This is a genomic window from Ferruginibacter paludis (assembly GCF_030409685.1).
GTDB lineage: Bacteria > Bacteroidota > Bacteroidia > Chitinophagales > Chitinophagaceae > Ferruginibacter > Ferruginibacter paludis.
The window spans coordinates 115,344-173,014 of record NZ_JAUFQJ010000024.1 but is presented as its reverse complement, the minus strand read 5'-3'; the positions used below and the strand labels follow the sequence as shown (position 1 = coordinate 173,014).

56 protein-coding genes and 1 tRNA gene (2 of these 57 cut by a window edge) are annotated in these 57,671 nt (G+C 38.7%); 35 read left to right on the top strand and 22 right to left on the bottom strand.

Annotation, left to right across the window (positions count from 1 at the left end; all coding sequences use genetic code 11):
• The 5 genes from QWZ08_RS25110 to gltX form a co-directional block, all read right to left on the bottom strand.
• Nucleotides 1–492 carry the start of a T9SS type A sorting domain-containing protein gene (locus tag QWZ08_RS25110; protein WP_290340429.1) on the bottom strand. The gene continues 1,869 nt to the left of window position 1, outside the view, so only the first 492 of its 2,361 coding nucleotides appear in the window; its start codon is at nt 490–492; its stop codon lies beyond the left edge, outside the window.
• A 304-nt stretch (nt 493–796) separates the two neighbouring features.
• On the bottom strand, nt 797–2,197 hold the full coding sequence (fumC, locus tag QWZ08_RS25105; RefSeq protein ID WP_290340428.1) for a class II fumarate hydratase: 1,401 nt from the start codon (nt 2,195–2,197) through the stop codon (nt 797–799).
• 200 nt (nt 2,198–2,397) lie between these two features.
• Entirely contained in the window at nt 2,398–3,177 is a 780-nt protein-coding gene (locus tag QWZ08_RS25100) for an enoyl-CoA hydratase/isomerase family protein (protein ID WP_290340425.1), read from the bottom strand.
• An 85-nt stretch (nt 3,178–3,262) separates the two neighbouring features.
• The gene (locus QWZ08_RS25095; protein WP_290340424.1) at nt 3,263–3,670 is read right to left on the bottom strand and encodes a cobalamin B12-binding domain-containing protein; all 408 of its coding nucleotides are present in this window, start codon (nt 3,668–3,670) and stop codon (nt 3,263–3,265) included.
• A gap of 23 nt (nt 3,671–3,693) precedes the next feature.
• Nucleotides 3,694–5,223, bottom strand: a complete 1,530-nt coding sequence (gltX, locus tag QWZ08_RS25090) for a glutamate--tRNA ligase (protein WP_290340423.1) — start codon at nt 5,221–5,223, stop codon at nt 3,694–3,696.
• Nucleotides 5,224–5,462: 239 nt separating this feature from the next.
• On the opposite strand from gltX, the gene QWZ08_RS25085 reads away from it, so the two are divergent.
• From QWZ08_RS25085 to QWZ08_RS25055, 7 genes are all read left to right on the top strand, one after another.
• The gene (locus QWZ08_RS25085; protein WP_290340421.1) at nt 5,463–6,389 is read left to right on the top strand and encodes a hypothetical protein; all 927 of its coding nucleotides are present in this window, start codon (nt 5,463–5,465) and stop codon (nt 6,387–6,389) included.
• Between the two features lie 251 nt (nt 6,390–6,640).
• The gene (locus tag QWZ08_RS25080; protein ID WP_290340420.1) at nt 6,641–7,273 is read left to right on the top strand and encodes a polysaccharide deacetylase family protein; all 633 of its coding nucleotides are present in this window, start codon (nt 6,641–6,643) and stop codon (nt 7,271–7,273) included.
• Nucleotides 7,274–7,500: 227 nt separating this feature from the next.
• A complete protein-coding gene (locus tag QWZ08_RS25075; protein WP_290340419.1) occupies nt 7,501–8,268 on the top strand; it encodes a TatD family hydrolase in 768 nt (255 codons plus the stop codon).
• A gap of 35 nt (nt 8,269–8,303) precedes the next feature.
• Nucleotides 8,304–8,390: transfer RNA gene (locus QWZ08_RS25070), tRNA-Ser, on the top strand.
• Between the two features lie 149 nt (nt 8,391–8,539).
• Complete coding sequence (locus QWZ08_RS25065) at nt 8,540–9,280, top strand: TIGR04255 family protein (RefSeq protein ID WP_290340415.1); 741 nt, start codon at nt 8,540–8,542, stop codon at nt 9,278–9,280.
• Nucleotides 9,261–9,758 (top strand): hypothetical protein, encoded by a 498-nt coding sequence (locus tag QWZ08_RS25060; RefSeq protein ID WP_290340413.1) that lies wholly within the window; start codon nt 9,261–9,263, stop codon nt 9,756–9,758. The genes QWZ08_RS25065 and QWZ08_RS25060 overlap by 20 nt, the downstream gene beginning before the upstream one ends.
• Nucleotides 9,751–10,125: a hypothetical protein gene (locus tag QWZ08_RS25055; protein ID WP_290340410.1), complete on the top strand. Its 375-nt coding sequence runs from the start codon at nt 9,751–9,753 to the stop codon at nt 10,123–10,125. Before QWZ08_RS25060 ends, QWZ08_RS25055 begins: the two co-directional genes overlap by 8 nt.
• A gap of 283 nt (nt 10,126–10,408) precedes the next feature.
• On the opposite strand, the gene QWZ08_RS25050 is transcribed toward QWZ08_RS25055, so the two are convergent.
• Together QWZ08_RS25050 and QWZ08_RS25045 are read right to left on the bottom strand one after the other, a co-directional pair.
• Nucleotides 10,409–11,455 (bottom strand): HEPN domain-containing protein, encoded by a 1,047-nt coding sequence (locus QWZ08_RS25050; protein ID WP_290340408.1) that lies wholly within the window; start codon nt 11,453–11,455, stop codon nt 10,409–10,411.
• 376 nt (nt 11,456–11,831) lie between these two features.
• Nucleotides 11,832–12,347, bottom strand: a complete 516-nt coding sequence (locus tag QWZ08_RS25045) for a hypothetical protein (RefSeq protein ID WP_290340405.1) — start codon at nt 12,345–12,347, stop codon at nt 11,832–11,834.
• Nucleotides 12,348–12,529: 182 nt separating this feature from the next.
• Here QWZ08_RS25045 and QWZ08_RS25040 point away from each other — a divergent pair, with 182 nt between their 5' ends.
• From QWZ08_RS25040 to QWZ08_RS25030, 3 genes are all read left to right on the top strand, one after another.
• Nucleotides 12,530–12,805 (top strand): hypothetical protein, encoded by a 276-nt coding sequence (locus QWZ08_RS25040; RefSeq protein ID WP_290340403.1) that lies wholly within the window; start codon nt 12,530–12,532, stop codon nt 12,803–12,805.
• A gap of 376 nt (nt 12,806–13,181) precedes the next feature.
• The gene (locus tag QWZ08_RS25035; RefSeq protein WP_290340400.1) at nt 13,182–13,814 is read left to right on the top strand and encodes a hypothetical protein; all 633 of its coding nucleotides are present in this window, start codon (nt 13,182–13,184) and stop codon (nt 13,812–13,814) included.
• A 35-nt stretch (nt 13,815–13,849) separates the two neighbouring features.
• On the top strand, nt 13,850–14,089 hold the full coding sequence (locus QWZ08_RS25030; RefSeq protein ID WP_290340398.1) for a hypothetical protein: 240 nt from the start codon (nt 13,850–13,852) through the stop codon (nt 14,087–14,089).
• Between the two features lie 50 nt (nt 14,090–14,139).
• Here QWZ08_RS25030 and QWZ08_RS25025 read toward each other — a convergent pair whose 3' ends face one another.
• Together QWZ08_RS25025 and QWZ08_RS25020 are read right to left on the bottom strand one after the other, a co-directional pair.
• Nucleotides 14,140–14,376 carry a hypothetical protein gene (locus QWZ08_RS25025; RefSeq protein ID WP_290340396.1) on the bottom strand — a complete coding sequence of 79 codons (237 nt, stop codon included), beginning with the start codon at nt 14,374–14,376 and terminating at the stop codon, nt 14,140–14,142.
• Nucleotides 14,377–14,392: 16 nt separating this feature from the next.
• Nucleotides 14,393–14,875, bottom strand: a complete 483-nt coding sequence (locus QWZ08_RS25020) for a hypothetical protein (protein ID WP_290340394.1) — start codon at nt 14,873–14,875, stop codon at nt 14,393–14,395.
• A 131-nt stretch (nt 14,876–15,006) separates the two neighbouring features.
• Here QWZ08_RS25020 and QWZ08_RS25015 point away from each other — a divergent pair, with 131 nt between their 5' ends.
• A complete protein-coding gene (locus QWZ08_RS25015; RefSeq protein WP_290340392.1) occupies nt 15,007–15,228 on the top strand; it encodes a hypothetical protein in 222 nt (73 codons plus the stop codon).
• Between the two features lie 22 nt (nt 15,229–15,250).
• On the opposite strand, the gene QWZ08_RS25010 is transcribed toward QWZ08_RS25015, so the two are convergent.
• The 12 genes from QWZ08_RS25010 to QWZ08_RS24955 form a co-directional block, all read right to left on the bottom strand.
• Nucleotides 15,251–15,490 (bottom strand): hypothetical protein, encoded by a 240-nt coding sequence (locus QWZ08_RS25010; RefSeq protein ID WP_290340391.1) that lies wholly within the window; start codon nt 15,488–15,490, stop codon nt 15,251–15,253.
• Nucleotides 15,487–16,020: a hypothetical protein gene (locus QWZ08_RS25005; protein WP_290340389.1), complete on the bottom strand. Its 534-nt coding sequence runs from the start codon at nt 16,018–16,020 to the stop codon at nt 15,487–15,489. The genes QWZ08_RS25010 and QWZ08_RS25005 overlap by 4 nt, the downstream gene beginning before the upstream one ends.
• A gap of 68 nt (nt 16,021–16,088) precedes the next feature.
• The gene (locus tag QWZ08_RS25000; protein ID WP_290340387.1) at nt 16,089–19,298 is read right to left on the bottom strand and encodes a hypothetical protein; all 3,210 of its coding nucleotides are present in this window, start codon (nt 19,296–19,298) and stop codon (nt 16,089–16,091) included.
• Entirely contained in the window at nt 19,288–20,007 is a 720-nt protein-coding gene (locus QWZ08_RS24995) for a hypothetical protein (RefSeq protein ID WP_290340385.1), read from the bottom strand. Before QWZ08_RS24995 ends, QWZ08_RS25000 begins: the two co-directional genes overlap by 11 nt.
• The gene (locus QWZ08_RS24990; RefSeq protein ID WP_290340382.1) at nt 20,000–20,272 is read right to left on the bottom strand and encodes a hypothetical protein; all 273 of its coding nucleotides are present in this window, start codon (nt 20,270–20,272) and stop codon (nt 20,000–20,002) included. The genes QWZ08_RS24995 and QWZ08_RS24990 overlap by 8 nt, the downstream gene beginning before the upstream one ends.
• Before the next feature lie 108 nt (nt 20,273–20,380).
• The gene (locus tag QWZ08_RS24985; RefSeq protein ID WP_290340380.1) at nt 20,381–20,776 is read right to left on the bottom strand and encodes a hypothetical protein; all 396 of its coding nucleotides are present in this window, start codon (nt 20,774–20,776) and stop codon (nt 20,381–20,383) included.
• A 2-nt stretch (nt 20,777–20,778) separates the two neighbouring features.
• Entirely contained in the window at nt 20,779–21,123 is a 345-nt protein-coding gene (locus QWZ08_RS24980) for a hypothetical protein (protein ID WP_290340379.1), read from the bottom strand.
• 39 nt (nt 21,124–21,162) lie between these two features.
• Complete coding sequence (locus tag QWZ08_RS24975) at nt 21,163–21,735, bottom strand: hypothetical protein (protein ID WP_290340378.1); 573 nt, start codon at nt 21,733–21,735, stop codon at nt 21,163–21,165.
• 55 nt (nt 21,736–21,790) lie between these two features.
• A complete protein-coding gene (locus QWZ08_RS24970) occupies nt 21,791–22,936 on the bottom strand; it encodes a hypothetical protein (protein ID WP_290340376.1) in 1,146 nt (381 codons plus the stop codon).
• The gene (locus tag QWZ08_RS24965; RefSeq protein ID WP_290340375.1) at nt 22,936–23,235 is read right to left on the bottom strand and encodes a helix-turn-helix domain-containing protein; all 300 of its coding nucleotides are present in this window, start codon (nt 23,233–23,235) and stop codon (nt 22,936–22,938) included. Before QWZ08_RS24965 ends, QWZ08_RS24970 begins: the two co-directional genes overlap by 1 nt.
• A gap of 99 nt (nt 23,236–23,334) precedes the next feature.
• Nucleotides 23,335–24,477 carry a hypothetical protein gene (locus QWZ08_RS24960; protein WP_290340374.1) on the bottom strand — a complete coding sequence of 381 codons (1,143 nt, stop codon included), beginning with the start codon at nt 24,475–24,477 and terminating at the stop codon, nt 23,335–23,337.
• A gap of 38 nt (nt 24,478–24,515) precedes the next feature.
• Nucleotides 24,516–25,823 carry a tyrosine-type recombinase/integrase gene (locus tag QWZ08_RS24955; RefSeq protein ID WP_290340373.1) on the bottom strand — a complete coding sequence of 436 codons (1,308 nt, stop codon included), beginning with the start codon at nt 25,821–25,823 and terminating at the stop codon, nt 24,516–24,518.
• A 619-nt stretch (nt 25,824–26,442) separates the two neighbouring features.
• On the opposite strand from QWZ08_RS24955, the gene QWZ08_RS24950 reads away from it, so the two are divergent.
• From QWZ08_RS24950 to QWZ08_RS24940, 3 genes are all read left to right on the top strand, one after another.
• Nucleotides 26,443–29,316 (top strand): DUF8693 domain-containing protein, encoded by a 2,874-nt coding sequence (locus QWZ08_RS24950; protein WP_290340371.1) that lies wholly within the window; start codon nt 26,443–26,445, stop codon nt 29,314–29,316.
• Between the two features lie 605 nt (nt 29,317–29,921).
• Entirely contained in the window at nt 29,922–34,007 is a 4,086-nt protein-coding gene (locus QWZ08_RS24945; RefSeq protein ID WP_290340370.1) for a beta strand repeat-containing protein, read from the top strand.
• Between the two features lie 28 nt (nt 34,008–34,035).
• Nucleotides 34,036–34,287, top strand: coding sequence for a hypothetical protein (locus QWZ08_RS24940; RefSeq protein ID WP_290340369.1), 252 nt, complete (start codon nt 34,036–34,038; stop codon nt 34,285–34,287).
• Nucleotides 34,288–35,007: 720 nt separating this feature from the next.
• Here the strand turns inward: QWZ08_RS24940 and QWZ08_RS24935 are convergent.
• On the bottom strand, nt 35,008–35,715 hold the full coding sequence (locus tag QWZ08_RS24935; RefSeq protein WP_290340367.1) for a hypothetical protein: 708 nt from the start codon (nt 35,713–35,715) through the stop codon (nt 35,008–35,010).
• 984 nt (nt 35,716–36,699) lie between these two features.
• Between QWZ08_RS24935 and QWZ08_RS24930 the strand changes: the two genes are divergently transcribed.
• From QWZ08_RS24930 to QWZ08_RS24830, 21 genes are all read left to right on the top strand, one after another.
• Nucleotides 36,700–37,494 carry a polysaccharide biosynthesis/export family protein gene (locus tag QWZ08_RS24930; RefSeq protein WP_290340366.1) on the top strand — a complete coding sequence of 265 codons (795 nt, stop codon included), beginning with the start codon at nt 36,700–36,702 and terminating at the stop codon, nt 37,492–37,494.
• Nucleotides 37,495–37,512: 18 nt separating this feature from the next.
• Nucleotides 37,513–39,894: a GumC family protein gene (locus QWZ08_RS24925; protein WP_290340364.1), complete on the top strand. Its 2,382-nt coding sequence runs from the start codon at nt 37,513–37,515 to the stop codon at nt 39,892–39,894.
• Between the two features lie 36 nt (nt 39,895–39,930).
• On the top strand, nt 39,931–40,320 hold the full coding sequence (locus tag QWZ08_RS24920) for a sugar 3,4-ketoisomerase (protein ID WP_290340362.1): 390 nt from the start codon (nt 39,931–39,933) through the stop codon (nt 40,318–40,320).
• A gap of 7 nt (nt 40,321–40,327) precedes the next feature.
• Entirely contained in the window at nt 40,328–40,756 is a 429-nt protein-coding gene (locus QWZ08_RS24915) for a sugar 3,4-ketoisomerase (protein ID WP_290340359.1), read from the top strand.
• Nucleotides 40,753–41,676 (top strand): GNAT family N-acetyltransferase, encoded by a 924-nt coding sequence (locus QWZ08_RS24910; RefSeq protein ID WP_290340358.1) that lies wholly within the window; start codon nt 40,753–40,755, stop codon nt 41,674–41,676. Before QWZ08_RS24915 ends, QWZ08_RS24910 begins: the two co-directional genes overlap by 4 nt.
• Before the next feature lie 73 nt (nt 41,677–41,749).
• Nucleotides 41,750–42,442, top strand: coding sequence for an acetyltransferase (locus QWZ08_RS24905; RefSeq protein WP_290340357.1), 693 nt, complete (start codon nt 41,750–41,752; stop codon nt 42,440–42,442).
• Between the two features lie 36 nt (nt 42,443–42,478).
• Entirely contained in the window at nt 42,479–43,975 is a 1,497-nt protein-coding gene (locus QWZ08_RS24900; protein ID WP_290340356.1) for an AMP-binding protein, read from the top strand.
• The gene (locus QWZ08_RS24895; protein WP_290340355.1) at nt 43,976–44,632 is read left to right on the top strand and encodes a GNAT family N-acetyltransferase; all 657 of its coding nucleotides are present in this window, start codon (nt 43,976–43,978) and stop codon (nt 44,630–44,632) included.
• A gap of 18 nt (nt 44,633–44,650) precedes the next feature.
• The gene (locus QWZ08_RS24890; RefSeq protein ID WP_290340354.1) at nt 44,651–44,908 is read left to right on the top strand and encodes an acyl carrier protein; all 258 of its coding nucleotides are present in this window, start codon (nt 44,651–44,653) and stop codon (nt 44,906–44,908) included.
• A gap of 22 nt (nt 44,909–44,930) precedes the next feature.
• Nucleotides 44,931–46,058, top strand: a complete 1,128-nt coding sequence (locus QWZ08_RS24885) for a DegT/DnrJ/EryC1/StrS family aminotransferase (RefSeq protein ID WP_290340352.1) — start codon at nt 44,931–44,933, stop codon at nt 46,056–46,058.
• Nucleotides 46,059–46,688: an acyltransferase gene (locus QWZ08_RS24880; protein WP_290340348.1), complete on the top strand. Its 630-nt coding sequence runs from the start codon at nt 46,059–46,061 to the stop codon at nt 46,686–46,688.
• Nucleotides 46,681–48,153 (top strand): O-antigen translocase, encoded by a 1,473-nt coding sequence (locus tag QWZ08_RS24875; protein ID WP_290340346.1) that lies wholly within the window; start codon nt 46,681–46,683, stop codon nt 48,151–48,153. The genes QWZ08_RS24880 and QWZ08_RS24875 overlap by 8 nt, the downstream gene beginning before the upstream one ends.
• A gap of 72 nt (nt 48,154–48,225) precedes the next feature.
• Entirely contained in the window at nt 48,226–49,191 is a 966-nt protein-coding gene (locus QWZ08_RS24870) for a glycosyltransferase family 2 protein (protein ID WP_290340343.1), read from the top strand.
• 59 nt (nt 49,192–49,250) lie between these two features.
• A complete protein-coding gene (wecB, locus tag QWZ08_RS24865; protein ID WP_290340341.1) occupies nt 49,251–50,342 on the top strand; it encodes a non-hydrolyzing UDP-N-acetylglucosamine 2-epimerase in 1,092 nt (363 codons plus the stop codon).
• Between the two features lie 60 nt (nt 50,343–50,402).
• Nucleotides 50,403–51,665: an EpsG family protein gene (locus QWZ08_RS24860; protein ID WP_290340340.1), complete on the top strand. Its 1,263-nt coding sequence runs from the start codon at nt 50,403–50,405 to the stop codon at nt 51,663–51,665.
• Nucleotides 51,666–51,899: 234 nt separating this feature from the next.
• The gene (locus QWZ08_RS24855) at nt 51,900–52,928 is read left to right on the top strand and encodes a glycosyltransferase family 2 protein (protein WP_290340339.1); all 1,029 of its coding nucleotides are present in this window, start codon (nt 51,900–51,902) and stop codon (nt 52,926–52,928) included.
• Nucleotides 52,928–53,455: a DapH/DapD/GlmU-related protein gene (locus QWZ08_RS24850; RefSeq protein ID WP_290340338.1), complete on the top strand. Its 528-nt coding sequence runs from the start codon at nt 52,928–52,930 to the stop codon at nt 53,453–53,455. Before QWZ08_RS24855 ends, QWZ08_RS24850 begins: the two co-directional genes overlap by 1 nt.
• 91 nt (nt 53,456–53,546) lie before the next feature.
• A complete protein-coding gene (locus QWZ08_RS24845) occupies nt 53,547–54,653 on the top strand; it encodes a glycosyltransferase (protein ID WP_290340336.1) in 1,107 nt (368 codons plus the stop codon).
• A gap of 174 nt (nt 54,654–54,827) precedes the next feature.
• Complete coding sequence (locus QWZ08_RS24840; protein ID WP_290340335.1) at nt 54,828–55,949, top strand: polysaccharide deacetylase family protein; 1,122 nt, start codon at nt 54,828–54,830, stop codon at nt 55,947–55,949.
• A gap of 39 nt (nt 55,950–55,988) precedes the next feature.
• The gene (locus QWZ08_RS24835; protein WP_290340334.1) at nt 55,989–57,074 is read left to right on the top strand and encodes a hypothetical protein; all 1,086 of its coding nucleotides are present in this window, start codon (nt 55,989–55,991) and stop codon (nt 57,072–57,074) included.
• 10 nt (nt 57,075–57,084) lie between these two features.
• On the top strand, nt 57,085–57,671 hold the 5' portion of the coding sequence (locus tag QWZ08_RS24830; RefSeq protein ID WP_290340332.1) for a CapA family protein. 538 nt of this gene lie beyond the right edge of the window; only the first 587 of its 1,125 coding nucleotides appear in the window; the start codon lies at nt 57,085–57,087; its stop codon lies beyond the right edge, outside the window.

The window sequence follows — 57,671 nt, the reverse complement described above, 5'->3', positions numbered from 1 at the left end:
CCCTGTATTGTCGGTTAATTTTCCAGGGTTAGAACCTGGATCACCCGCAGTTGTACCAACGTTAATTCTTACCTGGTATTCACCGGAGTTAGGATTTGGAGTATACGTTCCTGCATCATCTCCGGCATTGAGTGAATAATTTTGTACCGTAAGGCCTTCATTTGTTATAAGGCGTAAGGAGTCGGCAGCGCCGGTATTCATGCTCGTCTTTAACGGAACACTGTCATAGTATCTTACATTCCATATTTTATAGGCATTACCATTAGGGACTTTATTACTTGCATTATAAGTTGGGCCTAAAAAATAATTGGTCCTTATTTCTAGAATATCTCCTTTCTGCACGGCACCACCCGTCGTTCGTTTCGTTACGTTAACATACCCGTTTCCATATCCCAGTAATGGATTGTGTTGTCCGTAGGTTGTCTGCAAAATGCACAACAATAACCCGGTAAAGAACAACGCAATATGTAATGGTGAGTAAAAATGTTTCATAATAGGTATCAGGGCTGGATATTATAACAAGGGTATTTTAAAATAATATTGCTGATTTTTTAAAATGATGAACCCGATGCTAACAGAAACGGAAATTTGTTAAAATTATTTCGTTTGTATATTGACAGGGGGAAAATACTTCTCTTTCCCGGCCTGCATTGTAGCACTTTTACTGCTTTTTTTGTAGGGGCAACACGTCAATCTTAGTAGAAGAAGTTTTATGATCACAATTTTTTTAAAAACAGTGAAATAACAACAAAGGCACCTTCCTGGGTGCCTTTGTATAACTGTTATAAGTGAAGTTTTATTTTATCTTTCCAACCATATTGGCAGGTATAACCCACTCATCAAATTCCTGCGGTGTAACATAGCCCAATTTTACTGCCATCTCTTTTAATGTTGTTCCTTCTTTATGTGCTTTCTGTGCAATTTCAGCGGCCTTGTAATAACCAATCTTTGTATTTAATGAAGTAACCAGCATCAGTGAATTATCTACGTGTTTTTTAATATTGGCTTCAATCGGCGCCAATCCTATAGCACACTTATCATTGAATGAAACACAGCCATCACCAATCAGCCGGGCACTATGTAAAAAATTATAGATCATGACCGGTTTAAAAACATTCAGTTCAAAATGGCCCATGCTTCCACCGATACCTATTGCAACATCATTGCCCATTACCTGTGCGGCAATCATGGTAAGCGCTTCGCACTGCGTCGGGTTTACTTTACCCGGCATGATTGAAGAGCCAGGTTCATTATCCGGAATAAAAATTTCGCCAATACCCGAACGTGGACCGGATGATAACATACGGATATCATTCGCAATTTTCATTAAACTCACGGCAACTGTTTTCAAAGCACCATGGGCTTCAACAATGGCGTCATGCGCAGCCAGCGCTTCAAATTTATTTTCTGCAGTTATAAAAGGAAGGCCGGTTAATTGGGCAATGTGTTTGGCTACATTTTCGGAATAACCATCGGGAGTATTAATACCTGTTCCTACAGCTGTGCCACCCAATGCAAGTTCACTTAAATGAGCCAATGTATTTTTAATTGCCTTTAAGCCATGGCTTAATTGTGATACATAGCCGCTGAATTCCTGTCCCACAGTTAATGGGGTAGCATCCATAAAATGCGTACGCCCTATTTTAACTACCTGCATAAACTCCTTGCTTTTTGCAGCCAGTGTATCCCTTAATTTTTCAATGCCGGGAATGGTGATTTCTATTAAAATTTTATAAGCCGCAATGTGCATGGCAGTCGGAAATGTATCATTGCTGGATTGTGATTTATTAACATCATCATTGGGATGCAAAAACTTTTCTTTGTCTTCCAGTTGTCCGCCATTGATTACATGCCCGCGGTAAGCCACTACTTCATTTACATTCATGTTGCTCTGGGTACCGCTGCCGGTTTGCCAAACTACCAGCGGGAAATAAGCGTCTAATTTTCCATCCAAAATTTCATCACATACCTGGCCAATCAAATCGCATTTTTCTTTGGACAAAACACCGGCATCAAAGTTGGTCAGCGCAGCAGCTTTTTTTAAGTAAGCAAATGCTTTGATAATTTCTTTGGGCATTCTGTTAATGTCCTGTGCAATTTTAAAATTATCAATGCTGCGTTGTGTTTGTGCGCCGTAGTACGCTTCAACAGGCACTTTTACTTCACCCATTGTATCTTTTTCAATCCGGTATTCCATATAGTTATTTTTTAGAGTTTTTTATTCGCCGCAAAGTTAATTATTGCAGTACTAAATAATAAGCAATTATGATAATAATCATAGGCATTTGGAAAGCGGGGTAACTGCTGTAATCATAGCAACAGCTGACGGCATGCCTGCACAGGCTCATCTCTATGAAGATTGGTGTTGCAATTATATGCAGGATGGAACTACTGAGGTTATTTGCCGGTGAACAAAGCCTTTCGCTTTTCTAAAAATGCACTTGTTCCTTCCTTCATATCTTCCGTTGCAAAGCAGTTACCAAAGGCATTTATTTCGGTAGCATAGCCATTGGACGTTGAATCGTAAACAGCATTTGCGGCCTGTATACATGCTGCGATTGCAAGCGGTGCTTTTGTATTAACGAGCGTTAAAATCGCTTTGGCCTTAGGTAATAATTCGTCTGGGGAAACAACATAGTTTACCAAACCGTATTGCAGGGCTGTAGCCGCATCAATCATGCTGCCACTAATGAGTAATTCTATTGAACGGCCCTTTCCTATCAATTGGGTTAAACGTTGCGTACCGCCATAACCCGGTATTAAACCAAGGTTTACTTCCGGCTGACCAAATTTAGCGTTGTCGCTGGCAACCCGGAAATGACAAGCCATTGCCAGCTCACATCCTCCACCCAAAGCAAAGCCGTTCACAGCGGCTATTATAGGCTTGGCACTCCTCTCTATTTTAAAAAAAATATCCTGCCCTTTTGTTGCGAGCGCCATGGCCCCTGCTTTATCAAGGCCATTGAATTCTGTAATATCTGCCCCGGCAACAAAAGCTTTATTGCCTGCGCCGGTAATGATTGCAGATTTGATTGATGGATTGTTTTGTATTTCATCTATCACATTGTCAAGATCAGCAAACACATCTTTATTTAAAGCGTTTAATTTATCAGGCCTGTTGATAGTGATGGTAAAAATACCGTTTTCCAAAGACGTAAGTAAAGTTGAATGACTCATGTTATTTTATATTATCGTTTGCAGATCATAGCAATAGAAATTAACAAGGGAAAGAAGTGGAGGTAATTTTAAAATCTATCTGATACTAAAAATTTCTGTTCAATTTTACCCAATCCTTAATGTACGATGCTATCTCGCTGGTGGTGGCGCCCGGTGCAAATAATTTGCCTACACCAATTTTATTCAATGCTTCCATATCCTCATCCGGTATAATGCCACCGCCTGTAAGTAACACATCATCCATTTGTTTTTCCTTCATCAAGGCAATCACTTTTGGAAAAACAGTATTGTGTGCACCGCTGAGTATACTGATGCCAATTGCGTCCACATCTTCCTGTAATGCAGCATTCACCACCATCTCAGGGGTTTGCCGCAAGCCGGTATAGATAACTTCCATGCCGGCATCTCTCAATGCTGTGGCAATTATTTTGGCGCCCCTATCGTGGCCATCCAGTCCAACTTTAGCTACCAGCACCCTTATTGGTCTTGTCATGTGTGAGGCATTTGATGAATCAATTATTGAAGCAATGCTAATGTATATTCAATTCTTTTTATTGTGCTCTCTTTACCAATTGCTGAAGCTATCTCAAAAACACCCGGACCAAATTTTCCACCCACCAGCATAAGGCGTAAGGGCAACATCAGCTCGCCTGTTTTTAGCTGGTTCGCTGCGGCCAGTTCTTTAAAACTTATTTCCAGTTCACCTGAATTCCACAATGTGCTTAATTGCCATGATTTTATTAATTCTACAAAAAACATGTTTTTCTTTTCGTCCCATTTTGGCTGTATAGACGTTGTGTCAACGGTAGCCGGTGCCTGAAAAAAGAAATTGCCCTGGGTAAAAAAATCGGGTAATAAGGTACAACGCTCTTTTACCAGTTCCATGACCTTTTTTAAATAAGCATCATCCGCTATCGTTATGCCTTTTGATTCAAAAATATTTTTTACCCTTTCTGCATAGTGACTCACATCCAGTTTCTTTATCCACTCATGATTAAACCATTTGGCTTTTTCAAAATCGAATTTGGCGCCACCCTTATGTACTTTTTCGATATTAAATTTTGCTATCAACTCCTCCATAGAAAAAATCTCCTGCTCTGTTCCATCATTCCACCCCAGCACAGCCAGCAGGTTAATAAAAGCTTCCGGCAAAAAGCCAATTTCCTTAAAACCTTTGGTTATTTCTTTTGTCACAGGATCGGCCCAGTCCATTGCATACACTGGAAACCCAAGGCGGTCGCCATCTCTTTTACTAAGCTTGCCATTACCATCCGGTTTCAATATTAATGGAAGATGCGCCCATTGTGGCATATTCTCCAGGCCAAACAGATATTGCCATAACAGAATGTGCACAGGTGCACTTGGTAACCATTCTTCACCACGGAAAGCGTGTGTTATTTTCATTAAAAAATCATCCACCACTACTGCCAGATGATAAGTAGGCATGCCATCTGCTTTCAGCAATACCTTATCATCTACTGCGTTGGTGTCAAAGGAAATTTCTCCCCTTATCATATCGGTAAAGGGAACAAATTCATCCGGATTTATTTTAATGCGCACCACGTAAGGGGTTCCGGCATCGAGTAGTTGTTGTGTTTCTTCCGGTAAAAGTCGCAGAGAATTATTCATATTCATGCGCACATGATGATCATATTGCAAACTGCTGCTGCCTTTTGTTTTCAGCAGGTCACGCATGCGTTCCAACTCGGCCGGGGTATCAAAAGCGTAATAAGCACGGCCATCTTTTACCAGCTGTTCCGCATACTGCCGGTATATTTCTTTTCGTTCGCTTTGGCGGTACGGGGCATAAGGACCGCCCTGTAATACACTTTCGTCCGGGTTTAAACCACACCATTGCAGGCATTCAAAAATATAAGCTTCTGCGCCTTTAACAAATCTGTTTTGATCGGTGTCTTCAATTCTTACTATAAAATCACCATCGTGCTGCCTGGCAAATAAATAATTAAATAATACGGTACGCACGCCTCCCAAATGTAATCCTCCGGTCGGGCTGGGAGCAAATCTAACTCTTACTTTTTTTGACATATTGCAAAGATAGGAAGACGGCAAATAGTGTTTTGGTTCAATTTCTCAATATCGCCCAGGCAAGACAACAAGTTTTGTATAAAGAGGGGGGACCAAAAACCAGTCTGTAAGCAAGGGCTGCCGTATGCAATCTTTATGAACCGCCGATAATTTTTTCGCAGATTATTAACGAGCAGTTAAACTTCTGTACAAAATATTCATCTATAAAATATCGTTCATTAAAAAAGCCAAAAAAAATCATGCAAGTAAAAATCCGTTCAATCGCTGCTATTAGTTTAATAACGGCGATTTCATTTGTAAGCTGTAAAAAAACAGATACAACTACCACGACAACCGACCCCACTACAGAGTTAACTGCACAAACCGACGATCAGTCGAATGTTTCCTCTACTTCCGACGCAGTTGAAAATGATGTTAATGCCTACCTGGATAATAACGCAGCTTTTAACGGCAGAATGGAAGGCGTACAGGGAATGCCATGCAACGCAACTGCAGTAGCCGATTCTGCCAATGGGATCAGAAGAATTACAATTACCTATAATGGCACCAGCTGTTCGGGCAAGCGCACGCTAACTGGTGTAGTAGTGATGTCAATGCCAATAGGAACACATTGGAAAGATGCAGGGGCTGTATTAACGGTTAATACACAAAACTTAAAAGTTACAAGGGTAAGTGACGGTAAAAGTATTGTTATCAATGGTCTAAAAACTATCACCAATGTAAGTGGCGGAAAGCTTAGCCAACTGTCATCAGGATCAATTACCCATACCATTTCCGGTACAGATTCAGTTACTTTTGACAATGGCAAGCAAAGGATCTGGCAAGTAGCCAAACAAAGAGTTTTCACTTACAATAATGGTTCCGTAATCACTACAACCGGTACACACACAGAAGCGGGCGTAAACGGCATAGCAGAATGGGGTACCAATCGCTTTGGCAATGCCTTTGTAACTGCTATCAGTCAGCCGCTGGTGATCAGGCAGGATTGTGATTTCAGATTGGTAAGCGGTACCGTTGTACACAGCAAATTGGTAGCCGATGTAACAGTAACTTTCGGACTGGATGCAACAGGCACACCTGTTACATGCCCCAATGGAAGTTTTTATTTTAAGGCTGTATGGCAGGGTGTAAATGGAGTAACTAAAACAGTTATTTTACCTTACTGATTATAGATAAATATTGTATAAAGAGGTTGTCTCAAATGAAGAGGCAATCTCTTTGTCGTTTATAAAGCAGCACCAAAACCGCTGGAAGAAATAGGAAGTAATCTTTTGGTTGAAGCCAGTTTGCTTATCAGGATTTTTTTTAAATATTATTATTAAACACCCCTGTGATAATAATAGTAATAGCTTTGTGATGACGGCTTACGGCGTGATATTGTCCGCATTTTTAATAAGCCTTCGCATAAAAATAGCGTATGTTTTATTTTATCAAAACGCCCGGATGGCTGAAAAAAATTTACTCCGGTTGCACCTGGCAGATGAACATCGCCGAAAAAAAAATATATCTCAGTTTTGATGATGGTCCGCATCCGGTTGCAACGAAATTTGTACTGGAAGTACTGGAAAAATACAATGCCAGGGCAACCTTTTTTTGTATTGGCAAAAATGTGGCAGCATATCCGGAAGTGTATCAGCAAATATTGGCTGGAGGTCATGCTGTCGGGAATCATACATTCAATCATTTGAATGGCTGGAAAACACCGGTTGGAATGTACATTGAAAATATTGAGCAGGCACAGCAATTAATCAAGACCAACCTTTTTCGGCCACCTTATGGAAAAATCAGTTTCAAACAATTAAAGGCGTTGTCAGTAAAACAACCCACATTAAAAGTAATTATGTGGAGTGTTTTAAGCGCAGATTTTGACATAAAAATAACGCCGGAAAAATGCTGTAGAAATGTGCTCGAAAATACCGGGAATGGTTCTATTGTAGTGTTTCACGACAGTGAAAAAGCATTTGAAAATTTACAATTTGCGCTACCAAAAATGGTGCAGCATTTTTCACGTCTTGGTTATAACTTTGAGAAAATAGATTGCGTAAATTAATGGGCTAATTATTTGATTTTGTCGATTCTCTATACATCAAAAAAAGTGGGCCGGGGTAGAAACCCTGGCCCGTTTTTAATCCGTACCCTATGAAAACTGGCCGAAAGGTACTAAGTAGTTTCTGAATTAACAATATTATTTTAACAATATTTTGTCATTTATAACAGGGGTTTTATGCAGTTTGTATTTTTAGTACATTTTGATAACTAACACATTATTTTGCAGGTATGAAATTAATAGATACCCACTGCCATTTATACGCCAAAGAATTTGTTGGTGATATTGAGAGGATTATAGACGTTGCAATTTCAGCGGGAGTAGAAAAATTTTACCTGCCAGCAATCGACAGCAATTCTATAGATGCTATGTTTTCGCTGGAGGAAAAATATCCAGGCAGATGTATTGCCATGATCGGGTTGCATCCCTGTTATGTGAGGGAAAATTACAAGGCGGAACTGGAAATTGTTCAGCAATGGCTTGGCAAAAGAAAGTTTGCAGCAGTAGGCGAAATTGGCCTGGATTTTTATTGGGATAAAAGCTTCGTCACAGAGCAATATGAAGCCTTCAGGATACAAATGGATTGGGCCATCCACCATAACTTGCCCATAGTCATCCATACCAGGAATGCGATGCAGGAAACAATTAACCTGGTAAAAGAATATGTACCCAAAGGAATACGTGGCATTTTTCACTGCTTCAGCGGGAGTTACGAAAGCGCCCGGGAAATCATCAAGGCTGGTTTTTATTTGGGTATTGGGGGGGTAGTTACTTATAAAAACGCCGGTGTAGCAGAAGTTTTGGAAAAGATCGATTTGGCACACCTGGTATTGGAAACAGACGCACCTTATTTAACACCCGTACCATTCAGAGGGAAAAGAAATGAAAGCAGCTACTTAAAATACATTGTGTCGAAAATTGCAGCCATAAAAAACTGTACAGAAGAAGAAGTGGCCGTTGTTACAACCGCCAATGCTGAAAAAATATTCGGCTTATAAAAACCGATGCTGTATTTTTGCCGTCCTGAAAAAAAGGAGAGTTGTCCGAGTGGTTGAAGGAGCACGCCTGGAAAGTGTGTATATGGGAAACTGTATCAAGAGTTCGAATCTCTTACTCTCCGCTTATAGAATATATAAACCCGTTGTAGTAGCGGGTTTTGTTATTTATCTAATTATTAGGTAGCAAAAAGGGTAGCAAACTTTTTAATATTTTTATTGTTAATCTTTAAGCATCATCAAAAATTGCTACTTTTAAAACTAGATTTGTAATATGAGCCAGGCAAAGTTAAAAAATGCACCACTCAAAGAAGTTATTTTTGAACTACATTGGACCAGTAATTTGGAAAATGCTACTGTTCAGGTTGATGAGGGATTTGATTTAGCTCAAGGAAAATTCGCGGAAAAGGTAAAATCTAAATATCCGGTACATAAAAAGATGGTGCCGGATGGCATACCATTTAAAGTATTTGGCACCCCTTTACATCAATATTGGACAGGAGAATTCAGGTGGCCGGCTGTGCAGCATGGGTTGGGGCTGTTAGCAGTAAACGACGTAGAGGCGGGTTATCAGTGGGAAGCTACTTATAAGCCGATTGTATTAGATGCAATTGAAAAAATGATTTCTTCATACGATGAGCCTTTGAATTTTAACAGAATGAAATTGCTGTATGTGGATGCAGTAGATGTGAATGAAGAACACTCCATACCTTTTATTGAAGCAAACCTTCGAACGAACATTCAGTCAAATTATCCATTACCTGGTAAACCAAAAAATATTAACTTGTTTCAAAGTTTCGAATTGGAGGATGGATCTGAGCTACATTTAACTATTGCAACTGGAGTTAATAACCAAAATCAAAATCGTTCTGTTATTTGGACAACTACTGTAGAGAAAAAGGGAAGTTTTAAAGAACACGAAATATTAAAATGGCTTGAAAGTGCACATACCGCTGCATCAAATATGTTTAAAAACATGCTAAATCCCGATTTTTATGCCAGCCTTGATCGATAATTATTCTTCAACTGCACAATTTATTTCCGCATGGCCGTTATCATCTGTAAGAGGTCATACATCCGAAGATAATCCTACTTCAGCTGCTAGTTTGATTATTATGTATGGTGAACAATATATCTTAAACGGTACCATCATGAATTTACTAAATGAATTTGCAACACTGAATGACAACTGGGATGATGAGGGTGCGAAAGCCCCATCAATTATTGCAATTGAAAAAGCGAAAGCTATCACTTCATTATTAGATAAACACGGGCAAAAAATATTCCATACCGCTCCTGGTCCCAATGGCGAGGTAATGATCGATATAAGGAGTAGGAACAAGGCAAAGTCTATTGAAATAATTTTTTATTCAAATATTTCAATAGCTGTAAAATTTCCTGAAAAAGGCCATGCTGAACAGTCCGCATTTACTGCTGGTGACTTGCCTGACTTACTTACCTGGCTAAATCAAAAACCACTAATTAATGCCTGAAAGAAAACCGGTTGACCTTAGTGAATGGCTTTATAGACGAGGGTATTCAAATCCAGTACGTAGATACATGAATCCAGACGGTACAGCAACTTCTCGTGTATTTAAATTGCGGGAAAATGATAATGGTGAATTGTCAGTGGACGTAAAATCTCTTACTAATGCATCAGCGTCAATTGTAGATCCATCTAAATATTTTTTGTTCGAAATTAGCAACATTTCTGTCCTTGAAATCGAGCCATTAAACACACTTCATGATCCATTATCAGATGGCACAAATCCTGCACATGCTGCAGTGATTGGCCTGACGTTAGAAGACGAGATAAAGCCAGGGCTGCTTGCAAGAAAAAGCAAGCGAGTCTATCTTTGACATTTGATCAAATCTCTCTGTAGAGATAGTTTATATTATTATATTTTTGCAAAGTCACCTAGTGACATTTTAACTTATCAGGGCGGTGTTTTTACATCAGCCCTTTTTTGTGCCCAGAACTGGAACAATACAAACATTTATAATTCTTACTGGTAGGCGATTTTATAATTTCCGTGTAACAACAGTGTAACAAAAATTGTAAAAACTGATAGTTTGACATTATCAGGATAATTTACAGGGCTGTTGTTTTCCGTAAGCGTCGGTTGTAGGAAATATGCATCGTCTAGTCGTTACGCTTTTTCTTTTTCATTTGACTAGAATTCTTCTCTTTTGACTTTAAACTATACATGTCATTTGGTTTTGATGAAGCAAATATTTTTGAATTTAAAAATGCATTCAACCGGTCATCGTCTGCAAATACAGCAGAATTATTGAATAAAATGCTTATTAGAACTTTCCTAATAATATCATCTAATTTTACTGAAAGGTCTTTTTGCTTTTCCAGGGTTGCGACTTTGTTTTCCAGTATTTGTCCGTGGAAAAATTTTGATCTTAATCCATAAGCAAGTTTAATAATTTCATAAACCTCATACCTGTCGGGCCAATCGAAATAAAATGCAGTTCGTTCAGCAGTCTTATGTGAAACTTCGCTACTGTCTGTCGTAAATAAACATTCAAGCATTGCTGTATAGAATGAAATTTTTAATGGCAGAAAAGACTGTGATCTTGCCAAGACAAGAAATGATAATGCTCTCTGAATTCTGTTGGTTGTGTTATAAAGTGTATGATTAAATTTAGAAGGTTGTATTCCATGCTTAGTTGGCTGCGCAGAATGCAGGTCAGTTTGGACAGAGTCTTCCGTTAGCTTAGAGATTATTTTAAAAACTTCGCCTGCGTAGATAAAATCTAGCCTGTCAAAAACTGTATCTGCATAGTCACCCGTGGCGTTAGTAAAATGATTTGTGGTTGACAGCTGAAACAGATTTTCTTCATGCAGTTCAGGTGCGTAAGAAAAAGTGGACATTACATTTGCGCTTGTATCTTTAACGAACCAAAGAAAACCGATTAAGTTCACCAGGCCACTATGGACCTCAGCATTGACTTTTGAAATTGATGTATCAGCATCGACATTTGCAACGTCCCAAAAGTACGGCCGACCTACAAACCTGGGAATATGCATTAGACCGATCTGAACCTGCAGATATTTATCAAATATTCTTTGATCAAGAGCGTCGTGACAACAGGCAATTTTTACATTTGAAAAAATGGGTTCATCTGTCACTTCTGCAATTTGTATCCCGGATAACTCCGAAAGAATTCTTATTTCCATCAAATTTTTAGAAAGTAAAATAGGGTTATTTTATCTGATACCAGAAAATAAATAGTGCCGGCGGTAAATCTGAAAAATGCCTATATTTTTCTTTATTCCTTTTAATGGTAACAATCAGACATAATGCTTCTTCACCTCCCTTGATTTCCGGGCATTAAATCCTGGGTATCAATGTCAAGTTCATTCCCAATTTTATTTAGAGTTAAAAGCCTGACATTTATTTTGCCGGCTTCCATGTCAAGTAGGAGCTGAGTTTGCATGTCGCATTTCAATGCCAGCTGTTCAGCTGTGTTCCCTCTAATATTTCTTTGTGAAGCAACTTTATTGCCCAACCCGGTTAACAGGGTTTTCAATTCCGATCTTGACAAACCCTTACTCATTGTTTACCGCATTTCCATTTACTACCATCAGTAAAAGCAACTTCATATGGCCAGGCTAAAACAATTTTTTTTCCATCCCGGCTCATAATACTCCATTCACCTGAATTTGTTTTACCTGGTCTTATCTGTTCATCCTGAAAGCCACTGCCAAAGCCCGCTACTAAACTAGAGCTTCCCATGTCTGCGGGCTCACTAAATGCATTTATTCCGTACCATCTGAAACGGATAGCCTGAATTGTTTTATCAGAAACATTTTTATAGGTTAATGAAATGTCTTTATAATTTGAATACTCTTGCTTTATCAATCGGGAAGACAAGACTTTTATTGGTGCTTGTGACAATCCCAAAGTATCAAATAAGGCTTCTTTGGTGCTGGCTTGTATGAGACTGTCTGTCATCTTTTTTGCTTTCAGTTGAATGTCTAGTGGATAGTCTTCAAATTTTTTTTCTTTTTGGGGACCGGTGCAAGAGGAGCAGTAAACTGATATGATAATAGCGAGCAATTTTCGCATAAGCTGTTAGTATTAAATATTATAAAATGGATAGTCCAATATTACAAATTAATATTTTATGAAGCAATGGAAACAATGATATTTAAAATCAATTCGGGAGCTGCCCCAGTAATTAAGAGCAACTATGTATAACATTGGACAGGAAATAAAATGCCATAGATTTGCTAATTAAATTAGTATTTATGGAGTGGGTAATGGACGTTTCTTTTAGGGGTAAACAATACCTTTTGAAAGCAGAAGTAGAATATAAAGATGAACAGATTATAAAAATTCGGGTGCATGGGCTAAGGGGTAGCATACTGCTGGAAACAGAATATAAACTACCTGTTGATGGTAAACTAAGGTGGAGATATTTAGAAGGACGGATGACTAACTACGGGCACGATACAGTCCGATTTCAATTTGACATTCAAGCATGCCTGGAATATTATATCAGGGCAGAAATATACAGCGCTTAGCGCACATAGACTGCTCTTACAATTACAAAACCTAAAATGAATGTGAGTATAGAAAGAACGATAGCTAAGTCTGTTTTGCTTTTCAGCCATGCATTGTAGTATTCAGATTGTTCAAAGTCTGTTAGTTTATCTTCCATATCCCCAATGTAACAAACGGACTCCGCAGATTTGGGGAACCGTCATCCATCATTTTTTTATACTTCATTATTTCGTCGGCTGAGCTGGCTTTCCAATTTATTCACCAGGTCATATAATTGCTCAAAAAAAAGTTAGTGTTAATTTTCCAATGGACCGAGTACACGTCTATTGCATATTAAAAAAATACTTTTTATCTTACCAAACTTTTCAACCTCACCTAATTAACTAACATAAGTTTATGTTTGAGAAACTAGCGTTGCTGTCTGACAACTTCAATAAATACTTAACTTCCCTTAGCTTAATTGCTGTAATCTACGCGGCTTCATTTTCAGAGTTCTTCATTAGGCCTTACAATCAAGAGATTTTCGAAGAAAAAAAAGAACTAAGCCGAATAACTGCTCACCGTTGGAAACTGGATCAGGTCAGACAAGATTTGCTCACTCAACTTGGCGATACAAGTATAATTGAGCACCGCTACTATTTTACAACCAGCGTTGACACAGTCGTATCAAAAGATTCAGCTCTTCAAGCAAACAAGTATTTTTTTACCGCCAAATTGGACTCCGCGAAAAAACCAATAGTTGATTCCTTAAACAAAGTTTACTATGAAATACTTATCGACAAAAGTGACATTAGTAGTTATAACGAACATTTCGCTCATTTACATACCAACATTTTAATTCGGGAAAAATCAATGTGGGCAATCGGTTTTTTTGGTTTCGTATTGTTTATTTATGGAATGTTCGTGTGGTACAGGGCACAAAAAAATGCCGACAATAAGCTAAGCCAAGAGAAACTTTTGGTTGAAATCAAACTGCCTGATGGCACACAACTTAATACGCCTGTAATCGCTACAAATTCCGGGACGTAGTTATACTGATTCATTTCATTCAAAAGCTAATATTCATGGATCCAGCAACCCGCAAAAGCAGAATTAAAAAAGTAATTGCTGAAATGTACCCGGTAAAAACCTGGTTAAGTATTGATGAGGCTTGCAGCTTTATGAATATGGGTAGTAGCACTTTTTTGGCCATGGCACTTGATAACAATCTTACGGTTTCTATGCTAGGAAGCAAAAAGTATTACAAGGTCAAAGAACTTAACGCGGTACTTGAAGATCACATTATCATCCGGCACGTAAAATAAAAAAGCCCGCTTATTGCAGGCTTTAACTTCATGAAGTGAGTCTCATTTTTTTATTCCTTTGCAGGGATCGGGCTAATACCGGTAACCAGGTCATAAAGCATTGTAAACTGCATAGCCACTTTTTCCTTTAATTCGTCCGATATATTAACGCCTGGTTGTTTAAGGTATAAGCCCTGGAGATCAAATAAAAAACCGGTCATTTCTTTTTCTGTTTCGTTTCGATATGTACTAAAAAAGATTTCAATCGATTTATTGTTCTGCTTTATAATCTTCTTTCTACTTTTCATAAAAATACATTTTGGTTTAAGCTGCTTGTTTAGTTTGCATTTTATACAATTCAAGGTGCCAGTAATGATAGTCAATATACAATTCAACAAGGGCCATAAAACAGCCAATTTGCCCCATTATTTCCAATATTTCCAAGTGAGCATAAGTCCTGTCGTTGTAGACATTTAAAAAAGCTGCATTAATTTGTACCATGGCTTCTTTTAAAGAATTTACACCGCTAGCACTTAAAACTTCTGGAAGTTCTTTTAAGGTTACTTGTAAGCTTTCTTCTAACGACTTTGCTTCAATCAACGATGGTAAAAGGTAATTCGTAAATGAAAACAAAAAGCTAGTTGCATCACTTTGATCATTTACCTTTTTTGAGTTTTCATTGACCATATCACCGATACGGATAAGCCAGATTGCAAGGCTTTTTGTTGTAAAGTTGGCTGCAAATAAATCTGCCATTTGTGCGACCAGGTTTTTCATTTCTTCTTCTAATTCTGATTGTTTTTTCATTTCAATGGTTTTTAGATTATTAATAAATATAGTTACGAGAAGTGCAACAAAATGTAGCACAAAAGTAATTAAATATTTGATAAGTGCAACAAAATGTAGCATTTTTTATTTATTTTTTTTACCTTTAGTTTATGACACTAACAGAAGCATTTACGGAATTAATAAATTCGGATGAATTTAAAAATATTGCTAAAGAAAAAGACGCAGCCGGCAGCAAGTACCGGGTTTATCTCAGTAGATTTAAAAGTGGTCAATTAAAGATTGGAGCCATTGCTGAATTGCTTATTAAGCATGGCTATACAGTGGAAGCTTTTAAAAATAAGGCTGCTAAAGCTGCCAAAAAGAAAAAGTGATCATTTCAATTCATCCTTTTTATCAGGTTTTATCAGGTTCTGACCTATTTCGAACTACTGCTTTCATCTCTTTGAATCCGTTCGAAGTAATACTGAGTGAAGAATAAAAGTATGCTGGTTCAACAGGTTTATCATTAATAAAAAATTCGGTAGGCTTTGATCCATGGATATAAATCCTGTAATGTTTCGGGAAAATATCTTCCAGTTTTATTTGCCCGGCTGACAAAGCTTTCAGCAGTTTTATTTTTTCCAGGCGGTTCATGATCCGGATTTCTTTAAACGTTCGATAATGGTATCAAGCTGCTGCTCTGTCAATGCATCAAAATCCAGTTCAATTACTTGCTTATCTCTCCAAAGTTCCTTTTGTCGATTTTTTAACCAGTTCATGGCGGCCCCGGCGTCCGGTGGTAAATGTTTTGTAACAATTTTTTTCTTAAAAGTATCTTCAGCCTTTATTTGACCATCTGTGGTAATTTCAAGGTTTTGTTTGCTATCTACCTTCTCATAAGTAATCTCATCGTAATCATACCCCTTTGCCCTTTTAAAGAAACTTTCAGCGATGGTTGCATCAGCGATTTGCTTACCTGCCATGACTGACCCGAAAAACCCCGGTTTTTGTTTTTTCCAATTGGTTATGGTTTGTTCATCAACGCCAAAGTAAAAAGCCAGGTCTTTGTCTGTAAAGCCCAGGAGACAAAGTTTATATGCCTGACTTGCATACTCCTTTTTGTACTTTGTTGGAGCACCACCTTTATTTTCATCTGATTTCGATTCTTCTAAATTTTGGGGCATTGACTTTTCATTTAATTATTACCTGGTTTACTGCTAATTGATTTATGGTGATCAATTCAGTTTATTACTTAGTGAAGATTATCATTTAAATATTTCACTTCCGTATTTCCATTTTGAAACATTATATCATAGCCAGAACGGCCATTAATTTTTATTCTTGGTTGATTTTTTACTGCATTTACAACAGATGTAAAACCAAGATGCATTGTTTTATCAAGGCCATCCATTGTAATACCGTCTTTTTCATTAACCCGTGGTACCGTAGCTAAATGCTGAGCTGCGACCTTTGCCATCATAGTACGGTCCAGTTTATTGGCATCCGGAAATACCTTTGTCCCGGCGGGCAAATTCATCAGTGTTGGTTTATCGGGAGATACACCGCTGGTTCCATCCGGGGCCTGCCACAACTCTTTTTTAAAACCATCACCTAATATAGCGGGGCCGCCCGGGTGAAAGTTTGTACCATGTTTGTACTTGGGTATTGGCGTTGCAATTGCAATTGCCAACTGAGCCGCACCAGCTGCGCCCGCCAATATTGCCCTGGCAACCTTTGTAAAAGGATCGCCTTCGCTATATGCTTTTATTACAGCCAAAGTGGTTGTGAGGATAATATTAAAAATAGTTTGGGCTTTTTGGAATTTTAACCGTTCCAACTCAGCAGCTTTTTCTTTTAAAGCTATTTGCTGCTTTTGAGCTGCCAGCCGTGCATTAATTACCGTAATTTTAGCAGCCTTATCTTGTTCGCTTAATGTGCTTGCATTGACAATTTCAATATCCCTGGCGGCCTTTTTTTCAGCAGCATCAGATTGATCTTTTAATCTGTTTTTTTGTGCGATCTCCTGGGCATTTAACAAGCCATCAATTAGTGCAAAAACGTCTGTTGCAGTTTTTTGTACTTCATTTAATGTTTTTGTCATGGCAGCAAGTTTTTCTGCCTCTGTCTTTTTTGTATGCGCTAAAATATCATCCTGTAATTTCTTTTCAAGTGCGGCCAGTGATTCCAAAGCTTTTGCCTTATCTACCGGTAAAAGAGCATTTACAGCTAACTTCTTTTTTGCAGTATCAATTTCAATTTTCAATGATTCCACGCCATAAGCAAAATCTAAATCTGCCTTTTTCTTGTTGAAGTTTTTAAGTGATATTTCACCCGCATCATAACGGGCCTGCAAACCGGCTCCGGCTTCAGAATACTGCTTATCAAGTGCTGCTTTTTGATTATGGCCCGCATCTTCTATAAGTTGCAAAGCCCGTTCATATTTAGACTTTTGCCCTTTTAAATAATCTTCGTTGGCATGCTTGGCCAAATCATTAAACTGCTTTTCATTTTCATCAAAAACATTTAACCGTTCATTGGCAGCCTTTTTCTGAATAATAGTACGTTCAGCTTCTGTATTTTGCAAATCCCTTAAAATATTATTGCGTTCAGTTCCCTTTGACTTTTTTAAATTATCCTGCAGTGCTACTTCCTTTTCAGCATTTTTTTTAAGTTCCTGCTTTTCTTCAAGATCAATTAAAGCCAGCTTTGCAGTAGAAGCCTGGTTTAAGAAACTGATTCTTTTTTCATAACTATTTTTATCATTTTTTTCTTCCTCATCAAGCAATTTTATTTGTCGCTGCAAATCAATTTTATCAGATTCATATTTTGCATCCAGTAATTCTTTTAATGATTCCTTCGTAACAGCAACAGTCTTTTCTTTTTTAGTTTTATCAGTTTCAATATTTTCGCTTACAGCCGCTAGTTTTAATAAAGCATTTATTTTATCATTGTTAAGCTGTACCAGTTTTTCGTTTTGGGCTTTTTGATCGTTGTATTCCTCCAGGTAAGCTTTTTGTTTTGCCTGCTTGCTTACACCTCCAAAATTACCACCGAGGCCAGCACTGCCACCTGATGCTATTGCCTGATCATCCTTTGCATTGCGAATTTTTTTATTTACTTCATCTGCTTTTGCATCATTTTTTAGCATGATATCCAGATTAGCAGATACCAGTTCTTGTATTTTTGCTTCAGCTGCCTGTGCCTGGGCTTTCTTTAAAATGGATGCTGCAACCAAGTCATAAGCAGCAGCAGCTTTACCCTGCAGTAAAGCTTCATCTGTTGTATTTTTTAATAGTTCCGGGTACTCATCTTTTAAATTCTTAATTGCCTGCAGGCGTTTTTCCATTGATATGGTAGTATTCTCAATTTCGGCCCGTACTACTTTTAAAGAGCCCACTTCTTTTCCCGCTTCTTTTGCAGCATCCGCATTTACTTCAGCAAACAATTTTGTAATAGCATTTGCTTCTTCCATTTGCTTGCGGTACTCAATAATTTTGTATACCAGGTAACCTATACCTACCAGCAATAGGCCAATACCAGTACTGGCAACAGCAATTTTAAATATCCGCATAGCGCCACTGCTGGCAGCAGTAGCAACAGCCAATTCAGTTTGTGCAACGGCTGCCCCTTCAACTACAACAGCACCTGCAGCTGTTGTAGTTGCGTTGGTTGCTGTAGTTGCTGTATTTTGTGCAGTAGCAACATTGTTTGCCTCAGTGGCAATAGTATCGGCTGTTGCAGCAGCAGCAGCACCAGTGTCAGCGGCCGCTTTAGCTTCTTTACCACGAAAAAAAGCTGCTAAACCTTGTATGGCATGCTCAATAACCAATCTGAACTGATCAGCTTCCTGTGCGCCTATGCCCAATGCTTCCCCTAATAATTTTGTAGGACCACGCAAGCCACGGAGCGTATTGGCGTAACCAGTTAAGGCACTGGAATAATTACCCACATTACGTTGGTGGTTCCCCATGCTTTCATCCAGGGCTTTTAACTGCGTATTTTTTTCCAGAATATCTTTTTGTAAATCTTTACCCGCTGCGGAATCTCTTTCAGCAGCACTTAGCGCCCGGTATTGCGCTGACAATGTTTTTAACTGTGCATTTAACAGGTTGTAAGATCCTTCTGCTGCTTTGGTTGCAATCACTTCCTGTTTTAGTGATGCGGTTAATTCCTGTTTGGCAACGCGGCTTTCAATATCTGCCTTTGTAACTATGGCGGCAATCTTTTTTTGTGATTCAGCAACCTGTTGCGATGCGGCTGTTGCCCGTTGGGCAGCGGCCGCCATATTATCATACCCCTTTGCAATATCACCGGCTTTAGTAGCCCCTTCCAAACTTATTTTAATATTTGCGCCTTTATTGATATCGGCAATAAATTCAGCAATTACGTCCTTAACTTTTTTCTTTTCTTCGTTAAGATTATCAAAATCAAAATACTCTGATATTTTTCCTTTAACTGGCATAGTCTAGTGCTTTTTTATTGTTAACAAGTTCTTTTAAATATTCCTCCAACATCATACAGAATTGCCGGACCGTTATATCTGAAGATGCAATTATTTTGCCCCTATGTTTTGAAAGCCTGGTAAGCATGCGCATAAAATATTTTGCATCAACTTTATCATCTTTAGAACTTGCACAAAATTCTTGAAACTCTTTTTCCATCAGTTTGTGACTTTCTATTAAAATTGACAACTCACTAAGTATTGTTCGAATCTGTGCAATGCTTGTATCAGGGTTATCCACAGGATATGTCAATTCAAATCCATAATTTTCTAACACTACTATGTTCTGTTTACAAGGTTGCATTATGTGTAAATACAAAGCATGTTGAGTATTTATTATAATATCATTAGTAAATGCTAAATCTCTTTGCATCCTGATCAAGCACAACATTTCATTATTTGCGTTTAATTCGTTGTACTCTTTTAAAATTTCTAAACTTGCCTGCTCAATTTGCTGCTTTGTTGGCTTTCCAGAAATGATTAATACATTATAGCATCCATTAAAAAGCATAATGAATAAATCTAGTGGTAATTCGCTGCAACTTTTATAATACCTGGCTTCCAGCAAGTTTTTTTGTTTAGTCGTTATTATTCTAACTTCCTGGGTAATCCCTACCAAAAGGCGAAGCTTATTCCAATATGCTAGAATTGTTTTCTTACAATTATTCATAAGCCTTTTTAAGTTTTTTGAAGCGATCTTCCAGCGTCACACCATCAATGCGTATATCCGTGGTAAATTCTGAATCTGTTTCAGAGGCTTTTGTAATTTCTCGCATGTAGGTTTCGTGATCAACCTCCCGACCATTAATAAAGCGCACGCTATCCATATTAGGACTTGACATATGGATTGAAAAAACCTTTGGTTTAAAATCTTCTACAGTAATTATACCGGCCTGTAGTTCTTTTAGCATCCCTATTTTTTCCAGTCTGTTCATTTCAATTTCTTCCTTTAATTTTAGTCTAAAGCCAGGGGGCACGTTTAAGCCCCGCTGGACTTTCTAACTATGCATCTTATTTAATCCCGTTCACCACCGGTAACTAAATTAGCCGTGCCAATCGAAATTTTCAATCTTGTTTGTGTGATCTTGCAATGCATTGTCAAACTCAGGCGAAACCATATTTTTACCAGGATTATCTTTTATCCATTTATCCTCAAACTGACTTAATGTTTTTATGTGATTAGTGCCTTCACTTTCATTGCCGGTTGCAGAAAGCCATTTGCGTTGTTGGAAATAACTTTTAATAGCTTCTTCCGGCAACACTGGATTATAAGTTTTTTCGTTTCTTATTTCCTTTCCATTTTGGCTAACTATTATACCTGCATTAGTTTCCTCAAAACTTAAATCGTTTGAAATAAGCAGATATAAATCTTCATCAGAAAATAGGGCTTTATGCTGCTTTGGAATCCAGTTAATCAATTGTTGTTTTGAAATAGCCATTATCAACTTTTTAAAAGTAAATAATACGTTCCCTGGCCGGCAATGCTTTCCGCTTTCCCAATTTTGGCGTTATGGTTTAACGCTTCCTGTATCGCAACTGTTTCGTTTTTAATAAAACCACTTGCAACAATTACGACGCCATGTACCCTGCCTTTCCCAATTTCATTTTTCCACGCCGGCGCTGCAGAAAACAAAGCGAAATTGTGTTTTGACAAAGGGGCAGCTACAGATAATTGTGTGAGACTGTCCTTGTATCGCTTAAATTCAGCGCCGTCTAATCGGCTGTAATTAAAATCAATATTCAAACCTTTGTTGAGTTGTATTGATTCACCAGTTTCTTTTTTCATGATTTTGTTTATTTGTAATTGAATTTGTTATGATCTGGATTATTTTTTAAGTAAGTAGTAGGTTCCATGGCCAGCAATTCCATGTGCATTTACTATTTGCGAATTGAGTTCACGGGCGGTTCTGATAGTAATGCTGGTTGTTACAATAGGCGGCTCAAACCTGTCTCTTTCGCCCATTGTTTTTAACATGATTCCTATAAAATCCATTGGGCTACCTTCCATACCTTCAAACCTTACCTTTCTTATAGGTTTTGCCCGGTATAATTCAAACTGGAAGCAATGCCCGGTATGCGGTCCGTGCCCCCTTTCAGGATCCAGACTTTCAAGTAAATCAAGGTATCTCTTGAATTCGGGACCAACGAGGTTAGCATAGTCAATATCATTTTTAATAATGGCATTGGGATTAGCTGGATCAAATATTTTTGTGTCATCTGTCAGTTTGTTTTTGCCAGATTCAATAGCATCTGATATACCTGCAAATATTTCAGCCTGCTCTTCCGTAGTAAATTCTTCTTCATCCATCAATTTGGCAATTTCTTCATTGGTTTTGCCATCGCTTAACAGCTTGCTATATTTCGTAATAGCTTTCTTTTTTGTTGGTTGTTGTAACATTTTGATAATTTATGATTATTAAAAAATTTGCTTTCATCAGTACTTTCAGCATTGATCACTGCTGCACAGCACACTTACTTTGATCAGAAAAAATTGTCTCTGTTCCTTCCGCTTTCATTTGTGCAAAAAAGTGCAGTATACCAAACCGCTTTTTAAACTTTTGGACCGTTTCTTCTTTATCCGAATCTTTTACAGCGTGTTCTGCCAGGTACTTTTTTGCTTTGGCAGCAGCTATAGCAAAATCTTCATTGGTAAACTGTATGCGGCCGCAACGTTTCAGATAATCGTACTGTAGGGCATCCAGCCCCAGCACCGTTACTTTAGTTTCATCTTCGCACCAGCGTTCATACAGATAGTTGATTTCCCTTTCATCTTTGGCGCCGGTTCGAATGCTTACCGCAGCGGCAGGTTCTGCAGCTGGAGCACTGGCCGGGGTAAAGTTGCCGGACCGCTCCCGGGTGACCCAGTTATTTGCTGCACTATGCCAGTCTACTAGCTTTAAACCGTTGCTTTGTTTCCAGCCATTGGCATTGTAATGGTTGAAAAAAATACCGGCCTGCTCCTGGCACTTTTGCGACGGCCAGCATCCTGGCTTTTTGGGGCTGCCGATAATTTTTACAAAGAAATCAGCGGCTTCTTCCTGCGTGGGTGGAATAAATTTTTCGGCGCGGGCATTCTTTTTTTGTGCCGGCACCAGTTGAACAGATATTAATGGCTGTTCACTTAAAGGTGTAGTTAAAGGTGGATTTGGTGGGGGCAATTCATTTGCCCCTCTCTTTTCTCCTTCTTGGTCTTGGTCTTCTTCTTGGTCTTCTTCTTCTTGCGATATAGTATTAATAGTGTTCACATACTGTATACATACTTTATCTTTCACCAATTTTAACTCTTTAAATACGCATGCTTTTACCTTTGGGCTAGTACTGTCATTGTACTTTTTCCAATTTTTTATAGCTATTTCTTTCGAAGTAGACGAATAAAATACCTTGTCGCACTTAATGAAAAAATCCAATAGCTTTTGAACTGTGTCTTCATTGTAACCAGTATCAAAACTTATTTGCCTGACAGTGATTTCATATATTCCACACTGCGTTGTTTTACTATTAGTGAGCAGGTAAATGAAGAAAAATTTCTGCTCCGGAGTTAGGCTTTCAAAGAACGCATCACGCCAGATATCCACATGCACTTTTCTAAATATTGCCATTATTTTTCCAGAGATTTTTTTACGTCCTGTAAATTGAATCGTATGGCGCTGCCAATATAGAAGAATGGAATTTTGTTTTTACGGCGGTACCGTAAAATAGTAGGTTTGCTTAAGCGCAAATGCTCACACAGCTCTTTAGTTGTAATAGGCTTGTCTGAGTTTGTGGAAGGGTTACAGGAAACCGTACCAGCCGCTTGTAGTTCCTCTCTAATGATAGACCGTAATTGATCAACATCTAAGTTGATTTGAAACGTAATTAGGCCATTTCGTTGTGAAGTTGTTGTATTGCTGCCTGCCATAATAACCTTTTTATTGATTGCTCAATAAAGGTGGCTATTGCAAAATTGATAAAATGTCAAACTGCCTATATTGTAGGTAAAATAGGTAAACTAGGCACTTTATTTTAATAAATAAAATAGGCTATCTCTTATTTCTTTTTTTACTATGCCAATTTTTGTGTTGGTAAATTGGCCAAATGACCCGGCGGGGATATCGAGATTTTTGAAAGTATTGTTTAAAATAATCCTGGTATTTTCTCCGCCTAATCGCCGATCAATAAAACCTAGTTCTTTAGCGGCCCAAATCATTGCTCGTAGATGCTTTTGCTCACCATTCCATTGAAGGTTTTTGTCCTGATCTGTAATAATGCAGGTTATTTCCAGGTCTTCGTCTTTTTCGGAGAGGCCAGTTATTCGTTGAGTATAGTGCCCTTCAGTTTTATTTAACCAAACATCTTTTAGAGTAAGATTTGAATAATCGATTTTATTACTCTTCGGCTTTTTATTTTTTTTGATTAAATCTATATTAATATTCGCGGCTTGTATAATCTCATCTTGTCTGTTATTAATTGGCTTATTTGTTTTCGGTATGGTTAAACTTTTGATTTCAAGTTGTTTTAAAAACCAGCCCGGCCAGTCAGCAACTCCATTTAATCTATTAATCCATTCACAATAAGATTGTTCTAAAATAGCTATATTAGCGCCCTCCACGGTATCTATAAATATTGATACATCAAAACCATACTTAGTACAATAAGAGCTCCAATTGTTGTTCAATTGATACTCGTTAAAAAAAGGGCTTACTGATTTTTCACACTCGTATCCATAACAATAAAACTGATACTTTTTATGGTGAGCTGAACCCAGGTTTTTCCCAATTTCAATTAATTCTAGTGATTGAGAAATTCTTTTCTTTATTGCATCTATTTTTCTTTGAACGGTTAGCCATTCTGGTATTATTATTTCATCGACTAAAGCCTGTTCATGGGCCAAAATATATTCGTGTTTGAACATTTCCACAAACACATTTCCTTCAATAAAGAGATCAGCACTCAAATCGGGTGTTACTCCAAAAGTATATTCAGTGCCATTTATCATTCTGGTAGTACGATAAATTCCTTCAATTGGAAGTGACCGCATGGAGTAAAGCATTTCAAGTTGATCAATTACTTCATCGCACTCATCAAATTTTTTGACAAGAAAGATGTATTCTTTGTCGGTTAATTTCTCTACAGACTTTTGAAATAAAGTTTCAATTTCCATAACTGGCTCTTAATTTATACAGCTTTTAATTTTGATTTTTAAATCTCCCCCCAGGCTTTTTTCATTACAATCTTGCTTCGCTGTTCTGTTATATTGATATAGCGCTTAAAACTGGCGTAGTCGCGATGGCCGCTAATTTGCATCGTTTCTTCGGCGCTCATTCCTTTTTCTAAAGACAATGTGCAAAATGTTTTACGGCCAGTGTGCACGCTTATTAATTCATATTTTGGATGAGAAATTTCTTCTCTTTTTGAACCTCGAAAGCGAACAATTTGCACCGGCTCATCAATCTTTGCCAGTTCACATAATTCTTTCAAATAATCATTCATCTTTTGATTAGAAATAACAGGTAATGGTTTATGGAATTTGGAGTACTTGGCCAATATTGCGTCAGAATATGGATTTAATGGAATAGATAGATTTTGTTTTGTTTTAGTTACAGTTAATCGTATCTCATCTTTTTTTATATGCTCCCGTTTTAGTTGAGCAAGGTCTGAGTATCTTAAGCCAGTAGCACAAGAAAAACAAAATACATCCCTAACCTGGCCAAGCCTTTTATTTTCTGAAAAGTCAAAATTAAATAACGTTTCAAACTCATCATTTGTCAATGCAATAACTTCCAGATTTTCTTTTTTGATTGTAAAGTCCTTGTACTTATTTGAAACTTCTATGCCATGCATTTTAGCATAATTTAAAAAAGTCTTTACCGTAGAAAGGAGTTTTGCAATCGTAACATTACCCAACCCGTTTGGAATTCGTTGGTTGCGGACGTTAATAAGATAGTTTTGAAACTCTAAAAAGAAAGAATAATCTATTTTATCAAATGTTACTTTTTTTTTCTTTTCAATTTGGAAATTCTGCAGATGATTTTTTACCGATTTATATACAGACATGCTACCGGGCTCACGGCTGTCTTTGTTGTCCAATATATATTTATCAATGAAATCAAAAACTTGGTTGTTGGGCGCCTCAGATTTTGTTGCGGGACCATGGCTATGTTTTAATTCTTCAACTAACATTTCTACTGAGTAAACGACCTTGTTTAATTCAAAGCGCCTTTCTATATCAGCAATTTCCTTCTTTAAAGAGGCAAGGTTATCATTTACCTGGGCAATTTCTTTAGCGCTAGGCAATAGTTGAAGGTCAATTGCCGGCAGTAATTTCTTTACTTCCTTTTTATCTAAATAAACTGCTCGCTGTTCTTTTTCATTCCAATTGAATGAAAAAAGCTTCTCTTTTGTTCGGAAATATTTGCGCCTGCCAGAAAGTTGATAAATTAATTCGATCGGGGAAAAATTATCTTTATTCGGTTTGTCTTTCCGTAATACGAAGCGGATGGTCCCCATAAATTTGACATTTTAACTTAGTTCAAATATACAGACAATTAAAGCAGGTAGCAAAATAGGTAGCAAATAAAATGTATTAAAGGTTTGCTTTTGTTTGTTGCCTTTTTCAGAAACATAACATTAGCAGTACTCTGCAGGTACTAGAAATAAAGTTTAGGAATAATGACAAACAAAGGTTCGAATCTCTTACTCTCCGCATAAAAAATATGTACTTAAGCCGGTAATTGTTTTGATTAAACGTTCTTCTTTGATGAAGGACGTTTTTATTTGAACAGTAAACCAGTTGTTATTAAGCTTTTCACCACATGCTCAAACCGCCGGTGTTTTTCTCGCAGGCAGGCTGAATCAAGATGTATTTAATTTTCCTGGGCTTAATTTACTCCTAATCAGTGTTATAGGTATTCATCTACAGGGCTGCATTATTTTACCAGTCAATAGTAGAAAAAAATCTATCGCCTTTATAGGCATAGTCTTATAAAAGCATCGTCATCCGGCTATATAATTTACTTGTCCAGTTGCATACTTTTACCTCATTAAATCCGGCCCAAAGGTGTACGCAGTTGGGCCAGATTTATCAATCAAAATATCCTTGTAAAATCCACTAAATCCAAACTAGTTCATGCAAACCCATCTACCTTTGATTCTCCCCCATCGGGGAGGAAATCTCGCAACCCCTGCATCGTCTGTAAGTTTTTATAACCAGCGTACCAACAAAAATCAATCTTCTGAACTTTTCAAACAGAAACATTTTTTGTGGCCCTTTAAATTAAGGGCGACGCTCTTAATTTGTTTCATTGTTGTATTTTTTCAATATGCAGGAGCGCAAACTACTTACACCTGGAATGGAAACACAAGTAGTGACTGGTTCACCAAAACCAACTGGACTCCGAGTACAAATTATCCGACAATTACTGACTCTGTTATTTTTCCAAATGGACCCCGGTACCCTATACTTACAGTGGACGCTTACTGTGCAAGAATTGTGTCGATTGCCGATGGTGCAACTATAAGCGGGGCTGCGGCACTACATATAGGATCTGTTTCAACAACAGCAACTTCGGGAATGGCTGAAATCTCCTGTCCTTTAGTGTTGGGAGCCGACGTGACTTTTGCACCTGCTAGTGGGGCCAGTTTTAAAATCAGTGGAATAGTAAGTGGAACGGGAGGACTCTTTAAATCCGATCTTGGTATACTTAATCTAGTGCCAACCAGTGCCAACCTGAGTTCGATGGAAATTTCAGGTGGATATACCTATCTTGGATCGGGGGTCACCATAAGCGGAGGAATCAATCTTGACGGGGGGAATTTGAATCTAGGCTCAGGTACTCTTTATGCAAATGGTATCATAGCACTCAATAGCGGTATTCTAAATCTTAGTTCAGGAACACTATACGCAAATGCAGGCATTACAAGAACTGCAGGATTTCTAGCCGGCAATGCATCAAGTAAATTAATTCTGGGAGGGTCTAATTCCGAAACCCTGTATTTTGCGGCCGGACAGGAAACACTCAATACACTTACGCTTAGTCATGCAGGAACAGTCACAACCACTTTGTTTACAAAACTGACTATTTACAATGGAATTATTTTTGGATCGTCTTCTGATAACTTGGATCTGAATGGCCAATCGTTGATATTAAACAGTGATATCAGCGGCACCGCTTATATGGGAGAAATTAAAGGGACCTTAACAAACGCTACAAATGTATCGGTTCAGCGTTACATGGACAGAAATCAATATAGCGTTGGTTCAAGAGGATGGCGATTATTGTCGATACCTGTAACCGGTCAAACTATACGCCAGGCCTGGGCCGGAGCAAATGCAAATCCTAGTGCTCCGACAGGTGAAAGCCAAGGATATGGTACGTTAATAACCGGACATGGCTATGCCGATGGCAACCTGGCTGCTGCCGCCGGATATGACTGGTTTACAGGTTTAGGAACAAATACTACTTCTTCTATCCGGTATTATACTGCTTCAAAAGCCTGGGCCAGTGCTACTAATACGCCTAGTACCTTAACTGTGCCGGATAAACAGGGTTATATGCTTTATGTACGGGGAGACAGGACTGTTGCAACAGTAACTGATTCAGGGTATGCCACATTGAACCCGACTGGAACCTTGAAACAAGGGACACAGACAATCCCTGTAAATGACACATATACGGTAATTGGTAACCCCTATGCATGTCCCATCGATTTAGAATCAGTCTATAATAACAGCGGTAACAGTGCTGTAATAAATCATAATTTTTGGATTTGGGATGCTACCCTTGGAACAAGTGGGGGTTATCGTTCGCTCACATGGAATAGCAGTTCGTATGATATGACAGGCGGATCAGGCAATGTCGCCGATTACCTTGTGGTTAATTCCGGGCAAGCCTTTTTTGTTGAAAAGAACAATACCGGAAGCATTACTATCAGTGAGAGTAATAAAAGCACTGCAACTCCAGCCTCCGTGTTCAGACCAATGGGTTCGACAGGGGTAAGTAAAATCGGCGTCAAGTTGTACCAGGCAACAGGCAGCACGCTTGGTACAGAAAGTGATGGCGTACTGGCAAGGTACAACGATATATATAGTGTTTCGCCGTTTGAAACCTATGATGCGCCTAAACTGAATAATTTTAATGAAAACCTCAGCCTGGTAAGAAGTGGCCGGTATCTTAGCATAGAGAGCCGCCCTTTTCCCACATCGAATGATACCTTGTTTATGCCTTTTTGGGGCTTAACCAAGCGTGACTATGCCCTTACTGTTACCAGTAGCCTCTTTACAGGACTTAACCAGTCCGCTTCGCTTTTTGATGCTTTTACCAATACCAGAAAACTGATAGATATGAACGGGGGTACTATTATTTATCCCTTTAGTATTACAAACGACCCTGCGAGCAGCAGCCTGAATAGGTTCATTATTATAATGGCCCCTGCCCAATCTGGGGTGTTACCGGTTACATTTACCCGGATAAATGCCATACCAAGGGGGAGTGACATACAAATAGAGTGGAGTAATGCCAGTGAAGCTGGAATTTTAAAATATGATATTGAAAAGAGTACAGACGGCATACACTTCAGCAAAATAAACAGTGTACAGGCAATGAACGCGGCCAAAGGTGGCAATTATATTGTAACGGATAATGCCCCTGTTAAAGGAAATAATTTCTACCGGATCAAAAGTAACGATGAAAGTGGAAAAATGTATTATAGCGGCATTGCGGTAGTACAGCTAAACGGGAAAAAAGGGATACAGGTTACGCCCACTTTAATTAACAACCAGCAATTTACCATAGCTTTAAACGGTGCAACAGCGGGCGATTACAATATTGCCCTTACCAATTTATCTGGCCAGCAGGTGTTTAGTACAACAATCAGTAATGCAGGTGGTAACAGCGCCCGGGTGATCCGTTTTCAAAAAGCAGTCAGTGCAGGCATTTATCATTTAACGGTAACGGGTAACGACGGAAGCCTGCAAAACTTTAGGGTACTGATTAAAAATTAGCAAACAGGAAGCTGCTCTATCAGGCAAAGTCAGTTATAAACAACTAAGCAGCCTTTTTCAAGGCAAAGGGCAGCGTAAACAGTATGAAACCGTAAGGTGTATTTTTTGAACTTTTAAAATACTAGTTGAAACAAACATGTAACCTTTGAGAATAAAATAATATAGATAAGCTCCCCGGTTTGTGGGACGAAATTAGAAAAGGAGGCTACTCATATTTTTGAGATAGCCTCCTTTTTATTTATTAGTAGTTTATCTAACTCATTTATGCGGGCTTTCTTCACCATTCGCCATCTTCTTCCGAAACTATTCAACACCAATATTTCATTTTTTGCTTTATCTGTCTAAAAAAGGAAAACTGCGGAGCCTGCCAGGCCGTATCAGTATTATCTCAAAATATATTTTCCCGGAAAAAATACCTGCAAATCCTGTTAATTGTAATACTTTCGCTATTGTTACGTAATAATTTTACTATAATAGCAAATAAATATTTAATCCATTCGTTGTACCGGTTTTAAAAATTGTATGATTGCGAAATCTTTATTCATTTTCCATTTACAGCATGTAAGTAAATTATTAATAAACCATTACCCTTATAAAAATTACTTATGAAGAATAATTCTATTCTTACTGTAAAAACTTTACTAATACTGAGCTTTACCTTTTTGAGTTTTCCGGGTAGAGCCCAAACCACTTACTATCTAAAAACAGCCAACCAGGCTACTGCAAACATTGTAACGAATTGGACAACTGATAATACTGGAGGAGGGGGAGGTACCGCTGCTTCTGTGTTTACAAATGCCGGTGATACATGGGTTATATTAAGTACTCAAAGTGCTGTTTTTGCAAATGGAACATCTACCACTTTGGCAGGTACGTTACAGGTAGATGGTTTGATGCAAATAGCAAATAATCCAGCAAATAATATAAATACTACAGTAACTGTTAATGGAACAATCGTATTTTCCATTGCAGGAAGTAGTCAGTTGACATTATCAAATGGAGGAGGTAATGGGTCAACCACATTTGCCTTAGGAACCTCCGGACTTCTAAAAACTAAAAATACGGCAGGTGTTTTGGGAACGAGCTGCACAATTGCCGCAGTTGGCAATAAATCTACTGTAACATTGCCGGCAACTTCTAATTATGAATTTAACGGCACAGGGCAATCTACAACCGGATTACCATCTACTGTAAATAATTGTACTTTTTCCGGTGGAGGAACAAAAACTTTATCATTAACATTAACTGTTAATGGAACGCTTACATTAACCAGCGGGATTATTACAACAGGCGCGAATGTACTCACAGTTGCGGGTAGTATTAGCGGAGGTAGTAGCGCGAGCTATATAGATGGGAAACTGGCGAGAGTTATCACTACCACGGCGGCAACAACATTTCCAATAGGCAAAGGAGGTAATTATAGGCCCGTTATTTTTACTTATGCCGCGGCACCGGGAACAAAAACAGTCACCATTGAGCAATTTGAAAGTGCCTATCCGGGAACTGTTCCGGCGAATATAAGTACTGCCAGGTTTGGTAGCCGGTATTGGCATATTGCGCAATCTGCTACGGGAACTGCTTATACCATTGGGTTAAACAATGGGGGCGTAACACCAGCAGGTACGGTATCCATTATACGAAGAGAAGCAAATGGAGGTACAACATCCAACTCAACAACTTTTAGTTCACCCAATTACAGTAATGCGACTTCTTTTTCCACCACAAACGCTTCAAATGATCTTGGGTTAGGGGAGACTGGTATTCCTTTAACTATTACAGGTGTAACCGTTGGCAACAGGCCCTACAATGGTACAGCCGTTGCAACTTTAATTACCGGTTCAGCAGCTCTTTCGGGTGTAGTAAGTGGAGATGTGGTAACATTGAACAGCGCAGGAGCAACAGGAACATTTGCAGATAAAAATGTGGGCACTGGTAAAACTGTCTCCACTACCGGTTTTGCAATTAGTGGTGCAAATGCTACCGCCTACACGCTTAGCCAGCCAACTACAACAGCCAATATAACTACGGCGGCCTTGTCAATCACTGCAACCGGAGCCAGTAAAGTTTACGGGCAAACATTTCCGGTAGGGGCGGGTTCCACAGCATTTACCTCCACAGGTTTGCAAAACGGTGAGACCATTGGCAGTATTACCATTGCCAGTACCGGTGCAGTAAGTACAGCCCCCGCCACCAACTATTTAATAGTGCCGTCTGCTGCTACAGGAGGAACCTTTACAGCCAGTAACTACACCATCACTTACACAAACGGCGTATTAAGTGTAACTAAAGCGCCTTTAACAATTACAGGCATCTCAGTAAATAATAAACAGTACGATGGGACAACTACGGCCTCTTTAACCGGTACGGCGGCTTATGCAGGTTTGCAAAACAGCGAAAGTTTTGCCGTAACAGGTACACCGGTAGCTAATTTCAACAATGCAAATGTAGGCACCGGCAAGCCTGTAACGGTGATCGGTTACACCGCACCCAGTACCAATTATACCATATCCCAGCCAATTGGCTTAACAGCTGATATTATTGCACAGGCTATTGCTGTTGCAGATTTTCATAGCAGGCAGTCGGGTTCATTTAAAGATCCCAACACCTGGGAATATAATCCTGATGGAACCTGGGTAACCGCTACGCAGGCACCACTTAGTACTAATAAAGTAGACATCATCAATGGTCATGCGATAGTACTCGATTCGAATTTTACAGTAGGTACAGGAAAAACATTCACGATATCATCCGGAACACTAGATATTGATCCTACTCATATGATAGATGTAGCGGCAGGCGGTACGCTTGATTTTAACGGGCAACTTGTTACAATAAAATCTGATGCAACCGGCACAGGAGCGATAGGCACTATTGCTGCGACTGCAACGCTCTCCGGTGCTACCAATGTAACTGCCGAAAGATTTATTGGCAATAATAACAAACGTGCCTGGAGGTTGTTAACCATACCTGTTACCGGCCAAACTATCCGGGAAGCATGGGCAGGGGCACCCGCTAACCCGGATGCTACACCGACTAATTTGGAAATACCGGGTACAGGAACTTTAATAACAGGACCGGGGTATAGTGATGGTACTGCCGCGGCCAGTGCCGGCTTTGACTGGTTTACCGGTTTATCAGCGGCAACAACGTCTTCCATCAGATCGTATAACGCCACCAGCAACGGGTGGCCGAGTGCTACCAACACGCCGGCTCCCAACAGCCTGCCTGCTGAACAGGGGTATATGCTATATGTAAGAGGAGACAGAACCATAGCAGATGCTTCCAGTTCTGGTACTACTACACTACGACCGAACGGTACACTAAACCAGGGCAACAAGACAATTACTATCGCAAACGCTTTTGCTGTAGTAGGCAATCCATATGCTGCTTCTATTGATCTGGACGCTGTTTATAACAATACAGGTAATAGTGCTGTTATTAACAGAAATTTTTGGGTATGGGATGCATCCCAGGGAACCAGCGGTGCCTACAGGGTTTTAAGCTGGAATGGCGCTAGTTATGATCTTGGTGGAGGAATTGCTGATGGTACACCCTATCTTACTGTTAATTCCGGTCAGGCATTTTTTGTTCAGCAAAACGGAGGGGTAACGCTTACCATCCAGGAAAGTAACAAAACCAGCGTAACGCCACAGGCCTTGTTTCGCCCGATGAGCCCCACCGGAACAGGGGTGAGTAAACTGGGAATTAAACTGTTTGAAGCAGTAGGAAATACCCTTGGCCGGGAAGCGGATGGTGCCCTGGCCCGTTATAATGATATTTACAATGTTGCTCCTACTGAAACTTTTGACGCCGTGAAGTTGAATAGCTTTAACGAAAACATCAGCCTGGTAAGAAATAACCGCTACCTAAGTATAGAAAGTCGCCCTTTTCCCACGCAAAGTGATACACTTTTTGTTCCATTCTGGAATTTGAAGGTGAGAGACTATGCCCTTTCAATTGCCAGCGGAAATTTTGCCGGTATTAATCAAACAGCTGTTCTGATTGATCGGTTTACCAATACACAAAAAGTAATTGATCTTGGTAATGCCACCATTACCTATCCATTTAGCATTACCAGTAACCCGGCCAGTAGCAGCTTGAACAGGTTTTTAATAGTGTTGAGTCCTTCTGCTCCACTAGCTGTTAAATTCACAAAAATAAACGCCCTACCTGCCGGGAATAATATACTGGTAGACTGGAGTGTGGGCAGCGAAGAGGGGATAAAAAATTATGAAGTTGAAAAAAGCACAGATGGGGTTCAATTTAATAAAATGGGCACTATTTTAGCAAAAGGGTTAACTAAAGGTGCAAATTATCAATGGGCAGATGGCCAGGTAGCAGAAGGAAATAATTATTATCGCATCCGCGGTAATGAGGAAAGTGGAACATTTGGTTATAGCAGTGTTGTGGTGGTACAATGGAAGGAAAAGAAAGGAATACAAGTATACCCTACGCTTATTACAAATAAGCAATTTACGCTATCTCTGAGCAATCAACCCAGGGGCAATTATATTGTATCACTTACAGATGCTTCCGGACAGCAGGTTTTTGTTAAAACAATAACTAACGCAGGTGGCAGTAGCAAATATGTTATCATGTTGAACAAGGCTGCCGCAGCTGCCGGGGTATACAATTTGTCTGTAAGCAATGGAACGGGTATAAAGCAAAATTTCAGGATTGCTTTTAATTAATGATTATTTAAAAAAATACAAGAAAATTATGAAAAGACTGTTTTTCATTAACGGACAGAAAATTATTTTCACTTTTATATTGGTTTTTTTTGCCATCCCTATTGTAATCGGTCAATGTCCCGATCCCACCAATCCCGATTGCGGTGGCGACCCTGGCGGTCCGGGTGTGCCACTTACCGGTGCTGATATATTATTACTAGTAATGGCAGCCTGTTACGTTATTTTCAAGGTTTGGCCGTATCGTAAAAAGGTAAAATTGTCTGCTTCTGACATTTCCTGACTTAACATTTAAAAGAATTTAAGGTATAACTAAAAAGGCAGGGTTTTGCTTAAGGCAAAACCCTGCCTTTTTAGTTTTGGTGAGTTCCGCAGGCTTATTCAATAATAGACAAGCGTATTGCAAACGCTCGTATGGGCCAGATTTTTCCATTTGTAAAAGGGTGTTGTTCACCACCCCGTTAAAGGTTATTGCATTTTCCCATCCATTCATCCCGAAAGCGTGTTGTTTTACCTGAGTAACATGTTAGGCCTTGCGTGGAACTTCCATCAATGTATATGCTGCTGGGCGTTTTCCATATTACAGCCCAACAATCCCATTTAAATGTTGCTGTTTAATAGGGCAGTTTTAACCTCTTGATACGAAATGAATTTTTTCGTGTAGCACATGCAGATATACATTGTGCTCCCTCCATGGTTGTTGTTCTGCTGTTGAGGCGTGGTAATTGTTGTCGGATTTAATTTGGGGCACCGCATGCTAAGGAGTAATTGTTGAGCTTAAACAATGGCGAACACCAACTTCCACCTATGCTTTGCCTACATTGTTTATCAGCAAAACACTTGGCTGCTCCTTACTGTAAAGATGGCCGCATCCTTTCCTACAAAGTTTATTGCTTATTTTGGGTTGAACGGGCTTTCAATGCATTCCCGATTTTTCGATGATTTTTTATGAAGGTTCCTACCTAAAAAGGGATGCACCTGCCGAAATATTCTACCGCCATTTTCAGCAATACTGGGCATCTATAACACCCGATGGCATAAAGGCGGGACGCTGTTCTTTTTCCCCATTTTGAAGCAGGTAGGTAAATGATACCACCGTAACCACCAGGTAACCGGCCGCTACAGGTAAGGCCATTGGTAACAGAAGTGCCGGTATTGGAATATCGGTGTAAGGAATGGTTAAGGTTGTGCTAAAGCTTCCCTTGGCGGTGGGAGACTGGAGGTTGCAGGAGGCTGCTATTATCGTGCATGCTATCAGACTAGTATGCGCAGGCGCTGCGATGACTTGTTTGGGCGTAAAGGCAGGTATCTGCAATTGCAACAACTGCTCATCCACTCTTGTAACGGTCAGCGGCAGTTTCCATCGTTCTTTAATACCGGTGGATTCATTAAAAGAAAACTCACTTATAAAGGGCAGACCGGTTTGAGGTGGGAGGCTTTCGCAATTGTTTATGCCGAGCCAGTGGGCAATGGCACCCGAGAAACGGCTTTGCATGATTTTGTTTTTAGGAAATGGCAATGCCTGTTGCAGGCTACCGCGTAAAATTCTGCCTGCGGCAGCAGCTATCCCAAAATTTTTGCTTCGAACCCTTGTAGCAGCCGATTGCTTTACTTTTGCAGGTACGGATCTGGCAATATAAGTACCCAGCCGCTGGTAAAAAACGATGTTGTTTATTTTGCCTGTTAAATAGGTGGCGGACTGTATTGCCATATGATAGATTTGTAACGGGATAATTTACCGGGATATTTATTTCTGCATGGCTCTTGCCTGCTGTTGCTTTACTGCGTCATCTGTGCGTTAATTAACGTTCAGATGACGCACCGGTACCAAATATAGAACGATACAGGTACAATTGTAGTATGTGAAGCAGGTAAGCCGTTATGCGGTTCAACTTAAACTACCATTAACATTTAAAAAGCCAAAAATTCAGTCGGGAGTTCTGCTGCCAAAAAAGGTGTAGAACATTTTGCAAAACATTGCTATGTGTTTTTCTATTTTGCAAAGCGCTGGAATTGTCGAAGCCATACTGGCTGTTTACTGGCAGGCAATGAACCTATGTATTTACGCCCAGGCAGTGCTGCAGAAAAGCCGTTACTGACACAATGGACGTTTCCCTTTAAACAGGCAACAGTTGGAATCTAATATTGGGTTTATTTCGGAAGATCGTAGAAATGTGGCTACCTAGCTTTACACTAATCAGCTAAGAGTTGGCTATGCGCTTGTATTAAATCCAATTACAGCTAATACTTATCTTTTATACGACATAACCATTTTGTATTAAAATATTGAACAGCGAACCTGCCGGTGCTAATTTTGAAGCCGATTATAATTTTCATTGTAAATCAAATCAAGTAGTTTTGCGCAAATTTGATATCGTGTCACCGGCTGGATTTGCTCCAATCCTATGGCAGGATCCCAGGTTCTGCTGAAGGCGTAAGAAGTATCAGATCGATTATTGGCTGATTAATTTTATTCATTTCAATAGATTTTCTTTTTTCATTGACTCTTTAAATCTCTGTGATTGAGGTAGGCGAAGCCATGCGCTCCTGTGTCAACTAACGACTCATCGCTACAATAGGCTGCTTTTATTCAAGTCTATATTAATTTTCAAAGCCAGCTGCCACAAAATTTCATTTTGGCACCAAAATAATATACAATAGATTATCTTCATCTTTTAGTAATGATTATTACGTTATGCGTGTATTAATACAAGGTAAAATTCTTTCTTCCTTCCTTTTGATATTGCTTTATTGCGCCCTGTTTTCCTGTACATCCTCCAGGCAGGTAATTTATCTGAACGATTTAAAGGATACAACTGCTAAATCGAATATCAACCAGGCGCAGACGGAATTTCAAAACCTGATACAAAAAAATGACCAGATTGCCATTACTGTGGGTGGAAGCAATCCTTTGGACCTGCCCATTCTAAATTCGGGAAATGCGGTTGTCTCAGTTGCTGGTGGACTCCCGGCGGGAGGTGTAACAGGGTATCTTGTAGAAGCCGACGGAAGCATAAAGATTCCCTATGTTGGCAAATTGCAGGCCGAAGGACTGACACGTTTGCAACTGGAAGATACGCTGACACAATTATTTAAAGAGTATACCAAAAACCCCATTGTAAACGTGCGGTTTTTAAACTACTATTTTTCGGTAATGGGGGAAGTTACGATCAGGGGAAGGTTCAACATGCCAAACGAACGAATAACCATCCTCGAGGCACTCAGTGTAGCTGGGGATATTACAGAATTTGGAAAGCGAGACAATATACTGGTGATAAGGGAAGTAAATGGCAAAAGAAATTTCGCCAGGGTAAGCCTGTTGTCAAAAGACCTTTTTAATTCGCCCTATTATTATCTCAAAACGAATGATATCGTGTATGTTGAACCCATAAAGTCAAAATTTATCGCCCGTAAAGGGGTACCACAGTATCTAGGCCTGGCGGCAGTTGGCCTGTCTTTGCTGCTTACAATCATTAATCTTCGTAAATAATCAATTGCTTTCACCACAATGGCACCAATTTTATCGGACAATAGCGAAACGTCAAACTCAAAAGAACGGGGGGAGCAAATTCAACGGTTGGTGTACCGGATTTTGCCTTATTGGCCCTTTGTAGTGATATTACTGGTGCTGGGGATAGTAGGTGCGAATATCTATTTAAGGTACCAGGTGCCTGTATACCTGGCCAGTGCAAGAATGGTGGTGAATGATGACTCACAACAAAAAAGTACCAATCTGCAGGAGATTATGCGGATCGAATACAAAAGTAACAGCGCTGAAACGGAGCGGGAAATGCAGGTAATTACTTCCTCAGAGTTGGTTAAAAAAGTGGTTATAAAATTGCAGCTGAATATCTTGTATATAGGTAAGGGCAGGATAAAATCTACCGAATTTTATAACAGTCTGCCATTTAAACTGGAACTGGAGAACCCCGAACAAATAAGAAATACGACGATCGGGGAGGCAAAAATGATAGGTAATAAAATTGAGTTTAACGGGATATTATATCCCATGGATACGCTTGTACCTTCGCCCATTGGGAACATCCGCTGGATCAATAACCGGCAGTATACGGAACTAGCACCATTGGATAAGGCAACTATATCCATTCAACCTATAAATGCTGCTATTGGGAGAATTAAGGGCGCATTAAGTGTAGCGCCGATTACAAAAATATCTTCCATTGTTGACCTTACATTAACAGATATAATTCCTGAACGGGCTGTGGATATTCTTGAAAACCTGATTTATATTTATGGTACTTCTACAGTTGACTATAAAAGTAAAATGTACGAAAACACGCAGAAATTTCTGGATGCCAGGTTAAGGCTGGTAGCCGATGAATTGAATGGTGTTGAACAAAAACAATCCGCTTACAAAACAAAAGAAGGAATTGTTGATCTTAGTAAAGAAGGGGAGTTTTACCTGGATAAGATAAAAGAAGCTGATTCCAAAATAGCTGAGGCAAACATACAACTGGATATATTAAATGAAACCGAGCAATATGTGCGGGGGAGAAATAGCAATAAAAATCCCATACCCGCTTCCCTTGGACTGACTGATCCGGTGTTAACAGACTTGCTTGGGCAATTATATCAAACCGAATTTACGCTGGAAGCCAGCCGACAGGTGTCAGGCCCCAAGAACCCACAGAACCAGGTATACGAGGACCAGGTTAATAAATTAAAGCCCAGCATCTTAACCAGTATCAATAATTTAAGAAATAATTTATTGGTTGGCCGGCAACGGTTTCAGGATGATAATGCCAGGTTAAACGGCAGTTTAAATAAAATTCCTGTAAAAGAAAGAACTTTAATTGATATCAGCCGGGAGCAGGGTATCAAGAGTGCCATTTATACCTTTTTGCTGCAAAAAAGAGAAGAATCTGCCATAGCAGCAGCTGCTATAGTGCCCAATTACCGGGTGCTGGAAAAACCCGGATCCCATGGAATTATATCCCCGATTCCAAAAAGAACTTATGCCCTTGGTATTATTACCGCATTATTTATTTGCATCCTGTTTATATTTTTATTCGAATTCACTAACCAAACGGTGCTTTTCAGATCTCAAATTGAAAACCTCCTTGGCCTGCCGGTTTTAGCAGAGCTGGTATTTGCAGCCCACCATCAATATTCGCCCGTTGTTGTAGCGCACGGAAAACGCAGCCTGATTGCCGAACAGTTTAGGGAGCTAAGGACAAATCTGAATTATATTACAACCAATGCAAAAGATAAATGCAAAGTAATTTTAATTACGTCCTCCATTCCAAAAGAGGGAAAAAGTTTTGTGGCCATCAACACCTCTATTAGTTTAAGCCTTACCGGTGATAAGGTAATTTTACTGGAGTGCGATTTACGTAAACCAAAAGTAAGCAAGGCATTAGGATTAGAAAATACCATAGGCATCAGCAACTACATCATTGGAAAAGAAGATGAAAGGCAAATTATTAAAGCTGTTCCCGGTATTGAAAACCTATCGCTGATATCCTCTGGTCCGGTCCCCCCCAACCCGGCCGAACTGTTGGGTAATGCAAAATTTTTTGAGTTAATCGCCAGTTTAAAGCAACAATTTGACTATATTATTATAGACAGTCCGCCGGTAGCCGCAGTTACCGATGCGAAAATAATCGGTACCATTGCGGATGCTACAATTTACATTATAAGGCACAATTATACCAATACCTCATTTTTAAGTTTGATTGCTGATATTTCTAAAAAGGCATCTCTACCCAATATGAATATTGCATTAAATGGTATAGTAAATAAAAAAATTCTAGGCAAATCCTATGGATACAGTTACGGTTATGGCTATGGTTACGGATATGGCTACACCGATGACAAACAAGGCAATAAATTTCTCCGGAAAATAAAGAAGAGATTGTTTAACAAATAGTATTTAGTTGCCTGTATTTTACACAAATAATTAGTCATGAAAATTCAGCTAATTCAATTTCCAAAAATTACAGATCCGCGGGGCAATCTTACCTTTTTACAGGAACAAGACCAACTACCGTTCAAAATTCAACGGGTTTTTTGGACCTATGACGTGCCCGGTGGAGAAATGAGGGGAGGACATGCCTACAAAAGCCAACAGGAAATAATTATTGCGCTGAGTGGAAGTTTTGATGTAGTGATTACCCGGCCGGATGGTGCCACTGAAAAATTTTCATTGAACCGAAGCTATTACGGATTGTATGTGCCTGCATTAACCTGGAGGCATATGGAAAATTTTTCAACCAACGCATTAGGATTGCACGTTTCGAGCGGTCAATTTAATCCTGATGATTATATAAGGGATATTAATTTGTTAAAAAATTAAGTTGAATATGAGTCGGCCTACTGTATTTAATTGTTCTATTATCGGGTTACCCCAATTGGGTGATAGAAATGGAAGCATTACCGCCATTAACAATAGCCGCGAAATACCCTTTGACATCAACCGCATTTTTTATATTTACGATATCCCTGGCGGTGAAGATAGAGGTGCACATGCGCACAAAGCATGCCACCAGTTTTTAATTGCAGCGAGTGGAAGTTTTGAAATTGAATTAAATGATGGTAAAACCAAAAGGACCATGATGCTTAACCGGCCGTACCACGGTTTACACATTCCTCCCGGAATATGGGCAGCAGAAAAAAGTTTTTCTTCAGGTGCTATCTGCCTGGTATTAGCCTCGCATACTTACAGTGCAGATGATTATATCAGAGACTACCAATCCTTTATTGAATATACAAAAAACCTTCATGCTGAATGATATTGAATGTTGAGCCATCGCAATTTAACTATTACCTGCCCATTGATCCAAATCCTTTTGTTTCAGAATCATTTTTGAAACTGAATGAGGGAAAAGCAGATAAAATAGTTCGTTTAATTCAGGATACCGATAAGGTTCAAATGGGATTAATGGCTGGCGTAAAGGACGGGATTTTATTGTCACCATTTTCTGCCCCATTCGGTGGTTTTCATTTTAAGCATGATAATGTTTACCCTGCAGCGATCGAAAGTTTTATGATTGATTTGATGGCGTACGCTGAGCTTGAAAAATGGAATAATATTCATGTTACTCTTCCTCCTGATATTTATTCCCATTCTTTCAATTCAAAAGTCGCCAATACATTTATACGACTGGGTTTTAAAATGCAAACGCCCGATATTACCAATTGGGTTGACTTAACTCAATTTCAGGAGGCTTTTACACACGGCGCCACAAGAACTTATTATAACCAGGCAGTAAAAAATAAGCTTGCTTTTTGTTTGGTAAATGATGTAAATGAGATGGAGTTGGTTTATAACCTGATAGTGGAAAACAGGGCAAGGGTAGGTCGCCCAATTTTTATGACATTCAATGATTTGCAGGAAGCAGGTAAACTGTTTGCTACCGATTATTTTAAGGTAATAAACCCTGCCGGTGAAATGTTAGCCGCCGCAATTTTTTATAGAATTAATTCAAAAATTTCATTCGCAGTTTTTTGGGGAGATGCTATGGAAGGCAGACCGGCAAGGGCAATGGATTTTCTTGTTTTTCAGTTGTGGTGTTTTTATAAAAAGGCCGGATTTCAATTTATCGACCTGGGTAAATCTACTGAATCGGGTGTGCCTAATGAGGGATTACTCAGGTTTAAGGAAACACATGAATGCATTACCTCGCTGCGGTTTTCATTTACCTGGAAATGAGACCGGGTAATTCTTTACTGCTCTTTATCAAATGCAGCATACAGGAAGAGATTGATTCAAATAAATTCTACAAATGAAAAAAAAAGAAAAAATATTTTTAATAGGTGCAGGGGAAACGGCTCATTTAGCCTACGAATATTTTACGCATGATTCTTTCTACGAGGTTTGTGGATTTGCGGTTGAAATAAAATACCTGGACAAAAGTGAATTTTTAGGCTTACCGGTAGTGCCTTTTGAAGAATGTGAGACTTACTTTCCACCAAAAGAGTATAAAGTATTTGTTGCTATTATTTCCACCAACTTAAATACTGCAAGAACCAGGATGTTTAATCTCGCAAAAGAAAAAGGGTACCAATTTGCTTCGTATATCAGCTCCGGTGCATCTGTCTGGCATAATGTAGCAATTGGAGATAACTGTTTTATTTTAAGTGGCAATGTATTGCAACCATTTGTAAAAATTGGTGACAATGTAATTTTGTGGGGTGGTAATTATATTGGGCACCGATCCATTATAGGAGATAATTGCTTTTTAGCAGGACACGTAATAATAGCGGGGTTGACAAAAATTGGGAAAAATTGTTTTTTAGGTATTAACTCATCTATTTCTGATACACTCGAAATAGGGGAAGACTGCTTTATTGCTATGGCCGCCGTTGTAACTAAAAGTACGGAAGCGGATAGCGTATATGTCGGAAACCCGGCAAAAAAATCTCCTATCTCTGCAAAGACATATGGTGAGTACCGGGATTTTAAGCCCAAATTTTAACAGCAACTAACTACAATTAATAAGTTAATGGGAACTATGAGTTTTAGAAACTTAATTATTAACCCAATTGTTGAATTTATTGAAAGCGAAAGCCAGCAGCATGCATTTTGCATCGACAATCGTTTTTTTACTTACAAACAATTTGGAGAAGTAATTTCAAAAATCCGGAATAAAATAAAAGCAACTGCTTCCGGTCAACAATATATTGGATTAATTACCAATGATGATATTGAAACCTACGCTTCTATTTTTGCAATTTGGATGGAAGGAAAAGCCTATATCCCTCTACATGGGCTGCAGCCTGTAAGCAGATCTTTGGAGATTATTAGCCAGGTTAACCTTGGGGTTGTTTTTGATTCAGCAGGCAAGGCAAACTTCAAAGGGGTATCAGTAGTTAATACTGGAACACTGGAAAACGCCCCCAATAATTTTAGTGATTTAATCGATTTTTCAGAAAATGAATTAGCCTATATCCTGTTTACCTCCGGAACAACAGGAAAGCCCAAAGGTGTTGCAATAAACAGAAATAACATTGCTTCTTTTGTTGCCTCTTTTTGGGCAACAGGTATTGTGTTAGATGAACAGGATAAATGTTTGCAATGCTTTGATCTTACATTTGATGTTTCGGTGCAATCGTATCTCATTCCACTATTAAAAGGCGCCTGCGTTTATACAATTCCAACAGAAAAAATAAAATACAGTTATGTTTTTACATTGCTGGAAGATCATCAATTAACTTTTGGATCAATGGCACCTTCTATGCTTCGATTCCTTAAACCTTATTTTGATGAGATCAGGGTTCCGTCTATGAAATATTGTATTCTTACTGCTGAAGCATCACCAATGGATTTGATTGCAGCGTGGCATCATTGTATTCCCAACGCTGAAGTATATGATTTTTATGGTCCAACTGAAGGCACTATTTATTGCACTTACTATAAGGTGGATTTTGAAAAAGGAATAAAATCATATAATGGGTTGTTAAGCATTGGCAAACCGATGGACGGGTTTGAGGCTGTAATTGTGGACGATCATAATAGGGTGCTGGAAAAAGGCCAGAAGGGTGAACTTTGTATTGCAGGCAAACAACTAACACCTGGGTACTGGAAAAATGAGGAAAAGAACAGTGAATCTTTTTTTCAATTGAATTATAATAATATTGCTACACGATTTTACCATACAGGCGATCTCTGTTATATTGATGTAGAAGGTGATTTAATGTACTCGGGAAGAATTGATAACCAGGCAAAAATACAAGGGTATCGGGTGGAATTAGGTGAAATTGAAGGCCATGCAAGGTCATTTTTGGAGGGCAAAAATGCTATAGCCATTCCTTTTATTGGTGCATCAGGCAATACCGAGATTGGACTTATAATTGAATCGCCTGATATGGACCGGTTAACTGTTGATAATTATCTGCGATTAAAGCTACCTCCCTACATGATTCCAACTACATATAAATTCATAACAGAATTTCCAATCAATACCAGTGGAAAAATCGATCGAAATAAACTTAAAGATGCTTTGTTATAAATGAATAGTTACACAATTAGAAGGGCAACTATTCAGGATATCCCGTTTTTAGTTGAAACAATTATTGAGGCAGAAAAAAGCGGTAGCGAAAGATTAAGTTATGCTACCATTTTCGGGTTATCGATTCAGGAAACCAATGATTGTTTGCAAAAAATACTGCAGGAAGAAATTGATGGATGTGAATTATCATTGAGTAGTTTCCTTGTTGCCGAAAGACATGGCGAAATAGCTGCAGCAGTTGGTGCCTGGCTGGAAGGAGAGGAGGGCGTTTCTTCAACCTCAATGAAGGGAAGTCTGTTAGCATGTACACTTCCCCTTGAAGTTATAAAAAGGGCATCAACTATTTCAAATATAATAGGTGAATTACACATCGAAGTTGCAAGGGGGGTATTACAAATTGGGTTGGTCTATGTTTCCCCGGATCACAGAGGAAACAACCTAACTCAGCAACTTATTAAAGCACAAATAGAACGATCGAAATCCAAAATGGATACCTTAACAGAGGTACATGTTCAGGTATTTGGAAACAATCTTCCTGCTATCCGCGTTTACGAAAAATGTGGTTTTAAAAAAATAGGCGAAGTTGAATGTTCCACTGATGCCATTTTGGATTACCTCCCCGGTCGGTCGAAAATTTTAATGAAACTGGGCGTTTAAAATTAAAAGCAATGTATAATGGAAAATAAAACATTAGACGGTCTGACAGAAATCTTCAGAAAAGTTTTTGCAGAACCAGGTTTAGTACTCACAGAGCGGATGTCATCCAGGGATGTAGAAAAATGGGACTCGTTGGCACACCTGATTATGATCAAAGAAGTAGAAACTTATTTTCATATAAGCTTTAAAATAAGAGAACTGGCAAGCATACAAAACGTAGGTGATTTAATTTGTGTAGTAGACTCGAAATTGAAAGATCAATCAAATAATCACTAGTTAAATCTTAACAATTAAATCCATGATTAAATTTTTAGACCTTCAACAAATAAATCAACAATATGCAGCAGAACTAAAGGAAGCTGCAGCAAGGGTAATAGATAGTGGTTGGTACCTGTTGGGTAACGAAGTGAAAAACTTTGAGCACAATTTAGCCGCATATATTGGAACTAAACATGCAATTGGTGTTGCAAATGGGTTGGATGCATTACGGCTGGTGTTGAAAGCATATATTGAAATGGGAGTAATGCAGGAAGGAGATGAAATTATTGTACCTGCTAATACTTACATCGCTTCCATACTGTCTATAACTGACAACAGGTTAAAGCCAATATTGGTGGAACCCCATATCAATACCTACAACCTGGATATTGATTTAGTTGAAAACCAAATTACCGAAAAAACAAAGGCGATACTGGTAGTACATTTATATGGTCAAACTTGCTGGTCTGAACGATTGAGCGCTATCGCCCAAAAGTATCATCTTAAGGTGATAGAAGACAATGCACAGGCTATTGGTGCAGGATATGCGAATAAACAAAATGAAGTTGTTAGAACCGGGGCATTGGGCGATGCAGCTGGATTTAGTTTTTATCCCGGAAAAAACCTTGGTGCATTGGGGGATTCAGGTGCTGTAACCACCAATGATGATGAGTTGGCAGTTATAATCAGGGCATTAGCAAATTATGGAAGCACACAAAAATATGTAAACAAATACCAGGGGCTTAACAGTCGCCTGGATGAAATACAAGCCGCTTTGCTCGATGTAAAGTTGAAATATATAGATACCGAAAATAAACGCCGAACTCAAATTGCCCAATACTATTGCGACAACATTCATCATCCTGAAATAATTTTACCTGGCTATACAGCTTTTTCAGTTTCCCACGCCTGGCATATCTTTGTTATCAGAACACCCGACCGGAACAAGTTGCAAATTTTTCTTACGGAAAACGGTATTCAAACGCTGATTCATTATCCCATTCCGCCTCATAAACAAGTAGCCTACAAAGAATTAAATGGTTTGAGCCTACCGGTAACGGAACAAATTCACAACGAAGTATTAAGTCTTCCCATCAGCCCTGTAATGACAGAAAATGAAGTTAAAAGAGTCGCTGAAATAATGAATCTGTACAATAGTCAGTTGTAAATGAATCCACTCACCAATCGAATTTTAAAAGGACTTTATTTTAGGATTACCCTGCCTTTTCGTTTGGGCCGACTTTATTATAAAAGGTTATTCAAATTCATTTTGCCCAATTTTCAAAAAATTATTCGCAAGGATGTAATCTTTAAAGATTATCCGGTATGTAATCAAAAGATACTTGTATCGGGTAATGGTAAAGTGTCCATAGGAACAAAATGTTCATTTGGTTATAAATTAGGGGGCAATTTTCACAGGGGATTAATTGAGATACAGCCACGATACACATCTGCTGAAATTGTAATTGGTGATAATGTTAACTCAAATAACAATTTAATTCTCTGTGCGGCACAATTAATTGAAATAGGAAATGATACACTTATCGGACAAGGTGTTTCTATAATAGATCATGAAGGACACGGAATGGCACCTGATAAAAGGGGAGAAGTAGGCGAAATAGGAAAAGTTATTATTGGACGAAATGTTTGGATTGGTAATAATGTTACCATTCTTAAAAATTCGGAAATAGGTGATAATACAATTGTAGGAGCCGGTGCTATTGTAACTGGGAAATTTCCGGCAAATGTTATTATTGGCGGTGTACCGGCAAAGATAATCAGGCAACTATATGAGTAAAGAGCAAAGTGCTTACAGGCAGATATTTAAAGCAACTTCTATTTTCGGCGGTGTACAAGTCTTTAATATTATACTTTCAATTGTAAGGGCAAAATTTGTTGCGGTACTTTTAGGAGCAGCCGGCATGGGGGTTTTTGGTTTACTTAAATCTACCACCACTTTAATAAGCACTTTAAGTGGTTTAGGCCTTGGATTTAGTGCGGTTAAGGACATATCAGAAGCAAATGGAACCGGGGATATAAACCGCATATCCAGGGTAATTACAGTCTTTCGACGTTGGGTTTGGTTTACGGGTATTATTGGTGCGCTGGCCTCCTTGTTGCTGGCATCGCAGTTAAGTCAATGGACCTTTGGAAACAAGGAATATACCCTTGCATTTGTTTGGTTATCGGTTACCTTCATTATCAATGCAATTAGTACTGGTCAGGGGGCGCTATTAAGAGGCATGCGCCGGATTAAAGACATGGCCCAGGCCAGTGTAACTGGTTCAGTACTCGGGCTGCTGGCTTCCCTGCCTTTATATTATTATTTTGGTATTAAGGGGATTGTGCCCACTTTTATTATTACGGCCTTAATAACATTACTGCTTACCTGGTATTATGCCCGAAGAATAAAAACAGAAAAAGTTACGGTTAGTTATAAAGCGAGCTATCGCGAGGGCCTTGGAATGGCAAAGCTGGGGATAATGATGACGCTTAGTGGCTTTGTAGGCGTAGCTGTTAGCTATCTTGTAAATATTTATATCAGCAGAACCGGCAGTATTGCGGATGTTGGTTTATACCAGGCAGGTTGGAGTCTTACGGATGGTTATGTGGGACTTATTTTTACCGCTATGGGCACCGATTTTTTCCCGAGGCTGGCTGCCGTAAATAAAGACAGGGAAAAAGTAAATGAAGTGGTAAACCAACAGGCAGAAATATCCCTGCTAATAATTGCACCATTGTTGATTTTGCTGATCTCTACAACTCCCCTGGTTATCCGGATATTATTATCAAAAGATTTTATCCCGATTATTGTTTTTGTGCAATGGGTGGTTTTAGGATTGTTGTTAAAGGCGGCCACCTGGAGTTTGGGATTTATAATTGCGGCAAAAGGAGATGGCAAATTGTTTTTGATAATTGAAGTTGCAGGGGGTGTTGTGGTATTACTTTCAAATATTTTAGGTTATCATTATCTTGGTCTCGAGGGCCTTGGTATCTCTTTTACTTTCGGATTTATTTTATCATTTTTATTTGTTTGGATTGTCTGTGTTTCGAAGTATCAATTTTCTTTCTCGAACACTTTTATAAAAATATTCAGCATTCAATTTGTAGGCTGCCTGATTGCTTTTTTAATAGCCCGGTTGTATGGTTACCCGGTGGCTTATTATAGTGGCACGATTATTTTTTTAATGATCGGATGGTATTCAGCGAGAGAAATTGATAAAAGAATTGGAATCCTTTCAATTCTTAATAAATTTAAATAATCCTTTTTTACAATCATTAAAAAATAGGAGCATCTTGATTTTGGAAAAAATCTAAAATGATAAAAATATTAAATGCAGCCACTAGTTTCCATTATTGTTGTTACCTATAATTCTGCCCGTTTTTTGATGGAAGCTCTGGAAAGTATTGCTGCGCAAACATGGCAGGAATTGGAGTTGATCATTACGGATGATTACTCTACAGACAATACAGTTTCCCTTTGCCGCGATTGGATGGCAGGTAAAAAAAATCGTTTTGTAAGAACGGAAATTATTACCGTACCGAAAAATACCGGGATCGCGGCAAATTGTAACCGGGGGTTAAACGCGGCCGATGGTGAATGGATTAAATATTGTGCAGGAGACGATGCATTGTTTCCAAATTGTATTGAAGACAATATGCATTATATCGAAAGCAAACCCGATGCAAAAATCCTATTTTCTTATGCTAAAACATACCTGGATACTTTTGAAGAAAAGAATTTTATCCGAATAATACCCGCTCAGAAGCCTGGAAATATTATTAATGAAGAAATAACGGCAGAAGAGCAATACCGATTATTATTAATTTCCGATAGAATTACCTTCACACCTTCGAGTTTTATAAACCGTCAAACACAAATAGCTGTAGGAGGGTTTAATGAGCAGGTACAGTTACAGGAAGACTATCCATTGTGGTTGAACCTTACGAAGGCCGGTTATAAACTTCATTTTATGGAGAAGGAAACCGTTAGGTACAGGCAACATGGGATGGCTACCAACAATATGACAACAGAATATCTGATTAAGCCAAACTATTTTCGTACTGAGAAGTTTCGTAGAGAATATATTTATCCAAATTTGCCATGGGATATCCGATGGAATGAGCGGTTGATTTGGTATGGCTCCCAAATTTTTAAAAATGACCGGTTAAACAGAAATACCGGATTCAACAGGTTGTTAAGGACTTTCCTGACATCCTGGATAAACCCTTTTAAATATTTTCTCTACCTAAAGAAGAAATTGGCAAAGGATATAAGTAAAGATCCATTTTATAAATAAATATTAAAAAAAATATTAATTACTCAAGAGAGAAAATTGAGAAACTTATTTTAAGACAAATGAAGACTACAATAATTGCCGGAGCAAGGCCCAATTTTATAAAAGTTGCACCAGTAATTCATGCTATAAAAAAAGCACAGCAAAACGGAGAAAAAATCGCTTACCGGCTTGTACATACCGGTCAGCATTATGACCCTAAAATGAGCGACACTTTTTTTATAGAATTAAACATACCACAGCCTGATATAAACCTGGAATGTGGAGGTGGAACCCAGGCTGAACAAACCGCAGCTATTATGATAGCTTTTGAAAAGGAACTGGTGGCTAATCCTGCTGATTTGGTAATTGTTGTGGGCGATGTTACCTCTACAATGGCTTGCAGCATTGTGGCCAAAAAATTAAATACAAAGGTGGCCCATATTGAAGCAGGTATCCGGTCTTTCGACTTAAGCATGCCGGAGGAAATTAACCGCATGGTTACAGATAGCATTACCGATTATTTTTTTACAACAACGAAATGGGCGGGGGGAAATTTGCTAAAGGCAGGTGTGGAACAAACCCGAATTTTTTTTACCGGTAATGTAATGATTGATACGCTGATGGCCAATCAGCATAAGTTTAGGGAACCGGCTATCTGGGCTAAATTAAAGTTGGAAAAGAAACAGTTTGTTGTGTTGACTTTACATCGCCCGGCAAATGTAGACGAACCTGGAAAACTGAAGGAAATTATAGAAACTATATTAAATAATGTGAATGGGCTTCCTGTTATTTTTCCCATACATCCCAGAACTGCGAAAATCTTTACCGATCTCGGAATTGAGGCAGAGAACATGCACCTGGTTGATCCGATGGGCTACCTCGAATTTAATTTCCTTGTAAGTAATTCGAAAGCTGTTATTACCGATTCAGGCGGTATTACAGAAGAAGCAACTGTATTTGGAATTCCATGTTTGACATTGAGAGATAATACAGAGCGCCCAGAAACCTGTGAAATTGGAACCAATGAATTGGTGGGTGCTCAACCTGTAAAAATAAAAATGGCCCTCGAAAAATTATTTAATGGCAATTGGAAAAAAGGAACCATCCCCGCTTTATGGGATGGGAATACTGCAGAACGGATTGTGGAGCGGATTTTATCATTTAATGGATAGCCACAGACACCTATATTTAAAAAATATGTTAATTCATTTGTTTAATGGCTTCATTTATCAATGGCAATAACTTATTCCAACAGAGATAGTTGGTATCTTTTCCTGATATTCCCTTTTTTAACCGCGATTATTGCGTTAAAGAACTATAAGGCACCCTGGGCAAAAAACATTGTTTGGGCTTTTATTGTTTTCTATGGTTTTACATTTGGGATGTCGAAAGAAACTTCTACAGGTGAAAGTACGGCAGATATTACCAGGTATGCGCAGCAAATTAAGGATCTTTACAACCAGGATTTAAGTTTTGGAGAAATAATAAATTTATATCAACAAAATGATGATATTGATATTGCACGGCTCACCATTGCCATTGGTGTTTCAAGGATTACAGACAATCAGCAGGTATTAACAGCTATCTACGCCTTTATTTTTGGTTTCTTTTTTACCCGTAATTTCTGGTTTTTGTTAGATCGCCTCCGGGGGAAAATTAAGCCACTTACCATATTATTAATGGCTTGCTTTTTTTTAGTGAATCCATTTTGGAATATCAATGGCTTCCGGTTTCATACCGCTGTACAAATATTCATTTATGGATTGCTCCCATTTATTTTTGAAGGCAAAAAAAAATCGATCCTTTTCTGTGCGCTTGCCATCCTGGTACATTTTTCTTTTTTAGTGCCCATGGCAGTATTATCAATCTACCTGTTATTGGGAAACAGAACCTTATTTTTCTTTTGTTTTTTCCTGGCTTCAATGGTTAGTTCAGAAATTAACATTGCAGGCTTAAATACATTTATTCAGGAAAATGCCCCCGAGGATCTGGATGAGCGAACCGCATCTTACAGGGGTGAAGAAAGGGTGCAGGATTATAGGGAAGGAACAGGGTTTGCCGATACCGAAAATGAAAGCCTGCATGCCAAAATATATTTGCAATGCCTGCAATGGCCATTAATGGCATTGCTTGTTTTTCTTTTTTTTATATACAGAAAAATTGGGCGGGTTAATAGAGCATTTTCAAACAGCCTTGCATTCACACTGCTGTTTTGGGGGTTTGCCAATTTTATGAGCTCGCTGCCATCGGGAGGCCGTTTTTTGGCCGTGGCTTCACTCTCTGCTTTGCCCCTGCTCATTTTTTATGTACAAAATGTAGCTAATGAAAAATTTATAAGGAATAAAATTCTGATTCTTTCCCCCGCCTTATTGTTTTTTATTATTATATCTACCCGTATGGGTCTCTATTCTATCAGTGTAAACACGTTGATATCGAATCCTGTAGTAGCCCTGCTATTAAATTATAATATTGCTGTCAATGATTTAATTAAATAGCATTTCAAGATCAGCTATCCTATTTGGCCACTTTTTATTGCTTAATATTCCAAGCCTTTGCTAGTGTTACGTTAAGAATCAAATGAAGGTTCGGTTTGTGAATAGTGAATGGTCAATAGTGAATAATTGACCATTCACTATTGCCAATTCACACCCAACTTAACACTAGTTTAAAAAGTTGTTTTTTAAAAGGCTGATAAAATTAACAGGTAGTAATAAATATTTGACTGTTTCATGAAACTAAGTATAATTATTCCTGTTTACAATGTGGAGGACTATATTGAAAAATGTATTCTTAGCCTTCAAAATCAGGACATACCCCGCAATGAGTATGAAATTATAGTAATCAATGATGGCTCTCCTGATAACAGCAGGGCTGTTATACTTCAACTCATTCAGCAGTTTGATAATATTGTTTTTATCGACCAGGAAAACAAAGGTGTGTCATTGGCAAGAAATGCAGGTATTGACAAAGCATCCGGCCGTTACCTTATTTTTATTGATCCGGATGATTATGTAGAACCGAATACATTTTCCCGCATTCTGGAAGTGGCCAATGAAAAACGGGCACAGGTGGCATTTCTGGGTTTTACATTTTTATTAGCGGATAATTCAGTTAAAAAGAAAATTCTCTTTGCTAAAGAAAGCGGGAAAGTATATGATGGAATCAATGCCTATAAAATTTCAAGGGGAGATGGCACTATTGACCCTGACAGATCAGTGGCGATTCTTTTTGAAACGGCATTTATAAACAAATACCAGCTTCGCAATTTGGCGGCAATACCCTACCTGGAAGATGGAGAGTTTTTAGCAAGGGTAATGTGCCTGGCGGAGCGATGCATTTTCGATGGAAACAAATTTTACCTGCGTACTACCCGGCTTGGGTCTGCCACCAACTCTGGTTTGTTTTATACTGACAGGGCCATCAAAGGCTTTATTATTGCAGCTAACAATCTTTTCAGGTTTCAACAATCTACTTTAATAAATGCGCAACAAAAACAGTTTCTAAATCAACCCCTTTGCAAATTTATTTTACTCGCGATCAACTCAAGTTTTAGAAACAAGGGCTTGTTAAGGCGCAACAATGTAGTGATGGAATTAAACAACCTGGGAATAAAGCGTTGCCCTATAAAGAGCTGCAATAAATATTATTGGCGGGATGGCTTCTTCTTTAATCTCTCACCTAAAATATATTCAATTTATAAACCAATCTGGTCGTTGTTTGATTCGTTGATTTTCAGATTATTTAAAGTGCATCCCTGATGTTGTCAAAGTATAAGTATAAAAACTGGAAGAAAAATGAACCTGTAAATTTGGTAGCGTATCTTTTTTCACCTTGCTTTTTGGGATTAAGAGTGGTGAATTTTATATGCCAGAAAATTTTCAGAATTAACGCGGAAGTTCCTTTTATGGTGCATTATACTTCTACAGTAAGTAAAACTATTTTTTTAGGAAAAGATGTTGCCCGGTATTTTGCCAATTCAGGCGGTTGTTATATTCAAGGCATCAACAAGATTTACATTGGAGACCACACTATTTTCGCACCGGGCATAAAAATAATATCTGCCAATCATAATAAGAGTGATTTTTCAAAACACGATAAATCAATAGGCCCAATTAGAATAGGGAGTAACTGCTGGATAGGTGCCAACGCCGTAATATTACCGGGGGTACAATTAGGAGACAATGTAATAGTAGGTGCCGGCAGTGTGGTTACAAAATCGTTTGGCGATAACCTGGTGATTGCCGGCAACCCTGCAAGGATATTAAAAACAACCCTGGACGATTAATGGATGGCTATTTTTTTAAAGACTTCCGATTTTACTTTTAGAGAAGTGTATGACATGAAAAATCATGTAAGTTTAAAATGCAAAAAAATTAATGACTTCAAAGAATATATTAATTGTAACCCAGGCTTTTTATCCTGAAAATTCACCACGTTCTTTTCGGGCTACAGAACTCGCAAAAGAGTTTGCAAGGTCTGGCCATAACGTAACAGTAATAACACCCCGACACGATCCCGTTCATGCAGCTTTTGAAGCGGAATTCGGTATATTGATAAAAGACCTGGGAAAGTACAATTGGAAATCATTAGCAGTGAAAGGAAGTGGAATCGAATTGTTTATAAGAAGAGTAGTGAGCCGGTTTTCGAATTTGCTGTTTGAATACCCTTCTATTCAACTACTTGGTTTGGTAAAAAAGGCGTTAAAGTTAGAAGCTGGATACGACCTGATGGTATCCATTGCAGTACCATACCCGATACATTGGGGCGTGGCTGCAGCGAGGACAAAGAACAGAAGAATTGCAAAAGTTTGGGTAGCTGATTGCGGCGATCCCTATGTAGGCCGGGAAAATGACACTTTTAATGTGCCATTTTATTTCAAATATGTAGAAAAATGGTTTTGCAGAAAGACAGATTTTATAACAGTGCCCACCATTGGGTCAATACCTGCTTATTTCAGGGAATTTCATGCTAAAATCAGGGTGATATCCCAAGGATTCCGTTTTGAAGATATTACCTTATACCATGGTGCTAAAGAAAGCAGCTATCCTGTTTTTGCGTATGGAGGGGCATTCATTCCTGGTATGCGGGACCCGACAGAGCTACTAGCTTATTTATGTTCGTTAAAAATTGATTTCGAATTCCGTGTATTTACCACAACCCCAGATATGGTACACCCTTATGTTGCTTTATCAAACGGCAGAATAAAACTAATGCCCGTAATACCAAGAAAGGAACTGCTTTTTGAATTAAGTAAGTTTGATTTTTTAGTGAATTTTGAAAATGAAGGTAACAGGCAAACACCCAGCAAACTGATTGATTATGCCATCATCAATAAGCCAATTCTTTCTGTAAAAACGGGGGCACTTAATAAAATAGCAGTGGATGAATTTCTTTCAGGTGATTATAAAAACCGCGTAATTATTGACCATCCTGAACAGTACCGGATTGAAAATGTTTGCCAAAGATTTCTGTCTTTATTATAAGGGCATCTCTAAAAACCCATTTTTTTTATTTAACCTCACCTTTAATTCCCCTCCTGAAAGAGAGGAAAAGGAAGGTTTTTAGAGATGCCCATAAATAAAATAGTACCACTTTTAACAGCTATGGTATTGGGACTAATAAACTTTTAAGTAAATACAATTAGCCAGGTTGATTGAATGAATTTGAAACAACAAATAAGCAGAAATCTTTCGAATATTCCGGGGTGGAGAACCAATCGTAAGGTCATCGTTATTGAATCTGATGACTGGGGTAGTATCCGCATGCCATCGCTGGAAGTGTTAAACAGGTTATTAAATCAAGGGCTTGATTTGCTTACGGGTGATTCCGCCAGGTACAATCAGAATGATGCATTGGAAACCAGTGAAGACATGGCCGCTTTATTTGAGGTGTTGACAAATTTCAAGGATTTTAAGAGCAATCATCCTGTAATTACCCCTGTTTGTGTGGTAGCCAATCCTGATTTTGAAAAAATAAAAGCCGACAAGTTTAACCGGTATTATTGGGAACCCTTCACCCAAACATTAAAACGAAACAATCAACCAGGCGTTATAAATTTATACAACGAGGGTATTGCCAATGGTTTCTTCTTACCGCAATTTCACGGCCGGGAACACCTGAATGTAGCGGAGTGGATGCGGGCACTTCAGCAAAATGACAAAGAAGCCCGGATTGCATTTAATGATGGTGTATGGGGATTTAACAACAAGCATCCAAATGGGGTAATGTTCCAGGCGGCATTTGACCTGCCTTATTTAAGTGACCTGGGATTGCAGCATGAAATAATTGAATCTGGTCTCACAATGTTTGAAGAACTATTTGGTTATAAAGCCACCTATTTTGTGCCACCTAATGGTCCATTTAATAATTCGCTGGAGGAAACTGCCGCGGCGAATGGTATTAAATATATGTTTGCTTCCAAGATTCAAACAGAAGTATTGGGTGAAGGCAAAACAAAAACAGTGTTTCATTGGCTGGCGCAAAAAAATAAATGGGGACAACTATACATGGTACGCAATGCTTTTTTTGAACCCAATCAAAAAGGAAGCGCAGCGGTAAACAATTGTTTACAGGAAATTGACATTGCATTTAAGTGGGGTAAACCTGCAGTAATCAGCACACATAGAGCCAATTTTATTGGAAGTTTACATATTGACAACAGAACCCAAAGCCTGCGACTCTTCAAAGAGTTATTGGCAAATATATTAAAGCGCTGGCCGGAGGCTGAGTTTATGAGTTCAGATCAATTAGGTAGTTTAATAGATCATTCCACTAAGTAATCGATGGTTGTAGATTTTTTAAAAAGGCAAAAGGCAACTTTGAGTGCTCATATAAACAACTACCGGGGTAAAAAATTACATGGTCGTTTTTTAATTATTGAGTCTGATGATTGGGGGGCTATCAGAACTCCCTCAAGGTATGCATTGGAAGCATTTAAAAATAAAGGGCTCGACCTCCCTAACAGTGTGTATAAAAACGACAGCCTTGCCAGCAACGAGGATCTCGATGCGCTTTTTAATTTATTACAATCCCTGCGTGACAATAGCGGGAACCCGCTTAAACTTACCGCTAATGTAATAATGGCTAACCCGGATTTTAAAAAAATTAAGGCAGCAGATTTTAAAACATTTTACTTTGAAGATTTCCGTTCTACCCTTTTACATTATCCACAACACGACCAATCATTTTCTAGATGGCAAAAGGCGATTACCGATGGGCTTTTTATGCCGCAGTTCCACGGAAGGGAACACCTGCAATATAACCGCTGGTTAAAAGTTTTACAGGCAGGAAATGAGGACGCCCTGTTTTGTTTTAACCTCGGTGCCACCTATTCCGGGTTAAAAGACTATAGTTTTATGGAGGCCTACGATTGGGATTCACCCACTGATGTAGAAGAACAAAAGAAAGTAGTTTTAGAAGGATTGCGCATGTTTGAAAATGTTTTTGGGTTTAAATCAAAATCATTTATTGCCCCATGCTATAATTGGGATTCAGCATTAGAGCCGCTGTTACAGGCAAATGGAGTTAAAATCATCCAGGGCATCCGGTATCAATTAAAGCCAACAGGTTGTTTTGATAACTACCAGCGTATGCCTCATTCTTTTGGTGAAATTAACCAATTAGGGTTAGCCTATAATGTACGCAACTGTTTTCTGGAGCCATCCATGTTACCTGCAAAGGATTGGGTAGATAGTTGTCTTGCACAAATAGCAACGGCATTTTTATGGCAAAAGCCTGCAGTAATTTGCAGCCACCGGATCAATTATATTGGTTACATAGATAAGGGCAACAGGGAGCGGGGATTGAGGGATTTGAAAACAATCATTAGAAAAGTGCAAAGCAAGTGGCCTGATGTGCAATTTATATCAACAGACCAACTGGATGAAATGCTCGCATTGAAATAGTAATAGTAAAATGGAAGCAATAAAAGTATTATTTACCGGTGATTTTTGTCCGCATAACAGGATGGAGACATTTTCAAAAGATGGCAACTACGCAGCTGTTTTTAATGATTTTATCGAAGTATTCAAGAACAATGATCTGAATGTTACGGATGTGGAATGTCCATTGACGGCAACCAGTAGCCGGGTTCCTAAAATAGGTCCTTACCAGTTTGCTTCGCCCCACACGATTGGAATATTGCAATATGCCAATATCGGGCTGGCAGCCATGGCAAATAACCATATGATGGATTGTGGTGCTGAGGGAGTAAATGACACCATAAATATTTGTAAAAAGGCTGGTATTGCCACTGTTGGCACAGGAGCTAATAATACCGAAAAAAGAAAGCCTTTTTCAACAGTAATAAAAGGTAAAAAAATTGCCATTATTAATTTCGCAGAAAATGAATTTATTTCAGTACCGGGCAGTGAGGTGGGCGCGAATGGCATGCACCTGGTGAATAATTATTATGACATTACTGCTGCAAAAAAAGACCACGATTTTGTATTGCTGATGGTGCATGGAGGCAACGAATTTTATTCATTGCCTTCGCCCAGGAT

Coding starts and splice junctions, on each gene's coding strand:
- fumC (WP_290340428.1), bottom strand. CDS start 2,197: ATGGAATACCGGATTGAAAAAGATACAATGGGTGAAGTAAAAGTGCCT.
- QWZ08_RS25100 (WP_290340425.1), bottom strand. CDS start 3,177: ATGAGTCATTCAACTTTACTTACGTCTTTGGAAAACGGTATTTTTACC.
- QWZ08_RS25095 (WP_290340424.1), bottom strand. CDS start 3,670: ATGACAAGACCAATAAGGGTGCTGGTAGCTAAAGTTGGACTGGATGGC.
- gltX (WP_290340423.1), bottom strand. CDS start 5,223: ATGTCAAAAAAAGTAAGAGTTAGATTTGCTCCCAGCCCGACCGGAGGA.
- QWZ08_RS25085 (WP_290340421.1), top strand. CDS start 5,463: ATGCAAGTAAAAATCCGTTCAATCGCTGCTATTAGTTTAATAACGGCG.
- QWZ08_RS25080 (WP_290340420.1), top strand. CDS start 6,641: ATGTTTTATTTTATCAAAACGCCCGGATGGCTGAAAAAAATTTACTCC.
- QWZ08_RS25075 (WP_290340419.1), top strand. CDS start 7,501: ATGAAATTAATAGATACCCACTGCCATTTATACGCCAAAGAATTTGTT.
- QWZ08_RS25065 (WP_290340415.1), top strand. CDS start 8,540: ATGAGCCAGGCAAAGTTAAAAAATGCACCACTCAAAGAAGTTATTTTT.
- QWZ08_RS25060 (WP_290340413.1), top strand. CDS start 9,261: ATGCCAGCCTTGATCGATAATTATTCTTCAACTGCACAATTTATTTCC.
- QWZ08_RS25055 (WP_290340410.1), top strand. CDS start 9,751: ATGCCTGAAAGAAAACCGGTTGACCTTAGTGAATGGCTTTATAGACGA.
- QWZ08_RS25050 (WP_290340408.1), bottom strand. CDS start 11,455: ATGGAAATAAGAATTCTTTCGGAGTTATCCGGGATACAAATTGCAGAA.
- QWZ08_RS25045 (WP_290340405.1), bottom strand. CDS start 12,347: ATGCGAAAATTGCTCGCTATTATCATATCAGTTTACTGCTCCTCTTGC.
- QWZ08_RS25040 (WP_290340403.1), top strand. CDS start 12,530: ATGGAGTGGGTAATGGACGTTTCTTTTAGGGGTAAACAATACCTTTTG.
- QWZ08_RS25035 (WP_290340400.1), top strand. CDS start 13,182: ATGTTTGAGAAACTAGCGTTGCTGTCTGACAACTTCAATAAATACTTA.
- QWZ08_RS25030 (WP_290340398.1), top strand. CDS start 13,850: ATGGATCCAGCAACCCGCAAAAGCAGAATTAAAAAAGTAATTGCTGAA.
- QWZ08_RS25025 (WP_290340396.1), bottom strand. CDS start 14,376: ATGAAAAGTAGAAAGAAGATTATAAAGCAGAACAATAAATCGATTGAA.
- QWZ08_RS25020 (WP_290340394.1), bottom strand. CDS start 14,875: ATGAAAAAACAATCAGAATTAGAAGAAGAAATGAAAAACCTGGTCGCA.
- QWZ08_RS25015 (WP_290340392.1), top strand. CDS start 15,007: ATGACACTAACAGAAGCATTTACGGAATTAATAAATTCGGATGAATTT.
- QWZ08_RS25010 (WP_290340391.1), bottom strand. CDS start 15,490: ATGAACCGCCTGGAAAAAATAAAACTGCTGAAAGCTTTGTCAGCCGGG.
- QWZ08_RS25005 (WP_290340389.1), bottom strand. CDS start 16,020: ATGCCCCAAAATTTAGAAGAATCGAAATCAGATGAAAATAAAGGTGGT.
- QWZ08_RS25000 (WP_290340387.1), bottom strand. CDS start 19,298: ATGCCAGTTAAAGGAAAAATATCAGAGTATTTTGATTTTGATAATCTT.
- QWZ08_RS24995 (WP_290340385.1), bottom strand. CDS start 20,007: ATGAATAATTGTAAGAAAACAATTCTAGCATATTGGAATAAGCTTCGC.
- QWZ08_RS24990 (WP_290340382.1), bottom strand. CDS start 20,272: ATGAACAGACTGGAAAAAATAGGGATGCTAAAAGAACTACAGGCCGGT.
- QWZ08_RS24985 (WP_290340380.1), bottom strand. CDS start 20,776: ATGGCTATTTCAAAACAACAATTGATTAACTGGATTCCAAAGCAGCAT.
- QWZ08_RS24980 (WP_290340379.1), bottom strand. CDS start 21,123: ATGAAAAAAGAAACTGGTGAATCAATACAACTCAACAAAGGTTTGAAT.
- QWZ08_RS24975 (WP_290340378.1), bottom strand. CDS start 21,735: ATGTTACAACAACCAACAAAAAAGAAAGCTATTACGAAATATAGCAAG.
- QWZ08_RS24970 (WP_290340376.1), bottom strand. CDS start 22,936: ATGGCAATATTTAGAAAAGTGCATGTGGATATCTGGCGTGATGCGTTC.
- QWZ08_RS24965 (WP_290340375.1), bottom strand. CDS start 23,235: ATGGCAGGCAGCAATACAACAACTTCACAACGAAATGGCCTAATTACG.
- QWZ08_RS24960 (WP_290340374.1), bottom strand. CDS start 24,477: ATGGAAATTGAAACTTTATTTCAAAAGTCTGTAGAGAAATTAACCGAC.
- QWZ08_RS24955 (WP_290340373.1), bottom strand. CDS start 25,823: ATGGGGACCATCCGCTTCGTATTACGGAAAGACAAACCGAATAAAGAT.
- QWZ08_RS24950 (WP_290340371.1), top strand. CDS start 26,443: ATGCAAACCCATCTACCTTTGATTCTCCCCCATCGGGGAGGAAATCTC.
- QWZ08_RS24945 (WP_290340370.1), top strand. CDS start 29,922: ATGAAGAATAATTCTATTCTTACTGTAAAAACTTTACTAATACTGAGC.
- QWZ08_RS24940 (WP_290340369.1), top strand. CDS start 34,036: ATGAAAAGACTGTTTTTCATTAACGGACAGAAAATTATTTTCACTTTT.
- QWZ08_RS24935 (WP_290340367.1), bottom strand. CDS start 35,715: ATGGCAATACAGTCCGCCACCTATTTAACAGGCAAAATAAACAACATC.
- QWZ08_RS24930 (WP_290340366.1), top strand. CDS start 36,700: ATGCGTGTATTAATACAAGGTAAAATTCTTTCTTCCTTCCTTTTGATA.
- QWZ08_RS24925 (WP_290340364.1), top strand. CDS start 37,513: ATGGCACCAATTTTATCGGACAATAGCGAAACGTCAAACTCAAAAGAA.
- QWZ08_RS24920 (WP_290340362.1), top strand. CDS start 39,931: ATGAAAATTCAGCTAATTCAATTTCCAAAAATTACAGATCCGCGGGGC.
- QWZ08_RS24915 (WP_290340359.1), top strand. CDS start 40,328: ATGAGTCGGCCTACTGTATTTAATTGTTCTATTATCGGGTTACCCCAA.
- QWZ08_RS24910 (WP_290340358.1), top strand. CDS start 40,753: ATGATATTGAATGTTGAGCCATCGCAATTTAACTATTACCTGCCCATT.
- QWZ08_RS24905 (WP_290340357.1), top strand. CDS start 41,750: ATGAAAAAAAAAGAAAAAATATTTTTAATAGGTGCAGGGGAAACGGCT.
- QWZ08_RS24900 (WP_290340356.1), top strand. CDS start 42,479: ATGAGTTTTAGAAACTTAATTATTAACCCAATTGTTGAATTTATTGAA.
- QWZ08_RS24895 (WP_290340355.1), top strand. CDS start 43,976: ATGAATAGTTACACAATTAGAAGGGCAACTATTCAGGATATCCCGTTT.
- QWZ08_RS24890 (WP_290340354.1), top strand. CDS start 44,651: ATGGAAAATAAAACATTAGACGGTCTGACAGAAATCTTCAGAAAAGTT.
- QWZ08_RS24885 (WP_290340352.1), top strand. CDS start 44,931: ATGATTAAATTTTTAGACCTTCAACAAATAAATCAACAATATGCAGCA.
- QWZ08_RS24880 (WP_290340348.1), top strand. CDS start 46,059: ATGAATCCACTCACCAATCGAATTTTAAAAGGACTTTATTTTAGGATT.
- QWZ08_RS24875 (WP_290340346.1), top strand. CDS start 46,681: ATGAGTAAAGAGCAAAGTGCTTACAGGCAGATATTTAAAGCAACTTCT.
- QWZ08_RS24870 (WP_290340343.1), top strand. CDS start 48,226: ATGCAGCCACTAGTTTCCATTATTGTTGTTACCTATAATTCTGCCCGT.
- wecB (WP_290340341.1), top strand. CDS start 49,251: ATGAAGACTACAATAATTGCCGGAGCAAGGCCCAATTTTATAAAAGTT.
- QWZ08_RS24860 (WP_290340340.1), top strand. CDS start 50,403: ATGGCAATAACTTATTCCAACAGAGATAGTTGGTATCTTTTCCTGATA.
- QWZ08_RS24855 (WP_290340339.1), top strand. CDS start 51,900: ATGAAACTAAGTATAATTATTCCTGTTTACAATGTGGAGGACTATATT.
- QWZ08_RS24850 (WP_290340338.1), top strand. CDS start 52,928: ATGTTGTCAAAGTATAAGTATAAAAACTGGAAGAAAAATGAACCTGTA.
- QWZ08_RS24845 (WP_290340336.1), top strand. CDS start 53,547: ATGACTTCAAAGAATATATTAATTGTAACCCAGGCTTTTTATCCTGAA.
- QWZ08_RS24840 (WP_290340335.1), top strand. CDS start 54,828: ATGAATTTGAAACAACAAATAAGCAGAAATCTTTCGAATATTCCGGGG.